General features: G+C 28.8%; 50 protein-coding genes and 1 riboswitch (1 of these 51 only partly in view). Of the genes, 4 read left to right on the top strand and 46 right to left on the bottom strand.

From position 1 onward, the window contains the following. From HCG70_RS00615 to cdaA, 30 genes are all read right to left on the bottom strand, one after another. A partial coding sequence (locus HCG70_RS00615) for a flagellar hook-basal body protein (protein ID WP_221697354.1) occupies window positions 1-550 on the bottom strand: 550 nt, incomplete at its 3' end. A 46-nt stretch (window positions 551-596) separates the two neighbouring features. After that, window positions 597-1,067: a flagellar hook assembly protein FlgD gene (locus HCG70_RS00610; RefSeq protein WP_221697353.1), complete on the bottom strand. Its 471-nt coding sequence runs from the start codon at window positions 1,065-1,067 to the stop codon at window positions 597-599. Between the two features lie 9 nt (window positions 1,068-1,076). Beyond that, entirely contained in the window at window positions 1,077-3,020 is a 1,944-nt protein-coding gene (locus tag HCG70_RS17620) for a flagellar hook-length control protein FliK (protein WP_221697351.1), read from the bottom strand. A gap of 13 nt (window positions 3,021-3,033) precedes the next feature. Beyond that, complete coding sequence (fliJ, locus tag HCG70_RS00600) at window positions 3,034-3,474, bottom strand: flagellar export protein FliJ (protein ID WP_221697350.1); 441 nt, start codon at window positions 3,472-3,474, stop codon at window positions 3,034-3,036. A gap of 12 nt (window positions 3,475-3,486) precedes the next feature. Further along, entirely contained in the window at window positions 3,487-4,794 is a 1,308-nt protein-coding gene (gene fliI / locus HCG70_RS00595) for a flagellar protein export ATPase FliI (RefSeq protein WP_195953803.1), read from the bottom strand. Window positions 4,795-4,804: 10 nt separating this feature from the next. Then, window positions 4,805-5,554 (bottom strand): FliH/SctL family protein, encoded by a 750-nt coding sequence (locus HCG70_RS00590; RefSeq protein ID WP_195953804.1) that lies wholly within the window; start codon window positions 5,552-5,554, stop codon window positions 4,805-4,807. Continuing rightward, window positions 5,547-6,602: a flagellar motor switch protein FliG gene (fliG, locus tag HCG70_RS00585; RefSeq protein ID WP_288218815.1), complete on the bottom strand. Its 1,056-nt coding sequence runs from the start codon at window positions 6,600-6,602 to the stop codon at window positions 5,547-5,549. Before fliG ends, HCG70_RS00590 begins: the two co-directional genes overlap by 8 nt. Window positions 6,603-6,618: 16 nt before the next feature. Next, window positions 6,619-8,163: a flagellar basal-body MS-ring/collar protein FliF gene (gene fliF / locus HCG70_RS00580; RefSeq protein ID WP_221697349.1), complete on the bottom strand. Its 1,545-nt coding sequence runs from the start codon at window positions 8,161-8,163 to the stop codon at window positions 6,619-6,621. A gap of 28 nt (window positions 8,164-8,191) precedes the next feature. Further along, the gene (gene fliE, locus HCG70_RS00575) at window positions 8,192-8,491 is read right to left on the bottom strand and encodes a flagellar hook-basal body complex protein FliE (RefSeq protein ID WP_195953806.1); all 300 of its coding nucleotides are present in this window, start codon (window positions 8,489-8,491) and stop codon (window positions 8,192-8,194) included. 12 nt (window positions 8,492-8,503) lie between these two features. Further along, window positions 8,504-8,908, bottom strand: a complete 405-nt coding sequence (flgC, locus tag HCG70_RS00570) for a flagellar basal body rod protein FlgC (RefSeq protein ID WP_221697348.1) — start codon at window positions 8,906-8,908, stop codon at window positions 8,504-8,506. Between the two features lie 5 nt (window positions 8,909-8,913). Continuing rightward, window positions 8,914-9,237, bottom strand: coding sequence for a flagellar basal body protein (locus HCG70_RS00565; RefSeq protein ID WP_195953808.1), 324 nt, complete (start codon window positions 9,235-9,237; stop codon window positions 8,914-8,916). A 326-nt stretch (window positions 9,238-9,563) separates the two neighbouring features. Beyond that, window positions 9,564-9,647: riboswitch (cyclic di-GMP riboswitch) on the bottom strand. Between the two features lie 413 nt (window positions 9,648-10,060). Then, complete coding sequence (locus tag HCG70_RS00560) at window positions 10,061-10,771, bottom strand: hypothetical protein (protein WP_221697347.1); 711 nt, start codon at window positions 10,769-10,771, stop codon at window positions 10,061-10,063. Between the two features lie 84 nt (window positions 10,772-10,855). After that, entirely contained in the window at window positions 10,856-12,130 is a 1,275-nt protein-coding gene (locus HCG70_RS17615) for a flagellin (protein WP_221697346.1), read from the bottom strand. Between the two features lie 103 nt (window positions 12,131-12,233). Then, window positions 12,234-12,557 (bottom strand): flagellar protein FliT, encoded by a 324-nt coding sequence (locus HCG70_RS00550; protein ID WP_195953811.1) that lies wholly within the window; start codon window positions 12,555-12,557, stop codon window positions 12,234-12,236. A 10-nt stretch (window positions 12,558-12,567) separates the two neighbouring features. Beyond that, a complete protein-coding gene (gene fliD / locus HCG70_RS00545; protein WP_221697345.1) occupies window positions 12,568-14,073 on the bottom strand; it encodes a flagellar filament capping protein FliD in 1,506 nt (501 codons plus the stop codon). A gap of 11 nt (window positions 14,074-14,084) precedes the next feature. Then, window positions 14,085-14,465 (bottom strand): flagellar export chaperone FliS, encoded by a 381-nt coding sequence (fliS, locus tag HCG70_RS00540; RefSeq protein WP_221697344.1) that lies wholly within the window; start codon window positions 14,463-14,465, stop codon window positions 14,085-14,087. Between the two features lie 9 nt (window positions 14,466-14,474). Continuing rightward, the gene (gene csrA / locus HCG70_RS00535) at window positions 14,475-14,687 is read right to left on the bottom strand and encodes a carbon storage regulator CsrA (protein WP_195953814.1); all 213 of its coding nucleotides are present in this window, start codon (window positions 14,685-14,687) and stop codon (window positions 14,475-14,477) included. A gap of 1 nt (window position 14,688) precedes the next feature. Further along, a complete protein-coding gene (gene fliW / locus HCG70_RS00530) occupies window positions 14,689-15,066 on the bottom strand; it encodes a flagellar assembly protein FliW (RefSeq protein ID WP_221697343.1) in 378 nt (125 codons plus the stop codon). 16 nt (window positions 15,067-15,082) lie between these two features. Then, on the bottom strand, window positions 15,083-16,012 hold the full coding sequence (locus HCG70_RS00525; RefSeq protein ID WP_221697342.1) for a flagellar hook-associated protein 3: 930 nt from the start codon (window positions 16,010-16,012) through the stop codon (window positions 15,083-15,085). 14 nt (window positions 16,013-16,026) lie between these two features. Further along, complete coding sequence (gene flgK / locus HCG70_RS17290; RefSeq protein WP_260457707.1) at window positions 16,027-17,322, bottom strand: flagellar hook-associated protein FlgK; 1,296 nt, start codon at window positions 17,320-17,322, stop codon at window positions 16,027-16,029. Window positions 17,323-17,337: 15 nt separating this feature from the next. After that, a complete protein-coding gene (locus HCG70_RS00515; RefSeq protein WP_221697341.1) occupies window positions 17,338-17,748 on the bottom strand; it encodes a flagellar protein FlgN in 411 nt (136 codons plus the stop codon). Window positions 17,749-17,750: 2 nt separating this feature from the next. Next, window positions 17,751-18,020, bottom strand: coding sequence for a flagellar biosynthesis anti-sigma factor FlgM (flgM, locus tag HCG70_RS00510; protein WP_221697339.1), 270 nt, complete (start codon window positions 18,018-18,020; stop codon window positions 17,751-17,753). Window positions 18,021-18,162: 142 nt separating this feature from the next. After that, window positions 18,163-18,477 carry a FliM/FliN family flagellar motor switch protein gene (locus tag HCG70_RS00505; RefSeq protein WP_042402492.1) on the bottom strand — a complete coding sequence of 105 codons (315 nt, stop codon included), beginning with the start codon at window positions 18,475-18,477 and terminating at the stop codon, window positions 18,163-18,165. A 44-nt stretch (window positions 18,478-18,521) separates the two neighbouring features. Then, a complete protein-coding gene (locus HCG70_RS00500) occupies window positions 18,522-18,944 on the bottom strand; it encodes a YaaR family protein (RefSeq protein WP_055292394.1) in 423 nt (140 codons plus the stop codon). Next, complete coding sequence (locus HCG70_RS00495) at window positions 18,934-19,737, bottom strand: lytic transglycosylase domain-containing protein (protein ID WP_082423946.1); 804 nt, start codon at window positions 19,735-19,737, stop codon at window positions 18,934-18,936. The genes HCG70_RS00500 and HCG70_RS00495 overlap by 11 nt, the downstream gene beginning before the upstream one ends. A gap of 137 nt (window positions 19,738-19,874) precedes the next feature. Next, window positions 19,875-20,942: a butyrate kinase gene (gene buk, locus HCG70_RS00490; protein ID WP_042402497.1), complete on the bottom strand. Its 1,068-nt coding sequence runs from the start codon at window positions 20,940-20,942 to the stop codon at window positions 19,875-19,877. Between the two features lie 24 nt (window positions 20,943-20,966). Further along, the gene (ptb, locus tag HCG70_RS00485) at window positions 20,967-21,875 is read right to left on the bottom strand and encodes a phosphate butyryltransferase (RefSeq protein WP_042402499.1); all 909 of its coding nucleotides are present in this window, start codon (window positions 21,873-21,875) and stop codon (window positions 20,967-20,969) included. Between the two features lie 437 nt (window positions 21,876-22,312). Continuing rightward, on the bottom strand, window positions 22,313-23,914 hold the full coding sequence (locus HCG70_RS00480) for an NAD(P)/FAD-dependent oxidoreductase (RefSeq protein ID WP_042402500.1): 1,602 nt from the start codon (window positions 23,912-23,914) through the stop codon (window positions 22,313-22,315). A gap of 62 nt (window positions 23,915-23,976) precedes the next feature. Next, complete coding sequence (locus HCG70_RS00475; protein ID WP_042402502.1) at window positions 23,977-25,254, bottom strand: YbbR-like domain-containing protein; 1,278 nt, start codon at window positions 25,252-25,254, stop codon at window positions 23,977-23,979. Then, the gene (cdaA, locus tag HCG70_RS00470; RefSeq protein ID WP_042402506.1) at window positions 25,224-26,078 is read right to left on the bottom strand and encodes a diadenylate cyclase CdaA; all 855 of its coding nucleotides are present in this window, start codon (window positions 26,076-26,078) and stop codon (window positions 25,224-25,226) included. Before cdaA ends, HCG70_RS00475 begins: the two co-directional genes overlap by 31 nt. A 183-nt stretch (window positions 26,079-26,261) precedes the next feature. Between cdaA and HCG70_RS00465 the strand changes: the two genes are divergently transcribed. Then, window positions 26,262-27,281, top strand: coding sequence for a hypothetical protein (locus HCG70_RS00465; protein ID WP_042402511.1), 1,020 nt, complete (start codon window positions 26,262-26,264; stop codon window positions 27,279-27,281). A gap of 73 nt (window positions 27,282-27,354) precedes the next feature. Further along, window positions 27,355-27,930 carry a cell wall hydrolase gene (locus tag HCG70_RS00460; RefSeq protein WP_042402515.1) on the top strand — a complete coding sequence of 192 codons (576 nt, stop codon included), beginning with the start codon at window positions 27,355-27,357 and terminating at the stop codon, window positions 27,928-27,930. 38 nt (window positions 27,931-27,968) lie between these two features. On the opposite strand, the gene iadA is transcribed toward HCG70_RS00460, so the two are convergent. The 3 genes from iadA to HCG70_RS00445 are packed head-to-tail and all read right to left on the bottom strand — an operon-like array spanning window position 27,969 to window position 30,225. Next, the gene (iadA, locus tag HCG70_RS00455; RefSeq protein ID WP_221697336.1) at window positions 27,969-29,141 is read right to left on the bottom strand and encodes a beta-aspartyl-peptidase; all 1,173 of its coding nucleotides are present in this window, start codon (window positions 29,139-29,141) and stop codon (window positions 27,969-27,971) included. A gap of 23 nt (window positions 29,142-29,164) precedes the next feature. Next, window positions 29,165-29,689: a chromate transporter gene (locus tag HCG70_RS00450; RefSeq protein WP_042402522.1), complete on the bottom strand. Its 525-nt coding sequence runs from the start codon at window positions 29,687-29,689 to the stop codon at window positions 29,165-29,167. After that, a complete protein-coding gene (locus HCG70_RS00445) occupies window positions 29,689-30,225 on the bottom strand; it encodes a chromate transporter (RefSeq protein WP_042402526.1) in 537 nt (178 codons plus the stop codon). Before HCG70_RS00445 ends, HCG70_RS00450 begins: the two co-directional genes overlap by 1 nt. 434 nt (window positions 30,226-30,659) lie before the next feature. Here HCG70_RS00445 and HCG70_RS00440 point away from each other — a divergent pair, with 434 nt between their 5' ends. Continuing rightward, window positions 30,660-31,763: an IS4 family transposase gene (locus tag HCG70_RS00440; protein ID WP_221697335.1), complete on the top strand. Its 1,104-nt coding sequence runs from the start codon at window positions 30,660-30,662 to the stop codon at window positions 31,761-31,763. A gap of 190 nt (window positions 31,764-31,953) precedes the next feature. Here the strand turns inward: HCG70_RS00440 and ptsP are convergent, their stop codons facing one another. The 3 genes from ptsP to HCG70_RS00425 all read right to left on the bottom strand — a co-directional run bounded on the left by ptsP (window position 31,954) and on the right by HCG70_RS00425 (window position 37,213). Next, window positions 31,954-33,573 carry a phosphoenolpyruvate--protein phosphotransferase gene (ptsP, locus tag HCG70_RS00435; protein WP_221697334.1) on the bottom strand — a complete coding sequence of 540 codons (1,620 nt, stop codon included), beginning with the start codon at window positions 33,571-33,573 and terminating at the stop codon, window positions 31,954-31,956. Window positions 33,574-33,880: 307 nt separating this feature from the next. Beyond that, window positions 33,881-34,915 (bottom strand): ribonucleotide-diphosphate reductase subunit beta, encoded by a 1,035-nt coding sequence (locus HCG70_RS00430; RefSeq protein ID WP_042401425.1) that lies wholly within the window; start codon window positions 34,913-34,915, stop codon window positions 33,881-33,883. Window positions 34,916-34,999: 84 nt separating this feature from the next. Then, window positions 35,000-37,213, bottom strand: coding sequence for a ribonucleoside-diphosphate reductase subunit alpha (locus tag HCG70_RS00425; RefSeq protein WP_394805642.1), 2,214 nt, complete (start codon window positions 37,211-37,213; stop codon window positions 35,000-35,002). Window positions 37,214-37,548: 335 nt separating this feature from the next. On the opposite strand from HCG70_RS00425, the gene HCG70_RS00420 reads away from it, so the two are divergent. Beyond that, a complete protein-coding gene (locus HCG70_RS00420; protein WP_042401431.1) occupies window positions 37,549-38,406 on the top strand; it encodes a YitT family protein in 858 nt (285 codons plus the stop codon). A gap of 249 nt (window positions 38,407-38,655) precedes the next feature. On the opposite strand, the gene HCG70_RS00415 is transcribed toward HCG70_RS00420, so the two are convergent. The 10 genes from HCG70_RS00415 to HCG70_RS00370 form a co-directional block, all read right to left on the bottom strand. Beyond that, entirely contained in the window at window positions 38,656-39,210 is a 555-nt protein-coding gene (locus HCG70_RS00415; RefSeq protein ID WP_042401432.1) for a Fe-S-containing hydro-lyase, read from the bottom strand. An 11-nt stretch (window positions 39,211-39,221) separates the two neighbouring features. Continuing rightward, window positions 39,222-40,064, bottom strand: a complete 843-nt coding sequence (locus HCG70_RS00410) for a fumarate hydratase (RefSeq protein ID WP_042401435.1) — start codon at window positions 40,062-40,064, stop codon at window positions 39,222-39,224. A gap of 159 nt (window positions 40,065-40,223) precedes the next feature. Continuing rightward, the gene (gene cwlD, locus HCG70_RS00405; RefSeq protein WP_042401439.1) at window positions 40,224-40,919 is read right to left on the bottom strand and encodes an N-acetylmuramoyl-L-alanine amidase CwlD; all 696 of its coding nucleotides are present in this window, start codon (window positions 40,917-40,919) and stop codon (window positions 40,224-40,226) included. A 94-nt stretch (window positions 40,920-41,013) separates the two neighbouring features. Continuing rightward, complete coding sequence (locus tag HCG70_RS00400) at window positions 41,014-42,627, bottom strand: Na/Pi cotransporter family protein (RefSeq protein ID WP_042401444.1); 1,614 nt, start codon at window positions 42,625-42,627, stop codon at window positions 41,014-41,016. Window positions 42,628-43,040: 413 nt separating this feature from the next. Then, complete coding sequence (gene rpsI, locus HCG70_RS00395; RefSeq protein WP_042401449.1) at window positions 43,041-43,433, bottom strand: 30S ribosomal protein S9; 393 nt, start codon at window positions 43,431-43,433, stop codon at window positions 43,041-43,043. A 26-nt stretch (window positions 43,434-43,459) separates the two neighbouring features. Then, the gene (gene rplM / locus HCG70_RS00390; RefSeq protein ID WP_042401459.1) at window positions 43,460-43,894 is read right to left on the bottom strand and encodes a 50S ribosomal protein L13; all 435 of its coding nucleotides are present in this window, start codon (window positions 43,892-43,894) and stop codon (window positions 43,460-43,462) included. 164 nt (window positions 43,895-44,058) lie between these two features. Continuing rightward, on the bottom strand, window positions 44,059-44,793 hold the full coding sequence (truA, locus tag HCG70_RS00385) for a tRNA pseudouridine(38-40) synthase TruA (protein ID WP_042401463.1): 735 nt from the start codon (window positions 44,791-44,793) through the stop codon (window positions 44,059-44,061). 25 nt (window positions 44,794-44,818) lie between these two features. After that, window positions 44,819-45,616, bottom strand: a complete 798-nt coding sequence (locus tag HCG70_RS00380) for an energy-coupling factor transporter transmembrane protein EcfT (RefSeq protein ID WP_221697333.1) — start codon at window positions 45,614-45,616, stop codon at window positions 44,819-44,821. 1 nt (window position 45,617) lies between these two features. Next, window positions 45,618-46,487: an energy-coupling factor transporter ATPase gene (locus tag HCG70_RS00375; RefSeq protein WP_042401470.1), complete on the bottom strand. Its 870-nt coding sequence runs from the start codon at window positions 46,485-46,487 to the stop codon at window positions 45,618-45,620. Further along, window positions 46,472-47,008: the 3' portion of an energy-coupling factor transporter ATPase gene (locus HCG70_RS00370; RefSeq protein ID WP_042401473.1), read on the bottom strand. The gene runs 306 nt beyond the window's last position; 537 of the gene's 843 nt are visible here — the last part of the coding sequence; the start codon falls outside the window, past its right edge; its stop codon occupies window positions 46,472-46,474. Before HCG70_RS00370 ends, HCG70_RS00375 begins: the two co-directional genes overlap by 16 nt.

Raw genomic sequence — 47,008 nt, 5'->3', positions numbered from 1 at the left:
CCGGTGTCTCATCAACATCCGGTGTCTCATCAACATCTGGTGCCTCATCAACACCACCAATCCCATCACTTTCATCATCACTTGAAGTATATGCTGACCCAGTATTTAAAACAAAATATCCTGATGAAGTTACCAAATACCCATTTGCATCTAACGTAAATGATCCATCTCTTGTATAGCCTTCTGTCACAATTACTTGCTTTTCCTCTCCTGCTCCCTTTTCACTTCTATCTAATTCAACTACAAAAAAACCATCTCCATCTATTGCTATATCGCTAGCTATTCCTGTTTGTTGTAAAGAACCTTGTAACATATTTTTAGCTATTGCTGCAACCTTAACACCAACACCAACTTGTCCTGGATTAACCCCTCCTAAAGTATCTGTTGGTTTACTTGAATATATAATTGTTTGATTTAATGTGTCGCTAAATCTTACACTTGATTTTTTAAATGCAGTTGTACCTGAATTAGCTACATTATTACCTACTACATCTAACTTTGTTTGATTTGCTTTCATACCACTTATACCTGAATACATTGACTTTAACATTTTATTTATCTCCCTTTTATATATTTATATATTTTATTTCTATTAATTATTTTGTAACTTTAACTAATGATGAGTATTCTACTTCTTTTATTTCCCCTGTATCACTTAACTCTAATTCTAAGCACACAACTCCATCTTTAATAGATGCACTTTTAACTTGTCCAGTAAAATTTTCATATTCACCAACTTCATTTCCAATTGATACCTCAACATTTTTTCCTATTAATGATGCTGCAGATCCCATTGCATTATTTACTAGCATTGCATTATTTAAATTTACTAAATACTCCATTGAATCATTTAATTGCATCATTTGCTCTAAGCTATTAAACTGAGCTAACTGAGTTATGTATTGTGATGGATCTTGAGTATTAAATGGATCTTGATTAGTCATTTGTGCTACTAACATCTTTAAAAACAAATCCTTATCTGTAGTAGTTGCTGAATCATATACATAGGTTCCATTTTCTGTTTTTCCTATTGCTGAACTTGAACTACTTCTACTATTTATCTCCATATTCCCCTCCTATATCAATAAATTAATATTTATATTATCATCTTCTAATGAATCTTCTTTATTATTTTGTTCTGACCCAGTGTGTCTTGTCTTTTTTTCTTCCTTATTATTCTTATTAAATTGTTGATTTAAATTTTGAGAAAAATCATTTTGGTTTCCAACTTTCATTTCAACAACCACAGTTTTAATATTAATATCTAAACTGTTTAAATGATTTTTTATTTCATATACATTTTCTTTTACTAAATTAAACGTTTCTTCATTATCTAATGTAATAACTATCTTTTCTTCATTATTAGATTTAAGTATTTTTATATTTAACTCTCCTAAATCCTTTGGATTCATTTTTACATTTATTTCTTCCTTGTTATTAACTTTCAAATACTTTATTGTTTGAACAAAATCTTCTGATATATATTCACTTCTAATAACTTGTTGATGTACTATTTCTTCTTTTACTTCTGTTACATTATTGTTTTTAGTAATTAAAATATTATTTACTATATTAAGTTCATTATCAGTATTATTTATATTTGTTTCAGCTCCACCTTTTTTAATTTGAATCTCCTTATTAGTAGTTGCTGAATTATCTATAACTTCTACAAACTGTACTAATGTATCCAGATATTTATTTTTAATTTCTTCATTCATAAATGAATTTTCCTTATTTACCATATTAATTCCCTGTGAATTAATACTCTTACTTTTCAATGCTGATAATCTATAACTACTTAGTACTTCTAATTCATCACTCATCTCTAAAGAATCTTTAGTATTAGATGAATCTTCACTACCTTGAATCTTATCTAGCTTAAGTGATAAATTATTATTTGTATTAAATTCTTCTAACGTCTTGTTATTAAATTTCTTTTCATTTAATATGATTGCTTTAATCTTGTCCATAATTTCAGTAATTATATTTATAATTTGAATTTCTTTTTTAATACCGCTAGTTGAATTTTTTGTAACCTCTATTTTTTGATTTATCTTACTTATAATATTATTTATTTCTTCTTCGTTAAGTCCTAATTCTTTAATCTTATTTGTAATCCCATTAGATTTAATCAATTCTTCTACATTTAGGGAATCTATACTACCTTGATTCTCTATTTTTAAAGTTAAATTATTTACTTTTGAATTAACTTGATTAAAATCAACTTCCAAATTTACTTTTTCAAAAATAGATTTTATTTCTTCTTCATTTAATCCAAATTTAATAAACTTTTCTGTAGTATTATTAAGTTCATTTAACTCTAAATTTTTATTTAATATACTTCTTTCTTCTTTACTTATATAAGATTCATTATTTACAAATAAATTTTCCACATCAGTTAAGAAGTTATCCACCATTTCTTTTGTGTTATCTACATTCTTCTCTAAAACATTGTTTATAATATTATCTAAATCTAAATGACACTTTATTGCTTCTTTATTTGAAGTTTTATCAATATTATTGATGGCATGCTTCTCTTTAAACACACTCTCTTCTATAACTTCATTGTCTATATCAGATGATGAATTATTCATTATATCTTGCACATCTTCTTTAATTACAACTTTTACTTGTGTATTATTTTTTAACTCATAAGCTTGTATATTATCCTCAAAATACTTTTCAGACTTTCCTCTTTCAACATTATCAAGTAATACTTTAATCTCCTGATTATAAATATCTTTGACTTCTACTTTATTTTCGTAATTATTAGAATTAATTTTATTAAGTAATGCACCAATAAATTCAATTAATTTTTCATCAACTTCTCTTAATTCCCTTTGTTCATCTTCATTAATTAAAGATTTCTCAACCTTAACTTTATTAGTTTCTTCAAGAATATTTCCATTGATAACTTCATTATCTAATACTGATAAAAAATCGCTCTCAATATTTTCACATTTTATACATGCACTATTTAGATTTATTAATGATAGTGCCTGTAGCATATCTATCTTCACAACTATCATTCTCCTATACGCATTCAGCTTTTTTTCTTAAAAATGAATACATTCCAAATTCATCATTAGTTGCTTGTTCTTTTTGCTCTTCATTTTTTTTATGTAATTTAAACTTATTTTCTTTTAATTTTTCTAAAGATTTTTTTTCAATTTGCTTATTTAGTAAATCTAATCTTACTTCAACTAATAAATTTTCTTTTTTGATTAATTCATTATTCTTAACATTAATAGTATTAGATAAAGTATTTAAATAATTAGACGTTATCTTTCTCGCAACTATATCTTCAATATTAATTTCATCCGCATACTTTTTATAATTTTGTTTCAAAGCCTTAAGCTCTTCTTCAACTATTCTTTTTTCATTTTGAATTTTCGAATATTTAATTTTACTTTTTTCTTCATTTTTAACTTTAATATCTAAAACCTTTTGCAATCTAAACTTGAAATTCTCCAATTACCCATCTCCTTACCTAAATATATTTTTTAAATTATTAATGTTATCTTCAAAAGAGCTTTTTTCATCTACTCCCTGTTTTAAATAATTATTAACCTTATCAATGTACTTAATTGACTTGTCTATTTTAATATTAGACCCTTTTTCATAAGCTCCAATATTAATTAAATCCTCTGCTTCCTTAAATGTTGCAATTATATCTCTAGCTTGAGACGCCGCTGCTTTATGTTTAATTTCACAAATATCATTCATAAGACGACTTACACTATTTGAAATATCTATTGCAGGGTAATGATTCTTATGTGCTAATTCTCTTGATAAAACTATATGTCCATCTAAAATTCCTCTTACAGCATCTGCAATTGGTTCATTAAAGTCATCTCCATCAACAAGTACTGTATAAAAGGCAGTTATAGAACCAACATCAGAAAGTCCTGTCCTTTCCATAAGTTTTGGCAATTCTGCAAATACTGATGGAGTATATCCCTTTTGAGCTGGCGGCTCTCCAATTGCAAGTCCAACCTCTCTTTGAGCCATTGCAAATCTAGTAACTGAATCCATCATCAATATTACTTTTTTGCCTTGATCTCTAAAATACTCCGCTATGGATGTTGCAGTTAATGCACCTTTAAGTCTTACTAAAGGTGGTTTATCTGATGTTGCACATACAACAACTGATTTTTTCATCCCCTCTGGTCCAAGATCCCTTTCAATGAAATCTAATACTTCCCTGCCTCTTTCACCAATCAAAGCTATTACGTTAACATCAGCTTCTGCAGTCCTTGCTATCATTCCTAATGTTGTACTTTTACCAACACCACTCCCTGCAAAAATACCAATTCTTTGTCCCTCTCCACATGTAATAAATCCATCAATTGCCTTAATACCTGTTGGCATTATATTCTTTATTCTCTTTCTTTTCATTGGATCAGGAGGTTTATTAAACATACTATATCTTTCCCCACCAATAATATTAGTTTCATCTATTGGATTTCCTAATGCATCAATAACTTTACCTAGTAATTCATTGCTACATTTAACACTACATGGATTTCCACTTGCAACAACCTTGCATCCCGGTCCAATTCCAACTACTTCTCCTAATGGCATAAGTATTATTTCATTTTCTTTAAATCCTACGACTTCACAACTTATTGGATTATTACTTTGGTTATATATTGTACATAACTCTCCTACAGATGCTTTTAAACCTTCGACTTCAATAGTAAGTCCTATAACCTTTTTAACTTTTCCTTCTGATATATAAGGAGTTATATTACTTATCTTTTTTAATGTTTTGTTAAAATCTATAGAAATCATAATTCCTCCACTATAGAAGCTCTTCTTTAACTTTTTCTAAAACGCTATCTATACCAACTATTAACTTTCCATTTTTATCCTCAACTTCTGCATTTCCTTCTTCAATACTTGAATCAGATAATATAAAAATCTTTTGAGCAGAATTGTTTTTTGGTATTTTTTCATCTATATTTTTTTGTAACTCTTCTTTATATCTAGGATTAACTTTTATAACTAAATCATTTTTTAAGTCATATTCATTAATAATGTTATCTAACATAATATTCATCAAAGATGTATCTTTAAATTTTTCTCTTAATACTTGTTCTGCTATTTTTATTGAAATATTAAGAACTTGCTCTTTATTGTATTTTATGTATTCTTTTATCTGGCTTTTTATGTTTAATAATGTATTATAAGCTTCTTCTTTAATTTCTTCACTTTCCTTAATAGCCTTATCAATATTTTCTTCATAAGATTCTTTATAACCATCTTCATAGCCATTTTTCAAACCTTGTTCATAGCCTAATTCATATGCTCTTTTTTCAATTGTCTTAGCATTCTCATTTGCTTCATTTATAATTTCTTGTTTTTTTAATTCTGTCTCTTGTACTATCTTTTTATACTCACCTTTAGCTTCTAGAATTAGTTGCTCTATCTTTTCTTTCTCTTGAAATAATCTATCAGGCGCATTAAAAAATTCATTAGAGCACGACATTTTTAAACTGACTTTCCCCATTATTTCTATATCGTTATTTCTTAACACCTTTGATTTAGACAACTATTTCATCCTCCACACCTTTACTAATACTAATTATTCCTTCTTGTTCAAGTCTTCTTATAACTTTAACTATATTTCTCTTAGCCTCTTCAACTTGTGAAACCTTAATTGATCCAAGTAAGTTTATTTCTTCCTTTAAAGCTTGTGCTGCCCTGCTTGACTGGTTTTTTAATATTATGCTTTCTATCTCTTCATCAACACCCTTAAGTGCAATAGCCACATCTTTTATATTTACTTCTTTTAATATCTTCTGAACTGATATATCTTCAAGACTAACTATATCTTCAAATGTAAACATATTTGCCTTTACTCTCTCCGCTAAAATATTGTTTTTTGCTTCTAAGAAGCTAATAATATTTTTCTCTGTTTTTCCATCTACTTTTGTTAATATATCAAGTAAACTATCAAATCCATTTGATGAATCAACTTTTTCTTCTCCTACAGCAAGTAATTTTCTTTCTAACGCACTATCTACCGCCTTTATTACAATTGGAGAAATATTAGCTATTGTGCCAAGCTTTAATGCAACCTCTTGCTGTAAGCTTTCTTCTAGACTACAAACTATCTGAGCTGATTTTTCAGCTTGTATATTTGATAATATTATCGCAATAGTTTGTGCACTTTCCCCCTCTAAACAAGCTAGTATCTGATTTACATCTGCTTTTCTAGCAGCTGTAAATGCCTTTGTTGATGTTTCATATCTTATACCTTCCATTAACTTATTTGCCTTTGAATCATCAAATGCTCCATGTAATAAAGTCCTTGTATAATCTATTCCACCTTCCATTGCAAAATCTTTACTTTTTCTTACCGCTAAAAATTCTTTTAATATTTCTCTTCTCTCTTCTGCAGTTACTTTATGTAAGTTTGCAATTTCTACTCCTATTCTTTGTACTTGCTTATCTGATAAGTTTTTAAGTATATTGGAAGATAATTCAGTTCCTAAAGTCATAAGTAATACTGCTGCTTTTTTGGCACCACTTATAGCTTCCTTATTTATATGTCCTAAATCGTAGGCATTTCCACCTTTAAAACTGTTATTATTCACGTCTATTACCTTCTCCCTATTCACTTAACCATGTTTTTATTAATTCTGTAGCATCATCTGTATTCTTAGAAACAATAAGCTTAATTTCATCCTCTAAACTTAATTCACTTTCTTCCATAGCTATTTCCTTTTCTAACTTAGCTTCTTTTTCTTTTACTAATTTAGCTATTAAATCATTTGTATCTTCTTCACTGTTAACTATTTCATCTTCATTTTTTGATTTTTTCTTTTTAGCCAATAAAATTATCATTAGTGCTATAAATGCTAATACTACTCCACCAGCTATTAATCCATACTTTATGAAATCTTTAGTCGTTGGTACTACAGCTTCATCAGTTGTATCTCCAAATATATTTTGACCTTCATTATTAAATTCCATAGCAACAACTGTTAACTGATCACCCCTATCAGCATTTATTCCTAATGCTGATGAAACCATCTTTTCTACGTTATACATAATATCATCGGAAACGCTTCCATCAATTGCTACAGCTGCAGTTATTGTTTTTATTTCTCCAGGTGATGTTATTGTTGTTATTTCTGTTTTACCAACCTCATATTCTATTTGTTCTTCAATTGATGATGAGCCATTACTTCCTGATTCAGTAGTATTTGTCATATTGTTATCTACTGGAGAACCACTACTACTACTACTACCATTTGATGTTGTATTTTCACTTCTATTTTCTGATTTAATGACTGTATCAGGATTAATTACAACTTCATTTTTTTGAACCGTATCATAATTTAATGTTGCATTTACAGTAACCTTAACCTTATCTTTTCCAAATATACCTTCAAGCATTGATACTATTGATTGTTGCAATTCTTCACTTACTTCTTTTTCTGCACTTCTTGAAAGAGATGTTCCAATACCATTTAACGCGTTTCCATCTTCATCATATATTCCTTCTGATAATAAGTTCATATTTTGATCTATTATCTCTACATTTTTCTTCGGAATATTTGTAGTACTTGCCGATACTAATGACATTATCGATTTTATCTGTGTTTGATTTAATTCTTCCCCGGCTTTAATAGAAACATATACTGCTGCTTTTCCTTCTGTAGTTTCACTACTAAATACAGATTCTTGACCTTGTGTTATATGTACTCTTGCATCTTCAACTGCTGAAAATGTCTTTATAGTTTTTTCTAGTTCACCCTGTAGCATCCTAATTTTTTTAATTTGGAATTCTTCATCAGTCATCGAAAGACTTGAACCTTCATCCATTAATTCGAACCCTTTAGATCCATTTGTAATTGACGAAGATAGTTCTATTCTTAATTTATCAACTTGTTCTTTTGGAACATAAATTATATCTCCTTCAATTTTTGTCTCAACTCCTGCATCTTCAAGTGACTTAGTAACTGTTGCAGCATCTATCGAATCTAATCCTGAATATAACACTCCATACTTATTCTGCTGTGAATAGCTAACTCCAAATGTTATTGCTACAATTATTGCAACTATTCCTATACAAATTGCTATTTTCTTATTTTTATCTAAATTTATAAATTGATCTTTAATATTTATTAGGAATTCCTTAATTTTCTGCATTATATTTACCTCTTAGCTATGCGCCTCCCTATAATTGAAGTTTGCTTATTTCTTGATAAGCTTCAACTGCTTTATTTCTAACTTCTATTAATGCTTGCAATGAAAGTGATGATTCTTGCATTGCTAGCATAACTTCATGCATTTCAACATCTTCACCTTTTATTAAAGCTTCTATTTTATTGTTTGCATTTACTTCTGAATCGTTTACTTTATTTATTGCATCACTTAATACTGTAGAGAAGCTTGTACTTGAATTTTCTTCTATGTTACTATTTCCTATGCTAATGCCATTTAATATCGAATTTGTATTTATTGATTGTATATTCATTTTATCTCCTTACTACTTTCCTATTTCTAAGGCCTTAGATATCATATTTTTTTGAGCATTTAATGTATCTACATTTGACTCATATGCTCTTGAAGCTGAAATTAAATCTGCCATTTCTACTAATAAATCTACATTAGGGTATTCTACATATCCATCTTCATTTGCATCAGCATGTGTTGGATTATATTCTAAGTTCATTTCTGAAGTATCATCTTCTATTGATGTTGCTTTTACACCTAACATCCCAAGCTTACTATCATAATTTTCTGAAAATATTGCCGTCTTTCTTACATAGGCTCCACCATCTTCTGTTCTTGTTGTTCTTGAATTAGCTATATTTGATGATATTATGTCTAATCTTAATCTTTCAGCTGATAAACCACTTGCACTAATTCTCATTCCACTAAATACGCTCATAATTTTTACCTTCCTGTTATAACACTCTTGGACATTGTTAATTTTATATTTGTTATACTTACTAATCCGTTATACATTAACGTATTAGCAGCTTGATTAACTTTTTCATTTTCTAAATCAACATTATTTCCATCACTTCTTATCGAAGTTGTATTATCTTCTTTAACTTCAATTTTTCCAGCATTGTTTATATCATCTAATGTTTCTTCAAAGCTAACGTATTTTCTTTTGTAGTCTGGAGTATTAACATTTGCTATATTATTTGCAATTGTTTCACTTCTAAGTTGAGCCACATTTAATCCACTTTTTATAAGATTATATATTTCCATTTTTCTGCACCCCCTACCTTTTATATTTTTATCTTTAATTTCCTTGAATCATTTTCCTTATTATAACTTTTATATTATTTTTTTCCTTTAATTTGCGAAAATAAAAAAATACTACCCTTCGGAGAGAATAGTATTTAAAATCCTTCATAATAATTAATATTTACCTATACCTTATTTCTTATAAATTGTCTTTATTCTATTACTGCGGTATATAAATTTATTATATTTAATCGCTTTTAATTGATTTTATAACTTAATAGAAGTCTTGTATAGTTAACTCAAAATTACTAAAATAGAACTTAAAAAAACAAAAAGTTTACTTACTCTTCGGTAGCTGGCTGGCATAATATTTTGAATTAGCCCCTATAGCTTTGCGTCACTAGATTTCTCTAGTTTTGCCTTATATATTATTTATTACTATTATATACCTATATAAACATTTTTTCTATGTTTTTTCCTATTTTTCCTCTTTTTTTTGTTTTTATTTCTAATTTTTTTACACTTTCTTCTTAATTGGATACTTATAAAGAAAATCTTGACTGAAATTTCAATATTTAAATTGATATTTCTTTTAAATTTTTTAATATTTTTATTATATAATTATATTTAATCTATTTGATTTTCATTTTTATCTTAATTGTAATTTATTTACTTTTTGTTTCTGTATTTTTGTTAAATTATGTTTAATTTTAAATTAAATCTCTATTTATGATTAATTTTATAAAATGAAAGGCTTAAAGCTAGATATTCTCTAACTTTAAACCTCTATATAAACCATAATTTATAAAATAATTATAATGAACTTTAATTTAATAACTTTTCTTTATATATAAATATCAATAACAATTCCTGTACTAATATTTCCAACTAAATCAGTATAATCATATTTGTTTATACTTACCCCATTAATAATATACTCGCTATCATCTAAATGCATCTTAATCTCATTTTCCTGAGCCACAATTTTTCTTCTATTACTTTCAATATCTAGACTCAACTTAATAAGTTCAGATTTGTATTGCAATAGCTTACTCTTTGTACTATTTATCTTTTTTAATATCTCATTGATTTTATCAACTATATTCTCTTCATCTTGTATATATTCTTCACTATAACTCTTTATTTCTTCCTGATGTTGAACTTTATCTTTTGTTTGATTTTTCAAATCAGTTATTTGTTTAGTAATTTGCCTTACTTTTATTTTCTGCTTAACATTTTCCTTTTGTCCATTTTTAATTGCTTGAGCATATTCAGCTTTAGCTTGTTTCAAAGTACTTTCTATAGTCTCAATCTTATGCTCTTGAGATTGAATCTCCGATATTCTATCTTGTATTCCTCTTTGGTCACTATTAACAATACTTGCTTTTGTTCTTATAGTTTGATAAATATCATTATTAGTCTTTTTTGTAGTAGTTGTAGTTTTTTTCTCTGCATTATTTTCTTCTTGAAGCTTTATGTTTAGATATTGATTCACATTATTTGATGAATCTATAGTATCTACTTTACTTATCAAATCATTATCTACCCTAATCATATTGGTGCCTCCCTATTGAACTTTAATTCAATATAGCAATAAAGGATAAAGCATTCGCTTTATCCTTATGTTTTAAGATATTTACTATCTTAATAATTGCATTACACCTTCTGGTTGAGATTTTGCTTGAGTCATCATAGCTTGAGCTGCTTGATTTATTAAGTTTAACTTAGATAAATTCATCATTTCAGCTGCAACATCAACATCTCTAATTCTAGACTCAGCTGCGGTTAAATTTTCACTTGAAGTAGTTAAGTTAGATTGAGCTGTTTCTAATCTATTTTGGTATGCACCTAAACTAGCTCTATTAGTATTAACTGTTTTTAGTGCTTCATCTAATTTATCTATATAACTTTTAGCAGCTTCAGTACCTTTAGTTAAATCCGAATTTAATATATCATCTATATCTGTTTCTTTTAATCCTAATGCATTAGTTGACATATTTGCTATATTAACTGTCAACTTTTCAGAGTCCCCAGTATTTGCTCCAACTTGTAAATCCATTTTTAAATCTTCTGTTTTACCTTCTATATTTATTTTAACAGTATTATTTCCGTCTAATAAAGCATTTCCTTTTAACTCTTCGAAATTACTTACACTTATAGTTATTTCTTTATTAACTATATCTTCTACTGAATTATCACCTTGTCTCTCCTGGAATTCATTACCTTCTGCATCTAATAATTCAAATGTAATATCTCCATTACTATCTATTGCTACAGCATCAGCAGTAGCGATAACCTCTCCATTTTTATCTTTTATAACAAGACTATAATCATCACTTGTTGCAGGATCTGCATTTGTTAATTCTATACTTCCACCTTTTATTAATCCTGAAAGTGGTGTTAATTCTCCATTAGTATCAACTACTTTATCAAAATTTGAAAGCCCGTTTATAGCACCTTCTAATCCTTTTCCATTTAACTCGGCACTTCCTTTAACAGTATTTGATAAAAGTGTTTTTCCATTAAATTGTGTAGACTCTGCAATTCTATCTATTTCTGAATGTAATTGCTTTAATTCTGTAGTTATCTTTTCTCTGTCTTCTACATTATTTGTTTCATTAGATGCTTGTACTGTTAACTCTCTCATTCTTTGAGTTATATTTCCAATTTCCTCCATAGCCCCTTCTGCAGTTTGAACTACTGAAATACCATCTTGAGCATTTTCTGAAGCTTGATCTAATCCTCTGATTTGGCTTCTCATTTTTTCTGATATAGCTAATCCTGCAGCGTCATCTCCAGCTTTGTTGATTTTTAATCCTGAAGATAATTTTTCCATTGAATTGCTTGCTAAAGCAGTTGTTTTTGTTGAGTTGTTTAATGCTGTCATAGCACTTAAGTTTGTATTGATTCTCATAGTTTTGCACTCTCCCTAGTTTTTGTATTCGACATCCATGTCTTTTATTTTTTTAGGACTTCTTGCCCTATGTTTTTATTTATCGACTAACTTCTCTAATACTTTATACTTTTTTATAAAAAATATTTAAATTATTTCTATTCATATTAGTGTAAGCCGTATTAACCATTCTTTTTGCTTTGTACTCTTGCAATTCTTTTTTCACTTCTACTATTCTTTCTCTAAGCTTAACCTTAATTTCTCCATCTAACTTGTAAAGTCCACTTTCTTTATAAGCCTGTCCGAATTTTTCAAATTCATCTTCTTTTAAATTATCAATAATAATCTGTCTTTCTTGTAACTTTTCACCGAGCTTAATATGGTCAAACTCTTCAACATTAATCATATTAAATATCTCTTCCGAAATACCTCTATACTTATTAATCATTTATATCATCCTAACTACTTAAACTACTAACTAAATAACTCATTTGAGAATTTAAAGTGTTCATACTAGATTCAAGAGATGCAAATTTTGCATATAATGCTTCTTGCTTTTCTTCCATTTTAGTTATTAACTCTTTAATCTTTGTTTCTTGCTTTTTAATTTGTTCTGAGAAAATATTATTAACTGCTGTAGATGTTTTTTCTATACCAGCTTTTTTAGCAAATACACTTGCTGAACTTCCTGCATAGTTATAAGTTACAGTCTTTATTTTTTCTAAAGCAGCTGTTGTTGCCTTATAAACTAACTCTCCATTTTCCTCTAAAGCCTTAGTAAATACCTCTTCATCTAAAGCAAGCTGCCCTGGTTTGTTGTAATCTGAAACTGAAGTTATTCCTATGTCACTAAGACTTATTCCTAAATCACCTAATGAACCATAAACTGCTGTTTTCATATCTTCAACGAAGCTTCTTAATCCACTATCATTTCTCAAAATACCAGCCTTAGCTTTTTCTTCCCACTTTTCAATTTCTGTTTCACTCATTTCTTCCTTTTGAGCATCTGTTAATGGATCATAGTCAGTGTTTTTCTTTTCTGTAACTAAACTATATATGTTATCTAACATACTGTTGTACTCTTCACTAAAAGCCTTCATAGTATTAACAGTTGATTGTGTATCTTGAGTAGATGTTAAAGTTACTGTTTCATTTGCATTAGTTGTCCCATTTAAAGTATATGTAATTCCATCTAAAGTAAATGTATTACTTGAATTAGTCATACCTTCTCTTATTATATTTCCAGAACTATCAAAAACATTTACCTTAGAATCTGTTCCTAAAACTTCACTATTCCCAATACCTAAAAACTCTAATGCCCCTTTAGCAGTTCCACTTTCATCAGTACTTTCACCTATTATTTGTAATTTACTCTCTGAACCTGTTGTTGTTGATTCAATAGAAAATTTACCTGTCATCTCACTAAATGATGCTTTAATCTTACCATCAGTACTTGCATTTATTTTACTAATTAATGATTCTATAGTATCATCTTTATCTATAGTAATTTCACTTGACTCTTCACCATAATTAATCTTAAACGTAGTTTCTCCTGTTAATCCTAAATCACCTAAATTGCTAGTCTTAGCTAATCCATCTTTAGTACTACTAAATTTTGGTGCAGTAGCAAGTTGTGACACTTCAAACTTATAATTAACACTACTAGCTCCAGCACTTGCTGTTGCTGTAATAACACTACTATTTGAACTGCTTACAGTCATATTAGTAAATACTTTACTACTTAAAATATAATCAGATGATGTTGCACTAAAATACTTATCATAAAGCCCTTTAACATCTGTAATAACATCTCTATAAATTTCTTGTTGCCAAGTTTGTGTTGTTTTCTTTTGCTCTGCCTTATCAATCTTACTTTGCTCACCAGTAAGCATATTTGTTACCATTTCATCAATATCCATACCAGTAGCTAGTCCTGTTATTCTGTTAGAATTAATCGTAGTCATTCAACACCCTCCTATAATCCTTTAGCTTTTTTACTTACCTCATACCAAGTATCCCTTACATTTTCAATAAGCGGTAAAACTTCATCAATAATTGCTACATCCTTTTTTATATTAGCTTGTACCAATCTTGATTTTATATATTCATAAACTCTAAATAAATCTTCATATGCTTGTCCCGCATTTCTATCTAAAGTAACCATAAGTTCAGTAAAAATGTCTTGAACCCTTACAAGTTCAGTATGAGCTCTTGCTATATCCCTCCTTTCAATAGCAAGTCTTGCAATCTTAGTATACTTAACAGCACCATCAACAAGCATTAAAAGTAATTGTTCCTTTGATGCCATCTTTACTGTATTTTGTTTGTATGCATTATATGGATTTCCGTTATACATTATGTCCTCCTATTTAAGCAGCTTTAAAATGTCTAAATCACCACTTGTAGCTTCCTTATTTTCCTCTTTCACTCTATCAAAAACTTCTTTTCTAAGAATCGTAACATCCCTAGGTGCTGAAATTGCTAGCTTTACACTACCATCTTCAACCTTAACTATTTTTATCTCAATATCATCACCAATTAATAATGATTCATCTTTTTTTCTAGTAATAACTAACATTCTAATCTCTCCTTATCAAAGGATGCTTTGTTTCATATTTACTATTTTGCATAATATATTGCTTTCCTAAATTATTTTTAATATTAATAACTAAAGGTGCTTGTAAATTCATAGTACTAGTTTCTAAAGTTTTACCAAGAGTAATAATACTTAAAACAAGAACATCCTCTGGCTTATCAATTTGTAATTCTTTTATAGTTTCATCATTTAAGTTAATTTCATACTCACTATAAATTTCAAAAGGACTTGTAGTTACAAAACTAACTTCACCTTCTTTTGATTCTAATATCTTAAACTTTTCATTACCATTTAAATCCTTAATAATAAAACTCTTAAGGCATTCAAATCCCGGTAACCCCTTTTTAAATGTTATTTCCATCTTAATATCCCCTATTCTAGATATAATCTAATATTGTTGTCTTAAATAATTTAGAACTTACCTGTAAGCTTGCAGTATATACCATTTGTGCTTCTTGTAATTCTATATACTTTTCAGCAACATCAACATCTTGAATATTAGAAAGTACACCTTTCATTTCTAGTACATTTTCATCATTAGTATCCTTTATAGCTTGAACAGTATTAGTTCTTGCACCAATTATAGATCTATTATTTAAAACATCACTTAAATAAGAATCTAATCTTTTAGATAAATCACCAATAACATCCATATCAACTTCTTCAGTATTTAATGCTACTGATAACTCTTCAAACATATTGATAGCACTATTAGTACCATCTCCTTTTCCAGAATTAGTTACTTGATTAATATTTAAGTTATAATCAACTTTAATTCCATTAGATACAGCTGCACTTAAATTAGCATTTATTCCTTCTTTTTCTGAATTATTAATACTTAATTTAATATTTCCATTTTCATCAGTTGTTATTTTTACTGGTTGTTCATCAGTTATACTTCCACCAAATATGTACTTTCCTGCATATGTAGTATTAAAAGCTTCACCAATTTGCTTAATTTTTTCATTAACATTAGTTTGAATAGCTTTTATTTCATCTTTCCCATAAGCTCCACTTATAGATGTTAAAAGAGTTTTTATTTCACTAGTAAGTGTTCCTACTGTATCTAATGCTTCATCAGTCATATCAAGCCAACCTGTAATTTCATCTGCATTATAATTATATTTTTCAATATCAGCTATCTCATTATTCAAATTCATTATCTTTACAGCTCTAAGTGGATCATCTGATACTTTATTAACTTGCTTACCTGTATTCATTTGAGTATTTAATTTATCCATACTTTGAAGATTATTTTGAATATCCTTTAGATAACTACTCATCATATTTCCATTAGTTACTCTCATAGTTTTCTCTCCTTTTATCTAACTAGTCCATTTACAACAACATCTAATAATGAATCAATTGTCGACATTACTTTTGCATTTGCATTATATGTATGTTGAAGTTGTACTAAACTTATCATTTCCTCATCTAAAGAAACTCCAGATACGCTACTTCTTGAACTATCTATATTGGATAAAAGCTTACTTTGATTACTTTCATCTCTTATAACAGCTGCAGATGATTGTCCTAATTCTTGTATTACATTGTTATAGAAAGTATTTATAGTCATATCTTTTCCATTAATATTTATTTTTTCTGTTTTTAAATTATATAAATTTAATGCTGTATCTGCATCTATTTTAAAACTATCTAAATCCTCAGTAATATTCTTATTTATTGAAATAAGCTTTTTATCTTCTTTTACAAATATACTAGGCTTTGTATCATCTCCTGCTTTATATGCAGTATTTACAGCATCAATAATTGTATTTGATAATGTTATTAAACTATCCTTATATCCCTCTATTTCCTTTAACATAGAAGTTGTACCCTCTAATTCTCCTGAAATCTTAAGCCCTGAATTCTCTAGATCTTCTAAAGTAACTTTACCGTTTTTATCAAAAGTTTCTTTTAATAAATTCTGAACATCTTTATCGCTTATATTTAACTTAAAACTTAAATCATCTAAAATGGAATCTCTTTGATCCATCATATCATTAGGTGATTTTCCTGTTCCTTGGACAATCTTAATATTCTTATCAAGCTCTTCAACTTGCGATAACATTGAATTAATTTCATCCATTATATAATCTTGCTGAGATTTTAAGCTTTCTTCTAAACTTTCTAATTTCCCAAAAGCATTGTTAATACTATTAGTTAAATACTTAGCATTTTCTAATACAACACTTTTTACTCCTGCACTTTCAGGATCCTTAGATAATTCATTCCAACTATTAAAGAAATTATTTAAAGTAGAAGATATGGCGGAATCTGATGGTTCATTAAATATACTTTCAATATTTTTAAAATAATCATACTTTACACTAGTACTTCCATACTCATGACTTTCACTTCTAAACTGATAATCATAAAAACTATTTCTTATTCTCGTTACATCATTAATTTGAGCTCCAGTACCTATTTGCCCTGCACCCAAGCTACTATTCAATCCCGGATTACTATATGGACTACTTGCTGTTTGACTTACCCTTTGTCTTGAGTAACCCGGTGTATTAATATTACTTATATTATGTGAAGTTGTTTGTATTGCAACTTGACTTACATTCATTCCTGACTTTGCCGTATTAAGAGTTCCTAATAACCCTGCCATAATTTCTCCTCCTATTTATCGCCCTACTTTTCCATAAGAATTATATGTGCCTATTCCTTTTGATGGCTTTATAACGTTAATCATCTTATTAGTAAAAAATAATCTTTGCTTTATTAAAGTATTATTAGTATCTTTTTGATTTTGTAAATTATTAAGAAGATTTTTAATTTCTTCATAAACACCTTTAATATGCTCATCATTAATGTTTTTAATAAAATTATTAAATTCCTCTTCACTAACAATTTTTCTTCTCTTTATTTCACTAGCAGCTAAGTTTTTACCAACTTCTTCGATCTTGTCAGCTATTTTACCTAACCCAATAATATCTTTACTTAAAATCAAGCTATATTGTTCATCTAATAATTCTAGTAAAGATTGTAATATCTTCTTTTCTTCAAAAATAACCAATTTTAATTCTGAATTCATTTTTATTCTCCTCTAATATTCTTTAGCATCCCCTTTGCAATACTTCCTGCATCAACCTTGTATGTTCCTTCTTTTATCTTTTGTTTTATTTCATTAACTTTATCTAAATTTATATTTTCATTATCATTATTTATCTTACTTAAATATTTAGCATCTTCTGATATTTCAACTTTATCCTTTAATTGCTTATTTCCTATATCTGCTTTTACATATTGTTTTTGCTTACTATACGCATTTATCATATTCTTTGCCATTATAGAGTTTATTTTCATAATTACCTCCATTTAACTTTTTTACATCATACCTATAAATATAATTATCGGCTTATCCACAATTATATTTAGTCTTTCCACAAAATTTATTAGAATAATAAATATTATTGTTAATAAATCAAAAAGGAGCCTTGTTAGACTCCTATTCTTCACACTTTTTAAAATTTGTTATTCTTATTGATATTTTATCTTCTATCTTTATACTTTCACCAGTAGCAACACATTTATCATTAACATAAATATCTAAATCTTCATCTATAGTCTTATCTAGGCAAATAACATCTCCTTCTTTTATTTCTAATATATCTTTAATGCTCTTCTTACATTTACCTAATGTAACACTTACATCTACTTTAGCGCCTAATATAGAATTATTATTTTCAAAACTTTCTACTTCTTTTCTATTTAAATCATCAAATTCTACTTCATATAGATTTTCTTTAAGCATTGTATTCATTTTATACACTTCCTTTTACGACTTTTAAGGTTAATTTCTTATATCTATTTATAAATATCTATTAGTAATCCTTGTATAGTATCAATTGTTGATGATATATCCAAGTTTTCTTTTTCTTCACTTAATAACTCATTAGTTAAGCTTTCTAATTGCTCATTAATAGTTTCTACTGTAGAGTAATATTGATTTTCCCAAAAACCTATATTCTTATTTAAAATATAAGTATAATCTACTACTGCCTTTAAATAATTTTTAATAGTTGACTTATAATTTTTAACATCAATATAACTTTTACTTAATATTAATTTATTGCCTTTTTTCTTTATGTCTTTTATATAACTTTCTAGTTCCTCTTTAGTAGCAGACTTATATGATTTCATAAAACTCTCTGAAAAATCACTTCTTGCAGAAACAGTCTTATCTTTAACTTCAATATTTCTACTTGGTTGTATACTTCTAATTTCCATTTGTAAAACCTCTATAATAACTCATTACCTTTGGAACGTAATTTTGGGTTTCTTTTGGCATTTTATAAATATCATCTATTGATGTAACACCTCTGTTCATCATCCTAGTAGGTCCACCATTATATGCCATTAGTGCCATTTCAATATCTCCATCATATCTATCTATGTATTCTTTTATATGTTTTACTCCACCTTCAATATTTTGTTCTATATTAAATGGGTCTTCTACACCTAATGCCTTACAATTTTCTGGCATAAGTTGCATAAGTCCTTTTGCTCCTGCTGAAGATACAACATTAGGATCAAAATTTGATTCTACTTTTATTATTGCTTTTACTAAATTTGAATCTACTCCATGTTGATTTGAATATAACTCTACTGCATTTTCTATTCTTTCATCTACAGTTAAATTTGACACATCAGCAGTAATGTAATTATTTATACTAGTGCTTCCACTACTTAATACCGAACTATTATATGTACTTAGAATCCCCTCTAATGAAACTTTTTCAGCCTCAGTTTTTGCATACTTGTTTTTTTCACTTATAGCACTAAGTAAGCTAGTAAGCATTATGTTAAATGCACTTGAACTAGAGCTTGAATTAGAGCTTGTACCTAAAACTGATCCTAAGCTTGAAAGACTGCTTAAATCATTTAGTGATGATTTACTTGTTGAATTAGTTAAACTACTTAAACTAGTTGAACTTAATGAGTTTGTACTACTAGAACTATTTATACCATAAAGTTGTAAAATACTATATATATCACTTAAACCCTGTATATTATTTGACATTTAATCACCCCGAAACGTTATTATATTAATTATACGGATAGTAATTATATAAATTAATAGTATTACATAAAAAATTTCGCCTTTAGAATCAATTCAAAATTTGAATTAATTCCAAAGGCGATTATATTATTTTAATTTTAGTATATCTTTGCTTCTTCTTCTCCATCAAGCACTCTAATAGCACCTTGAGCTAATGCTAATAATTCATCTTCTCCTGGATAAACAGTTATATCACTGATCCATTCAACTCTTTTCTTAATTTCATTAACTACTACAGGTGAATACGCTATTCCACCAGTTAAAATGATTTGATCTACTCTTCCATTAAGAACAGTAGCCATTTCCCCTATAGCTTTGCTAACTTGATAAATAAATGCATCAAATATTAATGAAGCATATTCATCTCCTTCTTCTCTAGCTTTTAATACATCTCTAGCATCATTAGTATTAAGATATGCAACATAGCCACCCTTACCAACTATCTTGTTATATACTTCTGCTTGAGTATACTTTCCACTAAAGCATAACTTAATTAAATCCCCAACTGGAACTGATCCTGCCCTTTCTGGTGAAAATGGCCCGTCTCCATCTAAAGTATTATTTACATCAATAACTAACCCATCCTTATGAGCAGCAACAGATACTCCGCCTCCCATATGAACTATAACAAGATTTAAATCATCATATCCTTTTCCATTTTCCCTTGCATATCTTTTAGCAACTGCTTTTTGATTTAATGCATGAAAAATACTTCTTCTTGGTAATTCAGGAACACCTGAAATTCTAGCTATATCTTGTAATTCATCTACAACAACAGGATCAACTATAAATGACCTTATTCCAACTTCTTTTGCAATCTCATTTGCTAATATTCCACCTAAATTAGACGCGTGTTGTCCTGATACTCCAACCTTTAAATCTTCTAATAAATTATCAGTAACTTCATAAGTACCTCCTGGAATTGGCCTAAGCATTCCACCTCTTCCTACTATTGCATCTAATGAATTTACATCAATATTATTTTCTTTTAAAACATTCATTATAACTTCTTTTCTAAATCCTTTTTGATCAAAAATAGTATCATATTTAGCTATTTCATCTGATGAATGTCTTAATGTTTCAACTAAAACTTCCTTTTCACCTGAATAAACTCCTATTTTAGTTGATGTTGAACCCGGATTAATTATTAATAATTTATATGCCATAATTCTCAATACCCCCTAAGTATATTACTTTCTACCCTCTGATACTAATGCAGCTAATGCAATAGAATTTACCTTTGTTTCAAAGCTATCTGCTCTTGAAGTTAAAATAACTGGAGCTGATGTTCCTACTAATATACCACCATTTTTAGTTTGCGCTGTATAAGTTAAAGACTTATACATAACATTTGCAACATCTATATTAGGAAGTACTAATATATCTGCTTTTCCCGCTACTGGTCCTGTTACCCCTTTATGATGTGCTGCTTCTTCAGATAAAGCATTATCTAAAGCTAAAGGTCCATCAACTATACACCCTTTAATTTGTCCTCTATCACTCATCTTAGATAATAATGCTGCATCTATAGTTGCTGGCATATCTGGATTTACAACTTCTACTGCGCAAACTGGAGCAACCTTTGGATTTTCTATTCCACAAGCTTTTGCTACCATTACTGAATTATTTATAATTTGAACCTTTTGCTTTAAATCTGGATAAGTATTAAATGCAGCATCTGTTAATAAAATTAATCTATCAATTCCTTCAACTTCAAATACAGATACATGTGACATTAACTTTCCTGTTCTAAGTCCAACTTCTTTATTTAATACACTTCTTAAAAAAGTAGCTGTATCAACTAGTCCCTTCATAACCATATCCGCTGTACCACTTGATACTAATTCAATTGCTTTTAATGTAGCTTTTTTTACATCAGCTTCATGAACTATTTCAAAAGCAGTTAAATCCATATCAATTTTTGCAGCAACTTCTTCAATCTTATCTTTATCCCCTACTAAAATTGCTTCTGCAATTCCTCTATCTTTTGCAGCTTTAACAGCTTCTAAAACAGGCTCATCTTGTGCCACTGCTACTGATAATTTCTTTGTTTTTGCAACCTTTAACTTAGTTAATAAATCATCAAAACTTTTACTCATGTTACACCTCTCCTATATTTTCATTTCCCAATAACCCTATTTAGTAAGTTTTTATATTTTTTTAAATTAAATGAAATATTTACCTTATATTCTATTTTATCAAACTTTTTCATAAAAACCTAAATTTTCAGAAAATTTCATGTTAAATTTTTAACCATGGGAGTGCGAAAAAAAGCAGATGTATTTTTTCAGGAATTAGTATAATTTCGTTAAGAATTTATATCCTTATTGGAGTAAATTCTAAAACTCAATTATAATATTCCTTCCAATCACACATCTACTTTTTTTCTTTTTTCCTATCTTAATGTAAATACTCCAATTTGTTTTTAGAGGCAGTATTCATTTAATATCGCTTAATAAAATCTACTTACATCTAAAATCATACTATTTCCATTTGAAGCACAAACATTAACTTTTAAAATATCTTGCTTTTAATACTACTGTATTGCACTATATTTTTCTATAATTCTCTCTGCAACTTTGATTCCATCTACTGCTGCAGATACGATTCCTCCGGCGAAGCCTGCGCCTTCTCCACATGGGTATAAGCCGCTTAGAGAAATACTTTCTAATCTTTCATTTCTAGTTATTTTAACTGGAGCTGAAGTTCTTGTTTCAATACCAGTTAAGACAGCATCTTCTCTACCATATCCCTTAATTTTTCTATCAAAATTATTTACACCTTCTTTAATTCCATCAACAACATAAGAAGGTAAACACTCTCTCATATCTGCAAATTCAAAACCTGGTTCATAACTTGGAATAACTGCTCCTAATTTAGTTGATTTTCTATCATTAACAAAATCACCTAATAATTGAACTGGAGCTTTGTATCCACCTCCACCAACTTTATAAGCTAATGATTCATAATGTCTTTGGAATTCCATTCCTCTTAACACTGAAGTTCCTTCAAAATCTTCTGGTCCAACAGTTACAACTAATGCAGAATTTGAATTAGCCTTATCTCTTGCATGATAACTCATACCATTTGAAACTAATCTATTCTCTTCTGAAGCAGCCGCTACTACTACTCCACCTGGACACATACAGAATGAATATACTCCTCTTCCTAAATCTTTGCTTTGATAAGTTAAGTTATAACTTGCTGCATGTAATCTTGGATGACTTGCCATCTTACCATATTGACCAACATTAATCATTTCTTGTGGGTGCTCAATTCTAACACCAATTGCAAATGCCTTTGGTTCCATAAATATCCCTATTTTATGTAACATTTCATATGTATCTCTTGAACTATGACCTAATGCTAAAACAAGTGCATCACATGGTATTTCATCACCATTTACAATTATACTTTTTATTTTTCCGTTATTGCTTTTTATATATTCAAGCTTAGAAGAAAATCTAACTTCTCCACCTAAAGCAATTATTTGTTTTCTTATATTTTTTACTACATCTTTTAATATATCTGTTCCAACGTGTGGTTTTGCTTCATATTTTATTTCTGCTGGAGCCCCTGCTTTAACAAGCTCTGCTAAAACATAGTCACATTTTTTATCCTTAATTCTAGTAGTAAGCTTCCCATCTGAAAATGAACCTGCTCCCCCTTCACCAAATTGAACATTTGATTCTAAATTAAGTTCGCCAGTTTTCCAAAACTTATCCACAGTCTCTGTTCTTTTATCAACATCTTCTCCACGTTCTATCACCAATGGTTTATAACCTTTTTGAGCTAACATTAATGCTGAAAATAATCCTGCTGGTCCAAGTCCAACTACTACTGGTCTATTATTAAGCTTTTCACTTCCTGGTTCAACATCTGGCTCATACTTAGATACATCAACCCTAACATCATTATCATGAAGTCTATTAACTAATTTTTCTTCATCCTTATGATTAATTTCAACTGCATATGTAAGTTTAATATTATCTTTTTTTCTAGCATCAATACTTTCTCTTACTATTCTTAAATCTTCAATTTCTTTTTCTGAAATTCTTAATTTTTTACTTACTTTTTTCTTTAATAAACTTATGTCATCATCTAAACTAAGGCTTAGATTATTTATTCTTATTGTCATATATTCACCTCATATTGGTCATTAAGGTCAATCCAAATATTTAGATTGACCTTAATGATAAATTATTGATTTAATTCTTCTGTATTTCCTGTACTGGTATTAGGATCATTAGTACTAGTCTGCGAATCTTTAGATATAGTTAATTTCACTTCACTTACGCTATCTATATTAACATTATCTACACCAACTAAATTTACAGTAGGTACTTTAGTGTATTCTCCAGCTTCAGTATATTCTGAAACATCTAATTCTGCAGCAAAGTTTGCCTCTGTTAGACTATTTAATACATCAGCATAACCCGAAACTGTTATTGTAACCTTATCTGAATCTGGTATAATAGTCAACCCCTCTGCTGTTGTTCCTACAATTGAGTATGAAATTGTAAACTCCTTGGTTTGGGCCTTGTCTATTGATATATTAACTTTTATAGAGCTTTCGCCATTATGGATTGATATCCCATCTGGTATTCCTAATGCAACCTCTACAGTAGTTGAATCCTTTATTCCAGATAAATCAATTACCTCTGTTCCAATTTCACTTACATTATTTAAAATCTCTTCTGGTCCTGTTATTCCAATTTCAGTTGTATCAGATGATATTGATTTTAGTCTTAAGCCATTAGGTAATGTTCCTGTTGTATTTATCTTTATAGGAACTGTTTTTCCTTCATTAATTTCAATAGTTGCTTCAACCCATTTTTGTGATAATTGAACCCCTGTAACCTCATTACCATTGTCATCTACCGCTGATATAATGTAGTCTTTCACAATTGTCTTTACTGCATTACTTTCTTCACCTTCAGCAATTACTTTAGTAACTTTATTAACTAAAGATTCTGGTCCTGATACTACTACAGTTTCTGGACTAAATACTGGAGTTGCAACATAATAACTAGATTTTGATATAACGTTAATCTCTGATTTTACAGGTACTTCTTTTGTAGAATACTCCTCAGTATTAACTGTAATTGTTAGCCCACTACTATTTTTAATCTTTACTGTACTTGGAGCTTCTTTAATATTTACAGCAATCTTATTTTCACCTTTTTTAAGTACAAATTCACTTAAGTCCACTGTTATCTTAAAATCACTTTTATCAATACTAAATAAATCCTGAGTGTTACCTTCAACTTTTAACTTCACATAAAAATTTTGATTTGGAGCTAACGCTAATCCTGTATCTTTTAAACTATCTGAATTTAATATTTCTACTGGCACATTATTTAATTCATAAGACTTTATTGGATTTTCAATGTTAGTTACGTAAATCCATAAGCCTAAAGATAGCAAAATACATACTAATTGAACTATTACTTTCTGTTTATTATTCCAGTTATCCATGTTTTCACCTTCTTGCCAGCAGTTTTAACATTTTTCTCTTCTCTATGATCCATTATCTTTAGTAAGATACTTCTCAATCTATCTTTATCATAATTTCTTGTTAAACGTCCATTTATAGCTAAAGAAATAGTTCCTGTTTCCTCTGATACTATAATAACTAAAGCATCAGATATTTCTGAAAGTCCTATTCCTGCCCTATGTCTGGTTCCTAATTTTTTATTTATCTCTTGATTATTAGTCAACGGTAAAACACATCCAGAAGCTACTATTCTATCTTTACCTATTATTGTAGCTCCATCATGAAGTGGAGTATTGACTACAAATATATTTTCTAATAAATTTGCAGTAATTTTTGCATCAATAATGGTTCCTGAAGAAATAATCTCTCCTAACCCTGTTCCTTGTTCAATTGCTATTAATGCTCCTGTTTTTGTCTCTGCTAAATTAGATACAGCATTAACAATTTCATTTACATATATATTTCTCTGTTCTTTATCAACAAGTCCATGCTTATCTTCAAAAGCACTTCTACCTAAATGCTCTAAAGCTCTTCTAATTTCAGGTTGAAATATTATTACAACAGATATTATTCCAATTGTTAAAGTTTTGCTTAGTATAAAATATAGCATGCTCAAATTTAAAATAGAACTAATTGGTATCAATATAATAATAAATGCTATTCCCTTCAATAGCTGCTCAGCTCTTGTTTCTTTAATTAACATATATCCTTTATAAAATATAAATGCTACTACTAAAATATCAATAACAGCAGTAACTGACATACTCTTTAGTGAATTCATTACGATTGTAATAAAGTTTTGCATCTAATCCACCACCATAAATTTACTAATTAAATTATACACTATAATAATAATTGTTAAAATATTATTATTTTATTTTTAATATTTCATTTAAGTATAATTTCTTTTTTTCTTAATATAAATTATATAAAATGACTTCTTCATAATATTTAAATTGTAATTATACTTAAAGGATGTGAATTTTTTTTGGAAAATATAAAAAAAACATTATCTGATAATAAAATATTCTTAATTACTTTAAGCATAGGTGTAATTGTAACATCTACTATGATGATATTATTATATAAAAATAATAATGCTATTCAAACCTTAAGTAATAATGGATTAATTATTACAGACACTTCATCAAAAGAATTTGAACCTTATGTTACTGAACTTTCTTCCATTAACTCTACTTTAAAAGACTGTATTAGTGGAGTAACAGTAAATACTAAATCAGCTTCAAGCATATTGAGTGATGATTTAAGTAAATTAAGTGCATTAAAAGAAAAGGTCGCTTCAACAGTTGTAGCTAATAATGAAACTCCTGAAATAATTCCAAAGCTTACATCCTGTATAGAAAATACAGAGAATCTTTATAAATACTGTCTTGAAGTTTTATCATATACAAGTAATTTAACAGCTCCTGAAACTACTTCACAAATTTTAGTATTAAAAGAAGCTTGTAATAGTAGCTATGCTGAATTATCTCCTTATGGATTTTCTTTAGAGTTACCAGAAGATAGTGAAACTTTTTTTGATAACTTAATTGGTTATTTAAATACAATTGATAAATTGAATAAACAAGACTCTATAAAAACTAATCAATATAATGCCTATATTGAAAAACTTACTAAATGTACTAATAGTTTTTCTGATTTATTAGAAGACTTAGAACCTGCAATAAAATTAATAAGAAAAGATAATCGCTCATTAGATGTAATACTTGATGATATAAAGAAAAAGGAAGATACTTTAACCGTAATAAAAAATGATTTTAATTATTCTTCTATACCAGAAGGTTGTATTTCTTATTACAACTCTGTAAATAATACATTTTCATTATATTCTACTTATTTAAATGCCCTTAAAGTTGCAGTTATTTATGAAAAATCATCTTCATCATATGAAGATAATAAAAAAAATATAGATAAATATTATGAAAATGCATTTTCTAAATATGAAGATGTAAAAACTTCCTTTGAATCATTATTAAACTCTTTTTGATAATGTTTTGTATTATTTAAAATTTTTTGGGTAAAATAAATCTCGATTGGGTTATTCCAAAAGGAGGTTTATTATGAAATTTGGAAAATTCTTATTTTGTATTATACTAACACTATCCCTTTCAGCACTTGACTTAAGCTTATATAATTCATATGTTGAAGTAAGCGCAAGTACAATATTAGAGAACAATTTAGCAAATTTAGAAAGTAACACAAATAACTATATAAATTTATCTGATGAAGATTACGTAGAAGTTTTTAAAGAAAATAATCAAATGCTTTATTTAACACAATCAGATATTTATTTAATGTCTCAAGTAGTATATGCTGAAAGTAAAGGTGAGCCCTATGAGGGTAAAGTTGCTGTTGCATCAGTAATATTAAACAGAGCTCTTAACAGTGGATTTCCTAACACAATTGAAGGTGTTATATATCAACCTAGAGCTTTTTCTTGCATTGTTGATGGTCAAATTAACGTTGAACCAACTCAAGAATGTTTTGATGCTGTTTATGATGCATTAAGTGGAAATGATCCTACAGGAGATGCTGTATTTTTCTATAATCCTGATATAGCTACTTGTTCCTGGATGCAAAGTGTAGAAAAACATAATGTAATTAGTATAGGACAACACTTATTTTTCACTTTGTAGCATAAAGAAAGGGTTACCATCATGGTAACCCTTAAATTTTATTCAAAAGTTGGCTTTATTATTGCTTTTCCTTCACTTACTAATACTTTTCCTTTTGCGATTACAGTATCAATATCCAATGTTTCTTTATCAACCATTACTAAATCTGCATCTCTGCCTGATTCAATTCGTCCTTTATTATCTAACTTTAAAACTTCTGCCACGTTTGATGTAATTACTTGTATAGCCTTTTCTATAGGTACATTATATTCATTTATACTATCTTTAACTTCTCTATAAAGAGTTTGAACTGAGCATATTCCTAACCCAACTAACTTACCTGAATCATCAAATATAGGCATACTTCCATTTCCATCAGAAGAAAATGTTATATGTTTTATATCTACTCCATTCTTTAATAAAAGAGCTAATCCCTCTCCAGCTCTTAATTCGCCTGGTTCTAAATATCTTGGATCTGAGCTTGTTGTCAAATCAATAAATCCACCTTTTTTAGCATATTCAATTCCAACTTCAAATAACTTATCACTTCTATTAATATGTGTTGGTAAAAGCTGAGTTGGTGGAATTTCTGTTTCTTCTATTACTTTAAATAAATAATCTAATCTTCTTGCACCATCTCCCAAATGAACATTAACAATACCTGCTTTTCCTGATAATATTCCTCCTACTCTAGCTTGAGCAACAGCATTTACAAAATCTTGATATGTTGCCTGAGAACTTCTATGATCTGATAATGCAACTTCTCCAACGCCAATAATTTTATCAACCATCATAAAGTCGCCTTTAATACTTTCAGTTATAGTTTTTACCGGTATTTCATAAGAGCCTGTATAACAATATGTTGTTATTCCTTCTTCTTCTAATCCCTTAGCTTTTGCAATTAAGGCTCTCATATTTCTACATACTCCATCGGTTCCTATACAACCAACTACCGTAGTTATTCCTGATTCAACTAATGAAATTACTGATATTTCTGGAGTTCTTGTCTTAAATCCACCTTCTCCACCGCCACCAATAATATGAACATGCGAATCTAAAAAACCTGGAAATAATATCTTTCCTTTTCCATCTATTATACTTATATTTACAAAATCATTTGGAACATTCACATTATCATATATTCCCTCAATTTTATCACTTACTATGACAATATCTTTTATACCTAGCTTTTCAGGGGCATATACATTTACATTTTTAATAACTGTAATCAAATTAAAATCCTCCTTAAGTATAACTATAAATAAAAAATTAATCCTAAAACTGCAGCTATAACTATTACTAATATGGGATGAACCTTTTTAGATAATAATATAACTCCTATTATCAAAGTTATTATTATACTTTTTAAATCTATATATACTTCTTTTGCCAAATCTATAAATGCATATATTATCAGTGCAATTAGTACAGGCCTCATACCTAGTAAAGCCCCTTTAATTACCTCTGACTCTTTAAACTTATTTAATATTTTACTTATAATTGTTACTAATATGAAAGATGTTGTGACTACACCTAAAGTTGCAAATATACTTCCTAATACTCCATCTATCTTATATCCAACGAAAGTTGCCGAATTAATAGCCACCGGGCCAGGTGTCATTTGTGATATTCCAATTATATCGGTAAACTCAGACATTGATATCCATCCATTACTTTCTACTACTTCCTTTTGGATGAATGGTAGCATTGCATACCCACCACCAAAACTAAATGTTCCTATTTTTAAAAATGCCCAAAATAATTTAATTAATATTTCCATTAGTTCACCTTTTTCCTTAAGAATATAGCCCCATATACTCCAGATATTATTATTACTATTACTGGATGAATATCAAAAAACATTAAAACCACTAAAGATATAATTATTGTTATTACAGTTCTACTATTCTTTTCTAATCCCTTTGCTAGACTAACCGCCCCTATTAACACTAATATGGGAACTGCTGCTGTTATTCCTTTAAAAGCTGCATTAACATAATAATTGCTTCTAAACTGCATAAAAAACATAGCTATCAACAATATAATAAAAAATGATGGTAACACTACTGCTAATAATGCAGTAATTGCTCCAAATATTCCACTTATTTTATATCCTAAAAATACAGACGTATTTACAGCTAATGCCCCTGGTAAACTCTGTGCAACAACTAATATATCAACAAACTCTTCCTTACTTAACCATCCCTTATTTTTAACTACTTCCTCTTCTATTAATGGAATCATTGCATATCCACCACCAAAAGTGAATGCACCAATCTTAAATATAGATATAAATAATTCTATTAGCTTTTTCACCCTTCCTTTCAACTCCTTCGTTTATATTTTATTACTGTATTTAAGTTATGTATTATTTAAATTCAACAATTCGAATCATTATTTATTAATAAATTATATAATTTTTGGTAATTATCTTTCAATATATATCACTCTATTACTATTAAATTTAACAAAACTTAGCACAATATAAATATTAATAAAGCTCTAAAAAATAAGTTTTCAAATGTTATTTATAATTCTTAAAATTAAATTCATGAAAGCAATTATAAAACTCATATACAACATAAATAAAAAAATAGAACCGCCAATGCGATTTTTAGTGTTGCATCTAAGTAAAACTTACTTGTTGACACGAATGTATTATGTCTAAGGAATAATTTACAACTAAAAAAATAAACCCCCATGTGATTTAATAGTCTTGCTATAAACTATTCACATGGAGGTTTTTTATTATGTCCAATACTAATAATAAATTAGTTTTTAATAAATTAATAGCGGAAATTCAAGGAACTTTTCTAGAAAGAGTTATTTCAAAATATGATGGAAATTTTAGAAGTCAGCATTTTGATACCAAATCACATTTATATGCATTACTTTATTCTAATTTTATGAACTGTAAAAGTTTAAGAGAGTTACAAACTCAAATATCTCATAATAATAAATTGAAAAAATTCATTAATATACCAAGTGTTTCTCAATTTAGTAGAAAGAATGCATCTAGAGATAGTCGGATTTTTGAAGATATATTTTATTATCTTATATCTAAAGCTAAAAAGCGTTTTGGAGAATATAAACTAATTAAAGATTTTCCTCCGCTTAGAATCATAGATTCAAGCGTAATCGTAACAGCATTAAAATTAGCTCCATCACTTAAATTTGATGACGAAAAATCAGTAATGAAAATTAGTACAATGTTTAATGGCGAATATCCTGAACACATAAATATAGTTAAAGGTAATATTAATGATAGAAAATGTGTTGATAATATGTTTAGAGACAAAGATTGTATATATGTGTTTGATAGAGGATATTACGATTATAGATGGTATGATAAACTTACTGAAAATGGATTTAAATTTGTTACTCGTGGAGTCAAAAACTCAATAGTAATGGAGGAAAAATTTTTAGACTCAAATATAAATGAAGATATTTATGATACTGAGGTAATAATGGGCTCAACGCCCGGCGGAAATTTAACCTTTAATAAATATAGAGAAATTATGTGTTTTGATGAGAATGATGAAGCAATTACTTTTATAACTAATATTTTTGATTTATCAAAAGAAGACATTATAAATATATATAAGAAACGTTGGGAAATTGAGCTGTTCTTTAAATGGATTAAACAAAATCTTAGAATTAAAAAATTTATAGGTTATAATGAAAATGCTGTTAGAATTCAGATTTTTTCAGCATTAATAACATATATGTTAATTTATTTATTTTGTAAAAAGCAAAATTTAGAAGTTAAATATAATATTCTTATTCTAACAAGAATAATCCGATCAAATCTTCTTGAGATTTATTATAGAGGATTAATTACTTTAAGTGGATAAAATAATTTAAAAAATTCTATTCAAAAATTGGACAAGTGCACACTTTTTTAATTCATTATTTTTCCATATGAATAAAAAGTGAGTATTATCGAAAAAATTTCGTTAATACTCACTTTTACTTTAAAAGCAATAGTAATCTATTTCTTTAATACAACACTAAAAATCACTAATGCGATTCTCTTTTTTTATATTATTCTTGGTCTAATATTATTTTCTTAGCTCCTAAGATTGATGTAGCACTCATTGAGAACTCATCTAATCCATATTCAACTAATGTAGGTATAGCAGCTTCATCTCCTGCCATTTCTCCACACATTCCAACCCATTTACCGTGCTTGTGAGCTCCATCAATAGTCATCTTTATTAATCTTAATACAGCTGGGTGCATTGGATTATAAAGGTATGATACTTTTTCACTCATTCTGTCAGCAGCTAATGTGTATTGGATTAAGTCATTAGTTCCGATTGAGAAGAAGTCAACATACTTAGCTAATTCATCAGCCATAACTGCTGCTGCTGGAATTTCAACCATGATACCCCATTGAATAGTTTCTGAAGTTTTAATTCCTTCAGCATGTAATTCTGCTCTACATTCTTCAACGAATTCTTTAGCAGCTTGGAATTCTTCTAATCCAGAAATCATTGGGAACATAACACAAAGGTTTCCGTAAACAGAAGCTCTTAATAAAGCTCTGATTTGAACTCTGAATATATCTTTTCTATCTAAGCATAATCTGATAGCTCTGTATCCTAAGAATGGATTCATTTCTTCAGGTAATGGTAAGTAAGGTAATACCTTATCTCCACCGATATCTAATGTTCTTATAACAACTTGCTTACCGTTAGCTTTTTCTAAAACAGTTTTGTAAGCATTGAATTGTTCTTCTTCAGTTGGAGCTTGGTCTCTGTCCATGTATAAGAATTCAGTTCTGAATAATCCTACACCGTCTCCACCGTTAGCTAAAACTTGATCTATATCTTCTGGCTTACCGATGTTACCGCAAACTTCAACTCTCTTACCAGATTTAGTTACAGTTTTAACTTCGATAAGTTTCTTTAATTCTTCTTGTTCTGCTGCAAAAGCTTCTTTCTTAGCTTTGTATTCAGCAACTACTTCTTCAGATGGGTTGATTATAGCAATACCTTCGATACCGTCAACTATTACTAAATCACCATTTTTAACAGTTGTAGTTATATCTCCTAAACCAACAACAGCAGGAATTTCTAATGTTCTAGCCATGATAGCTGAGTGAGAAGTTCTTCCTCCGATGTTTGTTAAGAAACCACAAACCTTTGATCTATCTAATTGAGCTGTATCTGATGGAGTTAAATCGTGAGCTACAACTACTGTATTTTCTTCAGTTATAGCAAATGCACTTCCACCTTTTCCTGCTAAGTTAGAGATGATTCTCTTAGAAACGTCTTTAATATCAGCAGCTCTTTCTCTCATATAATCATTGTCCATTGATTCGAAAATCATAACAAATGTATCTGTTACATTTTGAACAGCTTTCATAGCGTTTAAGCTATCATTTTCAACTGTCATTTCCATTTGACCAGTAAATTCTGGGTCATCTAATAGTGTTAAGTGAGCTTCGAAAACAGCCGCTTCGTGTTCACCTATTTCAGCAAGTGTTTTTTCCTTTATTGCTGTTAATTGTTGTTTTGATGCTTCTAATGCAACATTTAATTTTTCTTTTTCTGCAGCTACGTCTTCAACTTTAGCATCGTTAATAACTATTTCTTCATGTTCTTGAATAAATACTTTACCTATAGCGTAACCTTTTGATGCAGCGATACCTTTTTTCATATAAATTCCTCCTACACTTAAGCATAAATTTAATACTATTATTAAAATTATTGTTATACTTTAAGCCACTATAATATTTCTATTACAATTTAATGACCTATTATATACTGTTGAAAATTTGTAAGATAAATCTATCCCATTTTAAATTTATCTTATTTAAACTTAATACGACCATGAGTATTATAACATATTTTAAATAACGTTATCATTAATTTTTTTAAATTTTATCTTTGTGTGGAAGCATTCTCCTAAAAAAATATAGAATTTATTTATTATTTCAAGAAAAATCATTCGCTATACGTATAATTTATAAATCATCAACTAAAACACTAGCCTTGGCATAAGCTGTTGATTTAGCCTCAAAGAAGTCTGTTTTAACAGTATTAGCATTTGATAATGAATCAACCCATGGAGCTGGATTTTTATCGTATCCTTCAAATAAAGGTTCTAATCCTATTTCTTTTAGTCTTTTATTTCCTAAATACTTAATGTATGAATCAATTAGATTTTTATTAATTCCTTGTATGTTTTCTCCAATAACATAATTTCCCCAATTAATCTCATGTTCAACTCCAATTTTCATCATAAGTCTTAATTCTTCAACAAACTCTTTAGTAAATATTTCTGCCTCTTCTTTTTGAAGTTCTCGAATTAAACTTCTAAATAACCATAAATGTGTATTTTCATCTCTATTTATATAACGAATTTCTTGAGCTGAACCTGGCATCTTCCCGTTTCTTTCAAGGTTATAAAAGAACATAAATCCAGAATAAAAATAAATTCCTTCCAATATGAAGTTAGCCATAATAGTTCTTATAAGATTTTCTTCAGTTGGATTTTCTAAAAATTTATTATATTGCTCTCCAATAAACTTATTTCTTTCTAGAAGAACTTTGTCATCTTTCCATTGATAAAGAATTTCATTTCTTTTTTCTGGTGAACAAATTGTATCAAGCATATAGCTATAGCTTTGTGAATGTACAGCCTCCTGGAATGCTTGAATAGTTAAACATAAATTGATTTCACTAGCAGTTACATAATTATTTATATTGCTCAAATTAGCTGTTTGTATTGAATCTAAGAATATTAAAAATGATAATATCTTATCATATGCCATTCTTTCGTTATTATCTAACTTTCCATAATCCTTTAAATCCTGAGAAAGATTAATTTCTTCTGGAATCCAAAAATTATTCATTGCCTGTCTGTACCAATCTGATGCCCATTTATATTTCATATTATTAAAGTCATTTAAGTTAGTGGTATTTCCATTTATCATTTTTTTCTTACTAACTTCAATATCACCATTTTCATTAAATAAAGGCTTTTTCCTTATCTCCATTTCTTTTCTCCCGCTCTTAACTTAGTATGTCTCAAAAGCATTAATCCTCTACACAATTAATACTTTTGAGATAATAATCAATTTTTATGCAGAACAGCTTTCACATTCTGCAACTTCTAATGACTTAGATCTTACATAATAAATAGATTTAACTCCGCACTTACATGCTGTTATATATAAATTCATTATTTGTCTCATTGTATATTCTGTTGTTATATATAAATTAAATGATTGACCTTGGTCTATATGTCTTTGTCTAATTCCATTTATCTTTATACAAAGCTGTTGATCTATATTATAAGCTGAATTATAGTACCAGAAATTCTCCCAACTTAAATTTGGAGCTGTTTTTGGAACAATACTTCCCTTCTTTTCTTCTAGCCAGAATCTTGCCATAACAGGATCTACTCCCTCTGATGTTCCAGCTATTGTTGCTGTAGAACCATTTGGAGCAACTGCAAATAAGTATCCGTTTCTTAATCCGTATTTTCTTACATCACTTTTTAAGTCATTCCATTTGTCTGAATCATAATTTCTTAAGCTAAAATACTCTCCATTTTGCCAATCTGAACCATCGAAACATGAGTATGCTCCTTTTTCTTTAGCTATTTTCATACTTGCTTTAATTGCATAATAATTTATTTTTTCATAAACCTTATCTGCAAACTCTAAATGTTTTTCTTCATTCCAGTGAATTTTATTATTTGCAAGCATATGATGGTATCCACTAGTTCCTAATCCTATTGCTCTATATTTTTTATTAGTAACTTCAGCAAAAGGTACTGAGTAGTAATTTAGATCTATTACATTATCCATAGCTCTTATTTGAGTTTCAACTACATATTCCACATCTTCATCGTTATTTACGTCAACATTTCCTAATACTATTGATGAAAGATTACAAACTACAAAATCCCCTGCCTTAGTTTTTTCAACTATAATAGTATCTCCATTGTCATCTGTTATTGTTGTATTTTGAATATCCATAGGACTCATATTTTGCATTATTTCTGTACATAAATTAGAAGAGTAAATCATTCCTGCATGTTTGTTAGGATTCATTTTATTTACTGTATCTCTGTAGAAAGCAAAAGGTGTTCCTGTTTCTGCAGCACTTTTAATAATCAATCTAACTATATCCTTAACAGACATTACCCTTTTATCAATTCTGTCATCATTAACACAATCATAATATCTTTTTTCCCATTCTTCCCCATAGTAATCTTCTAAAGAATATCCCTTAATGGATTTAATCTCATGAGGACACATCATGTACCAATTAGCGTCTATATCCTCTTCTGCTAATCTCCAGAATAAATCTGGATAACAAAGCCCTGGGAAAATATCGTGCGCTTTCTTTCTATCATCACCATTATTAGTTCTTAATTGTAAAAACTCTGGTACTTCTTTATGCCAAGCATCAAGCCATATTGCAACTGATCCATTTCTTACTCCCAATTGGTCAACTGCTACTGCCGTATCATTAAATAGCTTTATCCATGGAATTACTCCACCTGATGCTCCTTTAAAACCTCTTATCGCTGATCCTATAGCTCTTATCTTACCTATATAAATTCCCATTCCTCCACCGAACTTTGATACTTCTGCAAAGTTATCTAAAGATTTATATATTCCTTTTAAGCTATCCTCTACTGTATCAATAAAACATGAACTTAATTGATAAAATGGCTTTCTAGCATTTGACATAGTAGGTGTTGCCATAGTTGCTTTAAGTGAGCTTAAAACATCATAAAACCTCTTTGCCCACACTAATCTATTTTGTTTATCCTCTGGAATTGCTAAATGCATTGCTATTCCCATAAACATTTGTTGTGGAAGCTCAAGAGGTTTTCTATTATAGTCTTGAATAAGATATCTTTTTGTTAATAAATCTATACCACTATAAGTGAATATATAATCTCTTTCAGGCTTTATCTCTTTTTCCAATTCCTCAATTTCTTCTTTAGTATAATTTTCTAAAATATACTTTCCATATAATTTCTTATCAGTCATTTCAGAAATAAATTCATAATAATTACTATATGGCTTATCTTGTACTTCTCTTCCTCTATTTCTTTTTACTTCATCATATAATCTATCTACATATAATTTTGATGCAACATACTGCCACTTTGGCTCTTGTTCAGTAGTTAGCTCTAATGCTATTTGAATTACAGAATTTCTAACTTCCTCTTCATTCATTGACTCTCTTATTATATTTTTACACCCATCAATTAGCTTCTCTTTTACATAAATTCCTTGTAAATCATCTATTTCACTAACTGCTTTTTTACAAATACTTTCTAAATTAACCACGTTTGCTCCTCCACTATATATAGTATATTTTATTCTTCTCTACACAATATATCGTAATTATAATCTTACTATTTATTATTGTAAAATAACTTATAAAGCAAAAAAACTAAAAAAAAAGACTTATCTTTTCAATTTCTTCAATTTCCTTTAATAATCTATAATGATTATTAATCAATAATTACTTTCCATATATTTATCATTTTTTTATTTATTATTATTATGTTACATATATTTAAAATAAATTACTTAACATAGCTATATTTTTAATATATAATCTTTATGAAAACTATCGATATATTAATACAGAGGTATTTTTTATGAAAGATTTATTTAAAAGTAAAAGTTTTTACATTGACGTTGTAGTAATTATTTTAGGATGTTTTATTTCTTCATTAGGAGTTAATCTATTCCTATCTAATGCTAAGCTTCTAAGTGGTGGAGTTACTGGTATAGCACTAATTTTGCAATATTTATTTAATGTTCCATCAGGAATAACAGTTTTTCTACTTAACATCCCCCTATTTTTTGTAAGTTATAAATTCTTAAGCAAGCGCTTTACTATTTACACTGCAATAGGTATGATTTCATTTTCAACTGCATTAATGATAACTAAACCTTTATCTAACTTAGTTCAAGTTGATGATATGTTATTATATTGTATTTATGGTGGAGTTTTAAGTGGAATTGGATATGGATTAGTATTTTATAGAAATGGTTCTATTGGTGGTACTGATATTATTACTATGGTTATTAGAAAAAAATATTCAAACTTTGATATCGGAAAAGTTGGATTTGGATTTAACTTAATTATAGTTGGTATTTCAGTTTTCATATTTGGACTACCTAGAGCTCTATACACATTAATATCACTATTCATTACCAGCACACTTTTAGATAAAGTACTAAATGGTTTTACTAGTAAAAAACTTCTTCTTATTTTAACTGAAAAGGAAAATGATATTATTAATTACGTAATAAAAGATATGCATCGTGGTGTTACTGCTCTTATGGCTGAGGGTGGATATACTAGAGATAAGAAAAAGCTATTATATGTTGCAGTTACAACATCTCAAATGATTAGCTTAAAAACTAAAATATTAAGAGTTGATCCAAAAGCTTTTATTACTATAATAGATGTATCTGAAGTTAAAGGAAAAGGCTTCGCAACAATTTAGTTACTACGTGTAATATCAAAAAAGAAAGATTATATCGTAGGGAATATTTCACTAATTCCCGAAGAGATAATCTTTCTTTTTTCTTTATCCATGTAATAACTAATTCACAAACTTTTAACCTAAAATTGAATGTAATAACTAATTCACAAACTTTTAACCTAAAATTGAGTTAATGTTTTTGCTGATAAATAATATTTCAATATTCTTAGAAAAGTAGACTATGCAACATTTTCTATTTACCCTAATACTTTAAATACTTTCTAAGTATTCTTTTTTTCCTATTTCGTATAGGTTATTTCCTTCTGTGTCTATTATAACAACTAATGGCATGTCTTTTACTTCTAGCTTTCTTATTGCTTCTGCTCCTAAATCATCATAAGCTATTACTTCTGACGACTTTATGCATTTACTTATTAATGCACCCGCTCCACCTATTGCTCCAAAGTATATTGCATTATTTCTTTTTATTGCACTTATAACTTCTTCATTTCTTGCACCCTTACCTATCATGCCCTTTAAACCTAAATCTAATAGCCTTGGTGCATAACTATCCATTCTATAACTAGTTGTCGGTCCAGCCGAACCTATAACCTCTCCTGGCTTTTCTGGAGTAGGTCCTACATAATATATAACTTCACCATTAATATTTAAAGGTAACTCTTTTCCTTCATCTAGTAAATTTATTAATCTTCCATGAGCTGCATCTCTAGCAGTATAAACTATTCCTGATAATAATATGCTATCTCCAGCTCTTAATGTTTTCGATATTTCTTCAGTTAAAGGAGTTGATATCTTCTTTTCCATTTTAAATCCTCCTACAGTTCTCTTTCTTTATGTCTTGTTGCATGACAATTGATATTAACTGCTACAGGCAAACCTGCTATATGAGTTGGATATGTTTCTATATTTAACCCTAAAGCTGTAGTTTTTCCACCAAAGCCCTGTGGCCCTATTCCTAATTTATTAATATTAGCTAAAAGCTCCTCTTCTAAATCACTATAAAACTTATCTTCATTTCTTTTATCTAATGGTCTTATTAATGCTTTTTTAGCCAGATAAGCAGCCTTATCAAAAGTTCCTCCAATTCCCACTCCTATTACTATAGGTGGACATGGATTTGGTCCTGCAAGCTTTACGGTCTCAATTATAAAATCTTTAACTCCTTGTAATCCATCTGATGGTTTAAGCATTTTGATTCTACTCATATTTTCAGATCCAAACCCCTTAGGAGCAACTGTTATTTTTATTTTATCACCAGCCACCATATTATAATAAATAATTGCTGGTGTATTATCTTTTGTATTAATTCTATTAATAGGGTCTTTAACTACTGACTTTCTTAAAAAGCCCTCTTCATAACCCCTTCTGACACCTTCATTTATAGCATCATCTAATAAGCCCCCAACAATATGTACATCTTGTCCTATATCAATAAAAATACAAGCCATTCCAGTATCCTGACATATTGGCATATTTTCATTTTTAGCTATATCAGAATTCAATATTATTTGATCTAATATATTTTCTGCTAATGGCCAAGTTTCATTTTCTTTTGCATTGCATAATGCTCTTTTTACATCATTTGATAAATAATAATTTGCTTCAATACAAAGTTCTTTTACTGTATCAATAATTTTTGATATATGTATTTCTCTCATTTAAGAACCTCCCCTTCCTGTATATATGAATAGTTTATTATTTTTAGATAAATTTTACAACTAAAACCTAAAATAGATTCTATTTATAAAAAAAGCAAAAAAGTTAGCAGCTAATATAAAAATTAACTACTAACTCCTAAATTTCCTGGGAAATTTCTATTATTCTGCACCTTTTTCAGAATTACCATCAAAATATTTATCAATACCATCAGATATTCCTTTTACAATTAATTCTTGATGCGCATCAGTTTTTAACTCTTGTTCTTCTGTTGGATTTGATAAAAAACCACATTCCACTATTATTGAAGCACCTTCATATTTATCTCTTAATATTAAATAAGCTTCTCCTGCTGGCTTAGCAACTCTTTTATTATTATCATTAACTGTTTCTTTAATAGATTCTTGAACTTTAGTTGCTAGTTCATAACTCTTTTCATTTGATGCATACCACACTTGTGCGCCATAACATTTGCTTTGTGGAAACATATTTTGATGTATTGAAACAAATATATCGCAATTTGTTTCTGTCTTTAATGAAACCCTCTTCTTCAAATCTTCCCTTTTTTTCTCTTTTACAGTTTTTCCTTCTTGATAAAGACCTTCATCACTTTCTCTGGTCATACAAACTTTATAACCTTTTTCCTCTAAGTTATCTCTAAGTTTTAATGCTATTTGTAAATTTATATCCTTTTCTATTGTTCCTGATTGTGATTTTGCACCACCATCAATTCCACCATGTCCTGGATCAATTAAAATTATTTTTTGTGATTCATCCTCTTTTACCGTTGCATAAGCTGGAGTAATTAAACTCGTAAGTATTAAGCAAGTAAAAATAGCAACAATAATTTTTTTCATAACACATCCTCCATTATGTTAATCTTGTTTTTATTTTGTTTAATTTTATAACTATTTATTCAAAATAAAAAAAAGAGCGATTTCTCGCTCTTTCTTAATTATTGTTTTCAACTACTATTTCTGCAATATTTGTTGAATGGTCACCTATTCTTTCTAGATTACTTAATAAATCAAGGAATATTGCACCAGCATATGCATTACAAGTACCTTCATGTAATCTCTTAATATGTAGGTCTCTGTATCTCTTATGCATCTTATCTATTTCAGCTTCAACATTTGTTATTTCTTTTGCTTTTGCTGAATCTCTATCAGAATAACTTTCTATTGATATATCTAATGCCTTTAAAGTACTTTGATACATATTTGTTATTTCATCAATAGCTTCATCACTATAGCTTAATTTTTTATTAATCTTTTGAACAGTTAAATCTGCTAAGTTTTCTGCATGATCTCCTATTCTCTCAATATCATTAACTATATGGAATGTAGATGCAACTATATTCTTTTCTTTATCAGATAATTCACATTTAGAAAGCTTAACTAAATAATTTGTTATGCATTCTTCAAGGTTATTAATTATCTCTTCATTTTCATATACTTTTTCAGCTAAGTTTTCATCATTTTTCATAAATGCATCCATAGCTAATTCTAAACTTAATTTTGCCTTATTAGACATTCTTATAGTTTCTTTAACAACTTGTCCAGCCGCAATTACTGGAGTTTCTAATAATCTATCATCTATATATTTAGGTCCTACCTTTTCGTCATCTTCACCTGGTATTATTCTCTCAACTATTTTACATAATATAGGTATTAAAGGAACCATTATTAAAGTATTCACTACATTAAATATTGTATGTGCATTTGCAATTTGTCTATTTACATCTGTAGTGAAATATGAAACAAAGTTACCTAAGAACCCTGGTACTATTATTGGTAAGAATATTATAGTACCAACTACATTGAATATTAAATGCAACATAGCCGCTCTATGAGCAGTTTTATTAGTTCCAACAGTTGCAAGCATTGCTGTTATACAAGTACCAATATTACATCCCATTATTATTGGAAGTGCTTGGTTAATATTTAATGCTCCTGCTGTTGCTAAAGCTACAAGTATACCTGTAGTCGCAGATGAACTTTGAAGTACTGCTGTAATTAATGCCCCTGCTATTACACCTAAATACCAGTGTGATCCTACTGTTGTAAGTATTTCTTGGAACATTGGAGATGATGTCAATGGTTTCATTGCTCCACTCATAGTTCCCATACCAACAAATAAAATACCAAATCCAAGTATTATGTTACCAATTTCTCTTCTCTTTTTGCCCTTAACAAACATTACCATCATAGCACCAACAAAAACAAAAATTGGTGCAATATTATCTAATTTAAAAGCAACTAATTGCGCCGTAACGGTTGTTCCAATATTTGCCCCCATTATAATTCCAGCCGCTTGTGCTAAATTCATTAATCCAGCATTAACAAATCCAACCACCATAACAGTTGTAGCACTACTACTTTGAATTACCATAGTTACTACAGCTCCGACAATAACTCCAATTATAGGATTTTTAGTTACTTTTTCAAGTATCTTTTTTAATCCTTCTCCGGCAGCATTTTCAAGACCATCTCCCATTAACTTCATACCGTAGATGAATAGTCCTAATCCACCTAGTAATTTAACAATAGTTAATATCGTATCCAAGATAATTTCTCCTTCACTCTTGTATATTTTATGTATATTAATAAAAGTTTCACCTCGTTAAGTTTACAATAAAATTTAACATTTGTTAATAGATTTCAACATTTTTTAACATAGATTTAATATTATTCTTTTTAATTTTATGATAGATATTTCATTAATATATATTGATAAACTTTATTTAATTAAAATAAAAAGTAATCATACTAACTATTTACTATTAGTTATGATTACTTTGCTAAACATACAGATTATTTATATTTATATTTTTACTTAATTTCCTCTAATTTTGATTTAATATTATATTTATAATTAAGTCATTACTTAATATTATAGCACCTTATAAGCAATTTCTCTTTTAATAATATTATTTCACATAAAAAAAAAGAGAGGTATAAAACCTCTCTGATAAAATACTATCTCTTAGAGAATTGTGGTGCTCTTCTAGCTTTCTTAAGACCGTATTTCTTTCTTTCTTTCATTCTTGGGTCTCTTGTTACGAAACCAGCTTTCTTTAATTCAGATTTTAAGTTTTCATCTGATTTAATTAAAGCTCTTGTAATTCCGTGTCTGATAGCTCCAGCTTGACCTGTGAATCCACCACCGTGAACGTTAACTAAAACGTCGAACTTATCCTTAGTTCCAGTTAAAACTAATGGTTGGTTAACTATCATTCTTAAAGTTTCTAAACCGAAGTAAGTTTCGATTTCTCTATTATTGATAACAACTTTACCGTTTCCTGGTACAAGTCTAACTCTTGCGATTGATTTTTTTCTTCTTCCAGTACCCATGTATTGAACTTTTGCCATTTTTTATTCCTCCTCCCGAGCTTGTATTAGTACTTTAATTCAAGTACTTCTGGTTGTTGAGCTGCATGTTCGTGCTCAGCACCTTGGTATACTTTTAACTTCTTAAGCATTTTTCTTCCTAATACTCCTGTTGGAAGCATTCTTCTAACTGCTTCTTCGAAAGCGAATTCAGGTTTCTTAGCTAATACTTCTCTGTATGGAGTTTCTTTTAATCCACCTGGATATAAGCTGTGCTTTCTCATCATTTTTTGATCTAACTTCTTACCAGTTAAAACAACTTTTTCTGCATTGATAACTATAACGAAATCTCCGCAATCAACATTTGGTGTAAATGTTGGCTTATTCTTTCCTCTTAATATTGAAGCAACTTGGCTAGCAACTCTTCCTAGTGGCTTACCAGCAGCGTCAACAACATACCATTTTCTTTCAACTTCTTGTGCTTTTGCAATGTATGATTTCATGTGTTTTCCCTCCCTGAACTTACATTTATCGTTATACTTCATTATGTATAACATTTATGTCAAGACCTCGGGGCTCGTGGCCTTACGTACATAAATTATTCTAACAAACAAAATAAATTATAATACACGGATGCGGGTGTGTCAATATTTTTTGTAAATATTTTTTAATAATACACCTCTTTTAAAAATAGTCCATGAGGAGGCACGCAATCTCCTGCTAAAGTTCTATCTTTTTGATTTATTATATCTGATATTGACACAGCATCTGTTTTTCCCCTACCAACGTTTATTAGAGTCCCAACTATTATTCTAACCATATTATATAAAAAACCATCACCACTTACAGAAATTTTTATAACTTTCTCTTCTTTTTCTACTTTTACATCAAAAATAGTTCTAACAGTACCCTTTACAGAACTTCCTTGTGTCTTAAAAGCAGCAAAATCATGTGTACCGATAAACTGCTTTGCAGCAATTTTCATAGCATCTATATCAAGATCATATTTGTAATGGTACATTTGATTTCTCATTAATGCAGAAGGTACTTCAGAATTTAATATATAATACTCATATGTCTTACCCTTTGCACAATATCTTGCGTGAAAATCATCTTCTACCTGTTCTGATTTTATTATTACTATATCCTCAGGCAATTTAACGTTTAGTGCCTCTCTAAACTTAGCAGGAGGCACTTTACTATTAGTTTTAAAATTAGCAACAAATCCTTTTGCATGAACACCAGCATCAGTTCTCGAGCTTCCTGTTACTTCACAATACTCCTTAGTAACAAGCTCGATAGCCTCTTCAATCTCCCCTTGTATTGTTTTAAGCTCCTTTTGCTTTTGCCATCCATAATAATTTGTTCCATCATATTCTAAGGTTAATTTAATATTATTCAACATATCACCTTTTCAATTAAATTTATTACATTGTAAATCTAACAATGAGTGTACTAGTTAATAATAAAGCAAATACACCAAATGCAATGAAATCTTTAGAAGTAAACTTTAGAACTTTCATTCTAGTTCTTCCAGCTCCCCCTCTATAACATCTTGCTTCCATGGCCATAGCAAGTTCATCCGCTCTTCTAAATGAACTAATAAATAACGGTACTAAAAGTGGAATTAAACTCTTAGCCTTCTGTATTAATCCACCACTTTCAAAATCAGCACCCCTAGCTTTTTGTGCTTTCATAATTTTATCAGTTTCATCAATAAGAGTAGGTATAAATCTTAATGCAATAGTCATCATCATAGCTAATTCATGAGCCATTTCTTTACCTATTGGCCTTAATAATCTTTCTATTCCATCTGTTAATTCTATTGGGGATGTAGTTAATGTTAATACAGATGTCCCCATAATAAGAAGTATTAATCTTATTGCCATAAATAATGCAGTTTTTATTCCCGATTCATAAATTTTTATAAATCCAAGTTCAAAAAGTAATCTTCCCTCTCTAAGCATAAAAATATTTAAAATTGCAGTTAATGCTATTAATAAAAATACCGGCTTTAATCCCTTATACAGATATCTAGGAGATATTTTAGCTACATAAACAACTAATGCCAAGAAAGCAACAATAAAAACATATCCAACAAATTTATCTACAATAAATAAGCTAATTATAAATAAAAATGCTATTAATATCTTCGTTCTAGGATCTAGTTTATGTATAAAAGATTCACCTGGTATATACTGACCTATAGTTATATCTTTAATCATCTTAAACTTCTCTCTTTCCTCTATTTGCTAAAGCTTTTAAAATTTCTTGAGTTCCTTTTTCAACAGTAAACACTTCATCAGAAACATCAAAACCTTTTTCTCTTAATGCTCTCATTAAATAAGTAACTTGTGGAACTGCAAGCCCTATTCTTTCAAGTGTTTCTACTTCTTTAAATATTTCTGAAGGTTTTCCTAATAACTCAATCTTTCCGCCATTCATAACTACAATTCTTTCAGCAAGTTTTCCTACATCCTCCATACTATGACTAACTAAAACAATTGTCATTTTATATTTTTCGTGAAGTATCTTTATTTGTTCTAAAATATCATCTCTTCCCTTAGGATCTAATCCAGCCGTTGGTTCATCAAGAATTAGTACCTTAGGTTCCATGGCTATAACACCAGCTATTGCAACCCTTCGTTTTTGACCTCCACTTAAATCGAATGGTGAAACATCCTTATAAGTTTCATAATCAAGACCAACCATCTCCATTGATTTCTTAACTCTATTAGAGACCTCTTCAGCAGATAAACCTAAATTATTTGGCCCGAATGCTACATCTTTCTCAATAGTTTCTTCGAATAATTGATATTCAGGATATTGAAATACTAATCCTATTTTCTTTCTAATATCAGTAAGTTTAACCTCTTTGCTAGTTATGTCAACTTCATCAACTAAAATTCTTCCAGAGCTAGGCTCCAATAATCCATTTAAATGTTGAATAAGTGTAGATTTACCTGAACCAGTATGACCTATTAAGGCTAAAAATTCTCCATCTTCTATTGTTAAATTAACATTATCTAATGCCTTTTTTTCAAATGGAGTTTTAGGCATATATACATGTGTTAAATTCTCTATTTTAATTGACATAACGCACTCACCATCTCATTCACATTTAAAATTTTAGTATCAATATTTACTCCTGCTTTTTGTAATTCATAACATATTTCTGTTACTTGAGGAACATCTAACCCTATTTTCTTCATAGTTTCTACCTCTGACAAAACATCACGTGGAATTCCCTCGATTATTACTTTTCCTTTATCCATTACAACCACTCTATCAGCTTCGGCAGCTTCATCCATATAGTGAGTAATTAATATAACAGTTATTCCATGCTTTTTATTTAACTCTTTAATATTATTCATTACTTCTTTTCTACCTGATGGATCAAGCATTGCAGTTGGTTCATCAAAAATGATACACTTTGGTTGCATTGCTAATATACCAGCAATTGCAATTCTTTGTTTTTGCCCTCCTGATAATAAATGTGGAGCATGCCTTTTATATTCACTCATTCCAACCTTTTCAAGAGCATCATCAACTCTTTTTCTTATTTCTTGTGGTGGAACCCCTAAATTTTCTGGTCCAAAAGCAACATCTTCTTCAAC

Origin of the sequence: Clostridium sp. K04 (genome assembly GCF_019734375.1) — a bacterium.
Taxonomy (GTDB): Bacteria; Bacillota; Clostridia; order Clostridiales; family Clostridiaceae; genus Clostridium; species Clostridium saudiense.
This window is presented reverse-complemented; position numbering and strand designations above follow the sequence as displayed.

Excerpts from the sequence above, each read along its gene's own strand:
- fliF (WP_221697349.1), bottom strand. The coding sequence starts at position 8,163 with ATGCAGAAAATTAAGGAATTCCTAATAAATATTAAAGATCAATTTATA.
- rplM (WP_042401459.1), bottom strand. The coding sequence starts at position 43,894 with ATGAAATCATACATTGCAAAAGCACAAGAAGTTGAAAGAAAATGGTAT.
- ptsP (WP_221697334.1), bottom strand. The coding sequence starts at position 33,573 with ATGAAAAAAGGTATCGCTGCATCAAAAGGTTACGCTATAGGTAAAGTA.
- HCG70_RS00460 (WP_042402515.1), top strand. The coding sequence starts at position 27,355 with ATGAAATTTGGAAAATTCTTATTTTGTATTATACTAACACTATCCCTT.
- HCG70_RS00415 (WP_042401432.1), bottom strand. The coding sequence starts at position 39,210 with ATGGAAAAGAAGATATCAACTCCTTTAACTGAAGAAATATCGAAAACA.
- HCG70_RS00500 (WP_055292394.1), bottom strand. The coding sequence starts at position 18,944 with ATGGAAATTAGAAGTATACAACCAAGTAGAAATATTGAAGTTAAAGAT.
- HCG70_RS00495 (WP_082423946.1), bottom strand. The coding sequence starts at position 19,737 with ATGTCAAATAATATACAGGGTTTAAGTGATATATATAGTATTTTACAA.
- cdaA (WP_042402506.1), bottom strand. The coding sequence starts at position 26,078 with ATGCAAAACTTTATTACAATCGTAATGAATTCACTAAAGAGTATGTCA.
- HCG70_RS00380 (WP_221697333.1), bottom strand. The coding sequence starts at position 45,616 with ATGATTAAAGATATAACTATAGGTCAGTATATACCAGGTGAATCTTTT.
- HCG70_RS00550 (WP_195953811.1), bottom strand. The coding sequence starts at position 12,557 with ATGATTAATAAGTATAGAGGTATTTCGGAAGAGATATTTAATATGATT.
- HCG70_RS00480 (WP_042402500.1), bottom strand. The coding sequence starts at position 23,914 with ATGACAATAAGAATAAATAATCTAAGCCTTAGTTTAGATGATGACATA.
- HCG70_RS00475 (WP_042402502.1), bottom strand. The coding sequence starts at position 25,254 with ATGGATAACTGGAATAATAAACAGAAAGTAATAGTTCAATTAGTATGT.
- flgM (WP_221697339.1), bottom strand. The coding sequence starts at position 18,020 with ATGAAAATAAACTCTATAATGGCAAAGAATATGATAAATGCGTATAGT.
- fliW (WP_221697343.1), bottom strand. The coding sequence starts at position 15,066 with ATGGAAATAACATTTAAAAAGGGGTTACCGGGATTTGAATGCCTTAAG.
- HCG70_RS00565 (WP_195953808.1), bottom strand. The coding sequence starts at position 9,237 with ATGGAAATATATAATCTTATAAAAAGTGGATTAAATGTGGCTCAACTT.
- HCG70_RS00450 (WP_042402522.1), bottom strand. The coding sequence starts at position 29,689 with ATGGAAATATTAATTAAATTATTTTGGGCATTTTTAAAAATAGGAACA.
- HCG70_RS00525 (WP_221697342.1), bottom strand. The coding sequence starts at position 16,012 with ATGAGAGTAACTAATGGAAATATGATGAGTAGTTATCTAAAGGATATT.
- HCG70_RS00430 (WP_042401425.1), bottom strand. The coding sequence starts at position 34,915 with ATGGAGATAAGGAAAAAGCCTTTATTTAATGAAAATGGTGATATTGAA.
- HCG70_RS00505 (WP_042402492.1), bottom strand. The coding sequence starts at position 18,477 with ATGAATACAATGCTTAAAGAAAATCTATATGAAGTAGAATTTGATGAT.
- flgK (WP_260457707.1), bottom strand. The coding sequence starts at position 17,322 with ATGGCAGGGTTATTAGGAACTCTTAATACGGCAAAGTCAGGAATGAAT.
- buk (WP_042402497.1), bottom strand. The coding sequence starts at position 20,942 with ATGGCATATAAATTATTAATAATTAATCCGGGTTCAACATCAACTAAA.
- rpsI (WP_042401449.1), bottom strand. The coding sequence starts at position 43,433 with ATGGCAAAAGTTCAATACATGGGTACTGGAAGAAGAAAAAAATCAATC.
- HCG70_RS00420 (WP_042401431.1), top strand. The coding sequence starts at position 37,549 with ATGAAAGATTTATTTAAAAGTAAAAGTTTTTACATTGACGTTGTAGTA.
- HCG70_RS17615 (WP_221697346.1), bottom strand. The coding sequence starts at position 12,130 with ATGAGAATCAATACAAACTTAAGTGCTATGACAGCATTAAACAACTCA.
- HCG70_RS00610 (WP_221697353.1), bottom strand. The coding sequence starts at position 1,067 with ATGGAGATAAATAGTAGAAGTAGTTCAAGTTCAGCAATAGGAAAAACA.
- fliD (WP_221697345.1), bottom strand. The coding sequence starts at position 14,073 with ATGACTACGATTAATTCTAACAGAATAACAGGACTAGCTACTGGTATG.
- fliE (WP_195953806.1), bottom strand. The coding sequence starts at position 8,491 with ATGAATATACAATCAATAAATACAAATTCGATATTAAATGGCATTAGC.
- cwlD (WP_042401439.1), bottom strand. The coding sequence starts at position 40,919 with ATGAAAAAAATTATTGTTGCTATTTTTACTTGCTTAATACTTACGAGT.
- fliI (WP_195953803.1), bottom strand. The coding sequence starts at position 4,794 with ATGATTTCTATAGATTTTAACAAAACATTAAAAAAGATAAGTAATATA.
- HCG70_RS00375 (WP_042401470.1), bottom strand. The coding sequence starts at position 46,487 with ATGTCAATTAAAATAGAGAATTTAACACATGTATATATGCCTAAAACT.
- ptb (WP_042402499.1), bottom strand. The coding sequence starts at position 21,875 with ATGAGTAAAAGTTTTGATGATTTATTAACTAAGTTAAAGGTTGCAAAA.
- HCG70_RS00410 (WP_042401435.1), bottom strand. The coding sequence starts at position 40,064 with ATGAGAGAAATACATATATCAAAAATTATTGATACAGTAAAAGAACTT.
- HCG70_RS00560 (WP_221697347.1), bottom strand. The coding sequence starts at position 10,771 with ATGATTAGGGTAGATAATGATTTGATAAGTAAAGTAGATACTATAGAT.
- csrA (WP_195953814.1), bottom strand. The coding sequence starts at position 14,687 with ATGTTAGTTATTACTAGAAAAAAAGATGAATCATTATTAATTGGTGAT.
- flgC (WP_221697348.1), bottom strand. The coding sequence starts at position 8,908 with ATGAGCGTATTTAGTGGAATGAGAATTAGTGCAAGTGGTTTATCAGCT.
- HCG70_RS00440 (WP_221697335.1), top strand. The coding sequence starts at position 30,660 with ATGTCCAATACTAATAATAAATTAGTTTTTAATAAATTAATAGCGGAA.
- HCG70_RS00515 (WP_221697341.1), bottom strand. The coding sequence starts at position 17,748 with ATGAATTCAGAATTAAAATTGGTTATTTTTGAAGAAAAGAAGATATTA.
- fliS (WP_221697344.1), bottom strand. The coding sequence starts at position 14,465 with ATGTATAACGGAAATCCATATAATGCATACAAACAAAATACAGTAAAG.